The sequence below is a fragment of the Arthrobacter echini genome (assembly GCF_008107445.1).
In the GTDB taxonomy this organism is placed as follows: Bacteria; Actinomycetota; Actinomycetes; order Actinomycetales; family Micrococcaceae; genus Arthrobacter_D; species Arthrobacter_D echini_A.
Genome location: NZ_VSLD01000004.1, coordinates 1 through 57,671 on the forward strand (window position 1 = coordinate 1; position 57,671 = coordinate 57,671).

Consider the following 57,671-nt stretch of genomic DNA (forward strand, 5'->3'; position numbering starts at 1 on the left):
GGTTACGGCGGTCATAGCGTGGAGGAAACGCCCGGTCCCATTCCGAACCCGGAAGCTAAGACCCACAGCGCCGATGGTACTGCACCCGAGAGAGTGTGGGAGAGTAGGACACCGCCGGACAACCACATGACGAGGGCCCCCCACCACCAGGTGAGGGGCCCTCGCCCATTAACCCCCACACCCGAAACCAAGCGGAGACGCCCGTGATGTCAGGTCCACGGCAGCGCCGTGGTTCCATTGATGGGCGGGACACACAGAATCATAGGGAATGGTCGGCATATCATCGCCGGCTCACGAGGAGAGGACCCCACTGCCATGACTGAGCAGGACCGTACCGGCGATCAGGATGGGGACGATCGATCCGCGGACGTCGTGGACCTGGGGGCGTCCAAGCCTGTCCGTCGGCACTCGTGGGGGTCCAAGGCGGTCAAGTCCCAGGAGGATTCGGGCAGCCGGCCGGACAACAACCAGCAGCGTTCCGCCCCTCCTTCGAGCGAAGCTCCGGGGAGCGACGCCCACAGTTCGCGGCAAGCTGCGACTCGCGACGATAGGTCGGACGCTCAGGAGCTGCAGGCAGAACGCCCGACATCGGAGGAGCGATCCGAGCGGACGGCACCAAGGGAGCGCACGGAGCCGGGGGAGCGACCAGAGCGTTCGAGCCCGCAGGGGCGCCAGGACCGTCCCGATACGCGAGGTTCGTCGAACCGTGGAGATCGTTCGGCCGGACAGGATCGGCCGGAGCGTCCGAATGCGCGCGATCGCCCGGAACGCCCGCGGTCCCAGGAGGGGTCCGAGCGAGCGGAGCGACCGCGCAGGCAGGAGCGGTCCGAGCGCCCGGACCGACCTGAGCGCCCCGCGACACGCGAGTACTCGAACCCACGTGAACCACGGGATCGGACTGAGCGCCCGAATCGTCCTTACGGAGCGGGCCGAGAGGATCGACAGGCTCGTCGGGGCCCCCAGGACCCCCAGGACCGTCGTCCGGCCGATCGACAGGGTCGCAGCACGAGCGGTCCGCGGCGCGACGACGACCGACGGGGCGGTCGCAGGACCGACGCACCCGCCGCTCCGACCGCCCACAACGCCCGTGATCTGCGCAGCGCGAACCGCCCGGATCGTGAGCGCTCTCCCGAGATCGACGAGGACGTCAAGGGCGATGAGCTCGATCGGGTGACGCGGGCACAGGTCCGCAATCTCGAGGAGCGCAGCGCCCTCTGGGTGGCCAAGCATCTGGTCATGGCGGGCCGGCTCCTCGACATCGACCCCGAACTGGCCTTCCAGCACGCGCTTGCGGCGAGCCGCCGAGGCGGCCGACTGGCAGCGGTCAGGGAAGCCGTGGGCCTGACTGCTTACGCGGCCGGCCACTACGGGGAAGCACTCAGGGAGTTCCGGACGTTCCGCCGGATCAGCGGGTCCAACGTGCATCTCCCGGTGATGGCGGACTGCGAACGCGGGCTCGGGCGTCCTGATCGGGCCCTCGATCTGGCCCGCAGCGAGGACGCCGACGCGCTCGACTCCGCCGGGAAGGCGGAGCTCGCCATGGTGGTCTCCGGAGCGAGGACCGACCTGGGGCAGCTCGAGGCCGCAGTGGCGGCGTTGGAGATCCCGCAACTCGACCTGCACCGGGCGTTCTCCTTCACCCCGCGCCTGTTCCGCGCCTATGCGGCAGCACTCGACGCCGTGGGACGCCAGGACGAATCCGGGCCCTGGGCCCGCCAGGCCCGCGTGGCGGAGAAGGCACTGGGCCTCGACGACGAACTGGAGCCCGACATCCTCGATCTCGGGGAGGACGAGGACCCCGAGCCGATGCCGGCACCGAAGGTCGCCGACGTCCTCGGTCCGAAGGCCCAGAGACCGTCGAAGCCCGAGGTAGCTGCGGAGATCCGAGAATATCCGGAAGTCCGAGAAGATCGGGAGACCCAGCACGACCCGGAGAATGAGCAGGGCCCGGAAAGCGAGAAGGATCCGGAAATACAGGAGAATTCGGCGAGCGAGAAGGATCCGGAGACCGAGAGGAACCCGGAGACCCAGGACGCCGCGCATACCGGGGACCATGCTGATGACTGACCGGCTCATCGACGCCTTCGACGGCGTGCTGTCCGACCTGGACGGTGTGGTCTACGCCGGGCCGCACGCCATTCCCGGCGCCACGGAGGCCCTGAACAGGCTCGGCGACTACGACAAGGGCCTCGCCTACATCACGAACAACGCCTCGCGTTCGGCGGAGCAGGTGGCGGAGCATCTGCGGTCCCTGGGCGCACCGGCCACAGGCGCACAGGTGTTCGGTTCGGCCGTGGCCGGCGTGGAACTCCTGGCCGGACAGGTGGCGGAAGGATCCAGCGTGCTCGTGGTGGGCAGCGCGACCCTCGCCGACGCCGTCAGGGCCCAGGGTTTCGTCGTCGTCGATTCGGCGGAGAACGCCCCGGATGCTGTCATCCAGGGCTTCTCACCAACCGTCGGCTGGAAGGATCTAGCGGAGGCGGCCTACGCGATCGCCGCCGGAGCGGTCTGGGTGGCCACGAACACCGACATGTCCATCCCGCAGGAGCGCGGTATCGCCCCGGGTAACGGCACCCTCGTGGCAGCCGTCAGCTCAGCCACCGGCGCCACGCCCCTGGTGGCCGGCAAACCCGAGGCCGCGCTCTTCGAGACTGCGGCCCGCCACTCGGGCCTCGAGCGCGCGCTCGTGGTGGGCGACCGGCTGGACACCGACATCCTCGGGGGTAATCGTGCAGGCATGGCCACGGTGCTGGTGCTCACGGGCGTGGACTCCGCACGGTCCGCGCTGTCGGCACCGGTGGACGAGCGACCCACCTTCCTGATCGACGATCTGGGTGACCTGTTCGAGGCCTACCCTGAGATCGCGTCGGTGGACGGTTCCGGCACCTACACCTGCGGATCCGCGACGGCCGGGGTGGTCGGGTCGGAGGTGAGCGTGCAGGGCGAGGAGGACGCCGTGGACAGCTGGCGCGCAGCCTGCGCCGCGTGGTGGGCAACCCACCCCCGGACAGCGCCGGGGACCGCACCCACCATCAGCTTCACCGCATGAGGCACAGAATTATCCCGCCCCGCCGGTCCGGAGAGCAGCGACCATGACGATCAGCCGGACGGATCGAGAAGGCGACGACGACGGCGGTCGCGGAGCGGACGCCGCGCGCGTCGAGGCGATCCTCGCCGCCCTGGGTGAGCTGGACGGCACCGATGTGGAGGGCCACGCCGAGGTCTATCAGCGGATCCACGATCGACTCGCCGAGGAACTGAATCAGGATCAGGACAGGTCGGCGAACGGTGCGCATGGCTCGCCTTGACCAGGAGCTGGTGGCGCGCGGCCTCGCCCGATCGCGGTCCCATGCAGCACAGCTGATCGCGGCCGGCAGGGTCCTCCGGGACGGCGCCGTGGTCGGCAAGCCGGCGCTGGCCATCCGGGCCGACGACGTCCTCGCGGTCGAGGCACGCGGTGAGGAGTACGTCAGCCGTGCCGGCACCAAGCTCGCGGGCGCCCTCCAGGCCTTCCCCGCGGTGACACCGGAGGGTAGGCGCTGCCTCGACGCAGGAGCCTCCACGGGGGGGTTCACGGACGTCCTCCTCAGGCGCGGTGCCCGCGAAGTGGTGGCCGTCGACGTGGGGCACGGCCAGCTCGTCCAGCAACTACGGGACGATCCGCGCGTGCAGGTCTTCGAAGGCCTCAATGTCCGCGATCTGGATGCGACGCACATCGGAGGGAAGGCCCAGCTGACGGTCGCCGATCTGTCCTTCATCTCCCTCCGCCTCGTCATGAGGGCCCTCGCCGCCGCCACGCACGCCGACGGGGAGTTGCTCCTCATGGTCAAGCCGCAGTTCGAGGTGGGTAGGGGCGGGATCAACCGCCTCGGCATCGTCACCTCGGCCGCAGCACGCAGGCGGGCCGTGGCCGGAGTGCTGCGCAGTGCGCTCGGGTGCGGCCTGGACGTCGCGGGCATGGCGCAGAGCGAGCTGCCCGGGCAGGACGGCAACCTCGAGTACTTCGTGTGGATGAAGGTGCCCTCCGGCGGATTGGTGCCTAGGATCGAGGGGGACCTGGACCGGCTGACGGAGCAGGCGCTGGCACTCGGCGACCTGTTCCCGCCGGAACGTACCACGACCGACCAGATGGAGCTTGATGAGTAGACGAATCCTCGTGCTCGCGCACACCGGCCGACGCAACGCGATCATCGCGTCGCAGGAAGCCTGCACGCGCCTGATCGATCTCGGTCTCCAGCCCGTCATGCGGCCGGATGAGCTGGCGGACGTCCAGAAGGAGTACGGAACACGCGCCGCATCCGCCGAGGTGCTCGGGGATGGTGTGCACCTCGGGGACATCGAGCTGGTGATGGTGCTCGGCGGTGACGGGACCATCCTCCGTGCGGCCGAACTCGTGCGTGAGGCGGACATCCCCCTCCTCGGGGTGAATCTGGGGCACGTGGGTTTCCTCGCCGAGAGTGAGCGGGCGGACCTGGAGGAGACGGTGCGGTGGGTCGCGGACCGCAGCTACACGGTGGAGGAGCGCACAACCATCGAGGTGCTGGTGCTCCTCGGCGGCACGGTGCTCGAGCGCAGCTGGGCCCTGAACGAGGCCGCCGTGGAGAAGGCGAACCGTGAGCGCATGATCGAGGTGGTCATGGAGGTGGATGGCCGGCCCGTGAGCTCCTTCGGGTGCGACGGCGTGGTCCTCGCCACCCCGACCGGCTCGACGGCGTACGCCTTCTCCGCGGGCGGTCCCGTCGTCTGGCCCGGGGTGGAGGCACTCCTCATGGTGCCCATCAGCGCCCACGCCCTCTTCGCCAAACCGCTCGTCGTCGCACCCTCGTCGGTTCTCGCCGTGGAGCTGCTCAGCCGCACCCACGCCGCGGGTGTCCTCTGGTGCGACGGACGCCGCAGTATCGAGCTGCCGCCCGGGGCGCGCATCGAGGTGCGCCGGTCGGAGCACCCCGTGCGCCTCGCCCGCACCCGGCAGACGCCCTTCTCCGAACGCCTGGTCCGCAAGTTCGAGTTGCCCATCCAGGGCTGGCGGGGTCCTGTGAAGCCGCAGGGGACGGTGGCGCCATGATCGAGGAGATGCGCATCCGGGACCTGGGCGTCATCACCGATGCCACCCTCAGCCTCGGCCCGGGACTGACGGTGGTGACCGGCGAGACCGGTGCGGGCAAGACCATGGTCATTACGGCCCTCGGACTGCTGCGCGGCGCCCGCTCGGACGCCGGCGCCGTACGGCTCGGTGCCAGGTCCGCGTCCGCCGAGGCCGTCCTGCGGCTCGACCCGACGAGCCCCGCGGCACGGCGGGCGGCCGAGGCCGGAGCGGCCCTGGACGAGGACGACGGTGTGTCGGAGCTGATCCTCGCGCGCACGGTCACGAGCGAGGGGCGCAGCCGTGCCTACGTGGGAGGCCGGTCCGCTCCGGTGGGCGTCCTGGCCGAGCTGGGCGACGAGCTCGTGGTCGTGCACGGGCAATCGGACCAGTTGCGGCTCAAGAGCGCCCCGGCGCAGCGCCAGGCACTCGACAAGTTCGGTGGCACGCCGGTGGAGCAGGCCCTGGTGGCCTACGGCGAGGCTTTCCTGCAGTGGCGTGCTGCCCTCGCCGAACGCGAGCGGCTCACCAGCGAGGCGCGGGAACGCGTGCGGGAGGCCGAAGGGCTCGAGGCCGCGCTGACCGAGATCGGCGAGCTCGATCCGCAGCCCGGTGAGGACGAGGCCCTGAAGGCGGAGTCCATGCGCCTGGGCAATGTGGAGGAGCTGCGGACAGCCGCCGTCGTCGCGCACCAGGGGCTCGTCTCCGAGGACATCGGGGCCGGCGTGGACGCCGTCTCGCTCGTCGACGAGGCCAAACGCCAGCTCGAAGCAGTGGCCGAGCACGACGCGGATCTCGGCCGACTCGCCGGCAGGCTCGCCGAGGTGGGGTACTTGCTGGCGGACATCTCCGCCGATCTCGCCGGCTACGGCACCGCCCTCGACGGCGAGGCCGCAGGCCGGCTCGAGGAGGTGGAGACGCGGCGAGCCGCCCTGTCCGTCCTCGTGCGGAAGTATGCCCCCACGGTCGACGAGGTCCTCGCCTGGCGAGAGGACGCCGCCCGGCGCCTGCAGGAGCTCAGCGGCGACTCCAGCCGCGTGGAGGAGCTCGACGACGTGATCGCCGGCCTCGATCACCGGGTCCACGAACTCGCCGACGAGCTGACCGGTCTGCGCACCGCAGCGGCCGGGAGTCTGGCCGGAATGGTCAGCGCGGAGCTCACGGCCCTGGCGATGCCCGATGCACAGCTGCACATCTCCGTCACGCCGGCCGAGCACCTGACCGTGCACGGTGCCGACGAGATCGCCTTCACGCTGCAACCGCATCCCGGCTCGGCGCCGCGAGCCCTGGGCAAGGGGGCGTCGGGCGGTGAGCTCTCGCGGGTCATGCTCGCCATCGAGGTGGTCCTGGCCGCCGTCGATCCCGTGCCCACCTTCGTGTTCGACGAGGTGGACGCCGGCGTGGGCGGCAAGGCGGCCGTGGAGATCGGACGCCGACTCGCCATGCTGGCCGAACACGTCCAGGTGATCGTGGTGACCCACCTGCCCCAGGTCGCGGCCTTCGCGGCCCGCCACATCCGCGTCACCAAGAACGTGGCCCGCGACGGCGAGGGCGGGGGAGTGACCGCGAGCGACGTCGAGGTGCTGCCCGACGACGAACGCGTACGCGAACTCGCCCGGATGCTCGCGGGCCAGGAGGACTCGGCCTCGGCCCGCGCACACGCGGAGGAGCTCCTGGCCGATGCTGCCCGGCCCCGCGCTCGGTGATAGGCTCGAACTCCGTGGCGCAGCAAACTAATTCCCGGTTCCTGAAATCCGCAACGACCAAGCACATCTTCGTGACGGGCGGCGTGGCCTCCTCCCTCGGTAAGGGACTGACGGCCTCGAGCCTGGGTCACCTGCTGAAGGCCCGCGGCCTCTCCGTGACGATGCAGAAGCTCGATCCCTATCTGAACGTGGACCCTGGGACGATGAATCCGTTCCAGCATGGCGAGGTCTTCGTGACGGACGACGGCGCCGAGACGGACCTCGACATCGGCCACTACGAACGCTTCCTCGACGAGAATCTCGACGGATCAGCGAACGTCACCACCGGCCAGGTGTACTCCACGGTGATCGCGAAGGAGCGCCGCGGCGAGTACCTGGGCGACACAGTGCAGGTCATTCCGCACATCACCGACGAGATCAAGCGCCGCATGCGTCTTCCGGCCGAGGGCGCGCCCGGGAGGAAGGCCCCCGACGTCATCATCACCGAGATCGGCGGCACGGTCGGCGACATCGAGTCGCAGCCGTTCCTCGAATCGGCACGCCAGGTCCGGCAGGACGTCGGCCGGAACAACGTGTTCTTCCTCCACGTGTCCCTCGTGCCGTACATCGGGCCGTCGCAGGAGCTCAAGACCAAGCCCACGCAGCACTCCGTCGCCATGCTGCGCTCCATCGGTATCCAGCCCGACGCCATCGTGATCCGCTCGGACCGCGAGGTCCCGGCCGCGATGCGCGAGAAGATCGGCCGCATGTGCGACGTCGACATCGACGCCGTCGTGAACGCCGCCGACGCCGCGAGCATCTACGACATCCCGAAGACCCTCCACGCCCAGGGCCTCGACGCGTACATCGTCCAGGCGCTCGACCTGAAGTTCAAGGACGTCAACTGGACCAAGTGGAACAAGCTGCTCGACGTCGTCCACAATCCCCGGCACCAGGTGGAGGTGGCCCTGGTGGGCAAGTACATCGACCTGCCCGACGCCTATCTCTCCGTCATCGAGGCGCTGCGTGCGGGAGGCTTCGCCAACAAGACCAAGGTCACCATCAAGTGGGTCCCCTCCGACGACTGCAGCTCGCCCGAGGGCGCGCGTGAGGCCCTCGACGGCGTGGACGCCGTGTGCGTCCCGGGCGGCTTCGGTATCCGTGGCCTCGAGGGCAAGCTCGGCGCACTGACCTACGCCCGCGAGAACCGGATCCCCACCCTGGGTCTGTGCCTGGGACTGCAGTGCATGGTCATCGAGTACGCGCGCAACGTGGTCGGTCTGGAGGGTGCGTCCTCGAGCGAGTTCGACCCGGACACCGCCTACCCGGTGGTCGCGACCATGGCCGAGCAGCTCGAGATCGTCGCCGGGGAGGGCGACATGGGCGGCACCATGCGCCTGGGCCGCTGGGAGGCGAAGTTGCAGGAGGGCTCCGTGGTCGCAGCGACCTACGGGAAGACCACGGTCTTCGAGCGCCACCGCCACCGCTACGAGGTCAACAACGAGTACCGCGAACAGATCGCCGACGCGGGTCTGGTGTTCTCGGGCACGACGACGGACGGGGCGCTCGTGGAGTTCGCCGAGCTACCCAGGGACGTCCACCCCTACTACGTCTCCACCCAGGCCCATCCCGAGCTCGGGTCGCGCCCCACGCGGCCGCATCCGCTGTTCGCCGGACTGGTGAAGGCGGCGCTCGAGCGCCGCGGCGCGAAGGTCTGACGTCGTGGCTGCGGACGGCGTCGCCCTCGGGGACGAGCAGAGCCCGCGGAAGCTCCTCGGGACCACCACGGTCTACGAGGGGCGGGTGTGGGACGTGGTCAGCGAGACATTCGCCCTCACCGACGACGGCGAAGCCATCACGCGGGACTTCATCCGGCACCCCGGAGCCGTGGCCGTCCTGGTGCTCGACGACCGGGATCGCGTGCTCCTGCTGCGCCAGTACCGCCACCCGGTGCGCATGGCGCTGTGGGAGATCCCGGCGGGCCTGCTCGACGAGGAGGGCGAGGACTTCGTCGACGCCGCGGCCCGGGAGCTCGCCGAGGAGGCCGATCTCACCGCGTCGCAGTGGCACGTCCTGATCGATCTGTTCCTCTCGCCCGGTTCGTCCTCGGAGGCGCTGCGCGTCTATCTCGCCCGGGGGGTGGGCGAGGTCCCCCTGACCGACCGGCACACCCGCACCCATGAGGAGGCCGAGATCTCCCTCACGTGGGTGGAGTTGGACACCGCCGTCGCCGCCGTCCTCGAGGGTCGGATCCACAGTCCCTCCGCCGCAGCCGCGATCCTCGCCGCGAAGGTGGGCCGCGACACCGGTTTCACTGATCTGCGCCCGGCGACGGCGCCCTGGCCCGAGCATCCCAGCCGGCACGCGTCCTGGCCCCGCGGCGCCGTCCTCGAGGACTGAGCACCATGTCCGGTACGGAGGCGACCGGCACACTGCCATCCCTGGTCGAGGACTACCTGCAGCACATGTCCGTGGAACGCGGCCTGGCGCCCAATACGCTCGAGGCCTATCGGCGGGATCTCCGCCGCTACACCGGGTTCCTCGCGGCGCGCGGCATCCACGGGGCCACCGCCATCACGCGTCACGACGTCTCGGCGTTCGCGCAGGCGATCGTCTCGGGCGAGGACGGGCTCTCGCCCCTGAGCCCGCGGTCCGCCGCGCGTACCGTCGTCGCCGTGCGTGGCGTGCACCGGTTCTGGACGCTCGAGGGAATCACGGAGGGTGATCCGGCACGGGACGTGCACCCACCGGCCACAGGACGCCGCCTGCCGAAGGCGATCCCCGTCTCCGAGGTGGTGCGGATCCTCGAGACGGTGGACACGACCACGCCATCAGGCCAGCGCGACCGGGCGCTGCTCGAGTTCCTGTACTCCACGGGCGCGAGGATCAGCGAGGCGGTGGGGCTGGACGTCGACGACGTGTCGGTGGACGGATCCGCGGAGGGCCCCTCGGTGGTCCGGCTGACAGGGAAGGGATCGAAGCAGCGGCTGGTGCCGGTGGGCTCCTATGCGGCGCGCGCCGTCGACGCCTATCTGGTCCGTGGCCGTCCGGCCCTGGCGGCCAAGGGTACCGGTGGGGCGGCGCTGTTCCTCAACATGCGCGGCGGCCGGCTGAGCCGGCAGAGTGCGTGGAGCATCCTCAGGACGGCCAGTGAGCGGGCCGGCGTGGTGCGTGAGGTCTCACCGCACACGCTCCGGCACTCCTTCGCGACGCACCTGCTCGAGGGCGGGGCGGATGTGCGGGTGGTCCAGGAACTGCTCGGCCATGCGTCCGTGACCACCACGCAGGTCTACACGCTGGTCACCGCGGACACGCTGCGCGAGGTCTATGCCGCAGCGCATCCGCGGGCCCACGCCTGAGGCGCGGGCGTGGGTCTCAGCCCTGGTCGACGTGGCGCTCGTCAGGTCCGTTGTACAGGCTCAGCGGGCGGATCAGGGAGTTCGCTGCGGCCTGCTCCATGATGTGAGCGGTCCACCCCGTGATGCGCGCCGCGATGAACAGCGGCGTGAACATCTCGGTGTCGAAGCCCATCAGGTGGTACGTGGGACCGGCCGGATAGTCGAGATTGGGCTTGATGTTCTTCGCCTCGCCCATCGCGGTCTCGAGCCCCGAGTAGAGACCGAGGATCTCGTCGCGGCCGAAGTACTCGATCATGGCATCGAGCGCCGACTTCATGGTCGGCACACGGGAATCGCCGTTCTTGTAGACGCGGTGACCGAAGCCCATGACCTTCTTCTTGGCGGCGAGGGCCTCCTCCATCCACGCCTTCGCGCGCGCGGCCGCGTCCTCGCGGGACTCGTCCTTCCGGATGCCGATCTCCTCGAACGTGTGCATCACGGCCTCGTTCGCCCCGCCGTGGAGCGCGCCCTTGAGCGCGCCGATCGCGCCGGTGACCGCGGAGTGCAGATCCGAGAGGGTGGAGGTGATGACCCGCGCCGTGAACGTGGAGGCGTTGAAGGAATGCTCCGCGTACAGGACCATCGACACGTCGAAGGCGTGGACCACCTCGGGCGGGGCCTCCTCGCCGAACGTCATCCAGAGGAAGTTGGCGGAGTAGCCCAGGTCGTCGCGGGGCTCCACGAGCGGCTGCTCCCGGCGTCGGCGCTGGTCGTAGGCCACGACGGCGGGGAACGCGGCGAAGAGCGTTGCTGCCTTCTCCATGTTCGCGTCGACCGAGTTGTCGTTCGCGAGCGGATGGCTGGCGCCCAGCACCGAGACGGCGGTGCGAGCCACGTCCATGGGGTGCGCGCTCAGGGGCAGGAGATCGATGGCCGCGACCACCTCGTCGGGCAGGCTCCGGTGCGCGCGTTCGAAGGCGTCGAACTCCTTCCGCTGGGTGGCGTCCGGGAGTTCGCCGTGCCAGAGCAGGTAGGCGACGTCCTCGACGTCGCGGTGCCCGGCCAGCTCCTGAACCGGGTACCCGCGGTACAGGAGCGAATTGGTGTCGGGGTTGACCTTCGAGACCGCGGTGTAGTCCACCACGACCCCCGCCAGTCCCTTGTGGATCTCTGGTTCCGTCATGATCGGTCCTCCTGGGTGCTCTGTCCTGCGGCTTCGGGTTCGGATGCGGCCGGCCGGTACCCCTGGGGCACCTCGAAATTGAAGACCGAGGAATCGAACCGGTTGTATCCCTCGTAGTCCACCAGTTCGTAGAGGCGGCTGCGCGTCTGCATCTGGTCCACGGCCGGTTCCTGCGTGCCGTGGGCCGTGATCGTGTCCAGCGTACGCTCGGCGGCACCCATCGCACTGCGCAGCAGCGTGACCGGGTAGATGACCAGGTTCACGCCGACCGACTCCAGCTCGTCGACGGTGAACAGCTCGCTCTTGCCGAACTCCGTCATGTTCGCGAGGATCGGCACGTCGACGGCGTCCCTGATGGCCCGGAACTCGTCCAGGCTGCGCATCGCCTCGGGGAAGATCGCGTCCGCTCCGGCCTCCACCAGGGCCCGTGCCCGGTCCTGGGTGGCCTCCAGTGTCTCGGTCCCGCGGATGTCGGTCCGCGCCATGATGAGGAAGTTCGGATCGCGCCGAGCGTCCGCTGCTGCCCGGATGCGTTTGACCGCCGTGTCGAGATCCACCACGTTCTTGCCGTCGAGGTGACCGCAGCGCTTGGGGTTGAACTGGTCCTCGATGTGGCAGCCGGCGAGTCCGGCGTTCTCGAGTTCCTGGACACTGCGGGCCACGTTCATGGGCTCGCCGAAGCCCGTGTCGGCGTCGACGATGCAGGGCAGGTCGGTCATGCGCGCCATCTGGCCGGCACGCTGGGCGACCTCGGTGAGCGTGGTCAGGCCGATGTCGGGCAGACCGAGATCGGCGGCGAGCACGGCTCCCGAGATGTAGACCCCGGCGAAGCCCTTGTCGCCGATGAGGCGGGCCGAGAGCGGGTTGAACGCACCGGGGAACTGCTGGATGCGGCCCGAGGCCAGAGACTCGCGAAGGGTACGGCGCTTCTGTTCGGGTGTGATGGTCGAGTACAGCATGTCCGGGCCTCCTACAGCAGTCCCTGCGGCGCGGCGGCCGCATCGATGACGCCGGGTCCGGCGACCACGTTGAGCTGATCGAGCGAACCGGCGGGAAGTCCCGGTAGGTCCTGGACGGCGGCCAGGAAGCGTTCCAGTTCGGCGTCGTCGACGACGCCCGCGGCCAGCAGCCGAAGCTTGGCTATGTAATCGGCGCGGGCGAAGGGCCGGGCACCGAGGGGGTGGGCGTCCGCGACCGCGATCTCGTCGGTGATGACGGAGCCGTCGGTCAGCGTGATCTCCACCCTGCCGCCGAAGGCCTTCTCCGCGATGTCGAGGGAGTGGTACCGGCGCGTCCACTCCGGATCCTCGACGGTGGTGACCTTGTGCCAGAGGGCCACGGTGTCGGGCCGCGCGGCGCGGTCGGGGGCGTAGGACTCCTCGTGGTGCCAGCGGCCGTCCTGGAGGGCGACGGTGAAGATGTACGGGATGGAGTGGTCGAGGGTCTCGCGGGACGCCGAGGGGTCGTACTTCTGCGGATCGTTGGCGCCCGACCCGATGACCACATGGGTGTGGTGGGAGGTGTGGATCACGATGGAGGCCACGTTGTCGGGGTCCGTCACCTCGGGGTGGGCCTCGTTCAGGCGGCGGGCGAGATCGATCCAGGCCTGCGCCTGGTACTCGGCGGAGTGCTCCTTGGTATACGTGTCGAGGATGGCGCGCTTGGCCTCGCCCGGGGCGGGCAGGGGCACCTCGTAGGCGGCGTCGGGTCCGTCGAGGAGCCAGGCGATCACACCGTCCTCGCCCTCGTAGATGGGGGTCGGCGAGGTCTGTCCCCGCATGGTGCGGTCCACCGCCTCCACGGCCATCTTCCCGGCGAAGGCCGGGGCATGGGCCTTCCAGGTGGAGATCTCGCCCTTGCGGGACTGGCGGGTGGCCGTCGTCGTGTGCAGGGCCTGGCCGACCGCATGGAAGATCACCTCCGGCGCGAGTCCCAGGAGGGTTCCGATCCCGGCCGCCGCCGATGGGCCGAGGTGGGCCACGTGGTCGATCTTGTGCTTGTGCAGGCTGATGGCCTTCACCAGATCCACCTGGATCTCGTAGCCCGTGGCGATCGCGCGGAGCAGATCGGCGCCGGAGGCGCCGGTGTGCTGGGCCGCCGCGAGGATGGGTGGGATGTTGTCGCCGGGGTGGGAGTACTCGGCGGCCAGGAAGGTGTCGTGGTAGTCGAGTTCACGGACGGCGACGCCGTTGGCCCAGGCGGCCCACTCGGCGGAGACACGCTCGTCGATCCCGAACACCGCAGCACCTGCGCCGTGGGCCGAGACCGGGTGACTCGTGGCCTGGGCCCGTGCCGCGACGACAGGGGCACGGTTGAGGGAGGCGATGGCCACCGACGCGTTGTCGATGATGCGGTTGATCACCATGTCGGTGACCTCGTCGGTCACCTCGACGGGATCGGCGGCGACCTGCGCGATCTTCCAGGCGAGCTGACCCTCGCGGGGCAGATTCTCCTCGCTGCGGTGGACTCGGACGGGATGGAGCTCGACCATGGTGTTCCTCTCGGTGGTGCGTCAGTGGTGCAGTGCTGCGCCGTGACCGGCGTGGGACGGGGTGAGTAGGTGCTGGAGGCTCTTGTGGAGATGCACGCGCATGGCCGCCTCGGCGAGCTCGGCATTGCCGTCGGCGAGCGCTCGGGCGATCTGCTCGTGCTCGTGGGCGCTGTGCAGCAGGCGGGTGGGATTGTCCCTGGCCAGCCTCCGCACGCGGGCCAGGTGGGTGCGGATCGGTTTCTGGGCCTGGAGCAGATAGGGATTGCCGGCGGCCTCGTCGATGCCGTGGTCCAGCCGGGCCACGAGTCCGTAGTAGGCCGTCTGGCCGTCGGCGTCGCCGTCGATGAGCGGGCCCGCGCAGGCGAACTCCTCGGCGAGGGGTGCGAAGACGGCAGGATCACCGCGGCGGGCGGCGATCCGAACGGCGGCGCACTCGAGGGGGATGCGCGCGTCGAAGAGATCGGTGACGGCCTCGAGCGAGATCTCCGAGACGACCACGCCGCGCCCGGTGTGGGTCGTGGCCAGGCCCTCGGCCACCAGGCGTGAGAGTGCCTCGCGCAGCGGGGTGCGGGAGACACCGAGCCGTGCCGACTGTTCCACCTCCGCCAGGATGTCGCCGGGGGCGAGCCTCCAGTCGATGATGTCGGTGCGCAGGGTGGAGTAGGCACGATCGCTTGCCCTCATGCCCTCCTCCTTCCGGTCGTGGTGTCCCGGCGGCATCGACGGTCGGGGGACAGTCCCTCCAATGTATACAGCGGCTGCATCGGGAACAAGGGAACGGACAGAAAAAGCTGCCGGACTCACCGCCTTTCAGGTGCCGCTGTATACAGAGAAGCCGCTCTTTGCTCCGTGGTTGACCGGGAGCATGCGTGATACTGTGCCTCAACATCACGCGCACCGAAGGGCGATCATGGCTGCTGCAGGGAACGATGCCGGGCACGATGTCTCCACCCCCGCCGACTACCGGCGCCTGCATGCGGAGAGCATCGCGGACCCGGACCGGTTCTGGCTCGCCGCGGCCGGTGCCGTCGACTGGGCCACGGAACCCACCGTGGCACTCGACAGCTCATCGGCGCCCTTCCACCACTGGTTCCCGGACGGCAGCCTGAACACGAGCCACAACGCGCTGGATCGTCACGTCGACGCCGGGCGGGGGGACCAGGCCGCCCTGATCTACGACTCCGCGATGCTGGGCGTCCGCCGCACGTACACCTATACCGAGCTCAGGGACGAGGTGGCCGTCTTCGCCGGAGCGCTCGCGGAGCTCGGGGTGGGGAAGGGCGATCGGGTGCTGATCTATCTGCCGATGATCCCGGAGGCCGTCATCGCCATGCTCGCCACGGCCCGCCTCGGGGCCATCCACTCCGTGGTCTTCGGCGGTTTCGCCCCGGCGGAGCTTGCCGCGAGGATCAGGGACGCCCGCCCCAGCGCCGTCGTGACGGCGTCGGGAGGGCTCGAGCCCGGCCGCCACGTGGAGTACCTGCCGGCCGTCCACGAGGCCCTGATGCTCGCCGACAGCCCCGGGATCCCCGTGGTGTCCAAGGCCCGCGAGGGTTTCCAGCACGACATCGCAGGCTACGCCGGAGGGGAAGGCCACTGGGTGGACTGGGACGAGGCCGTCTCCCGGGCACGGGCCGTTCCGCCGGTGGACATGGCGGCGACGGATCCGCTCTACATCCTCTACACCTCCGGCACCACGGGCTCTCCCAAGGGCGTGGTGCGGGACAACGGCGGACACGCCGTCGCCCTGACATGGACCATGCAGGCCGTCTTCGGCATCGGCCCGGGCGACGTCATGCTCACGGCGTCCGACGTCGGGTGGGTGGTGGGCCACTCCTACATCGTCTACGGACCGCTCCTGGCGGGGGCCACCACTGTGCTCTACGAGGGCAAGCCCGTGGGCACGCCCGACGCCGGGGCGTTCGGCCGGCTGATCGAGCAGCACCGGGTCAAGGCACTCTTCACCGCTCCGACCGCGCTCCGGGCCGTGCGCCGCGTGGATCCCGAGGCGGAGCTGATCCGCAGCCACGATCTCTCCTCCCTGACCACGCTGTTCTCCGCCGGCGAGCGGCTCGACACAGGCACCTCCGCGTGGATCGGGGAGGTGCTCGGCGTGCCGGTGGTGGACAACTGGTGGCAGACGGAGACGGGCTGGCCCATCTGCGCCAATCCGCGGGGACTGGCCGAGCTGCCCCTGAAGCCCGGCTCACCCTCGCTGCCCTCCCCGGGCTACGACGTCGTGATCCTCGATCACGAGGGCAACCCTGTGCCAACCGGGACGGAAGGCAGTATCGCCCTGCGGCTTCCCCTCCCTCCCGGCACCCTCACCACGCTCTGGGGCAGCGACGACAGATTCCGGGACTCCTATCTGAGCGCCTTCGAGGGCTACTACACCAGCGGCGATTCGGGCTATGTGGACGACGACGGCTACATCTTCGTGATGGGCCGGACCGACGACGTCATCAATGTGGCCGGCCACCGCCTCTCCACGGGAGCGATCGAACAGGTGCTCGCGCAGCACCCTGCCGTGGCGGAGTGCGCCGTCCTCGGGCTCCAGGATCCGCTGAAGGGCCAGCGGGCCAGTGGGTACGTGGTCCTGAAGGCGGGCCTGACGCCCGACCACGACACCCTCAAGGCGGAGCTCGTGCAGCTCGTCCGGAGCAGCATCGGCCCGGTTGCGGACTTCCGGTCCGTCGTCGTCGTCGAGGCGCTGCCCAAGACACGCTCCGGGAAGATCCTGCGCAAGACCATGCGGCAGATCGCCGCGGGGGAGAAGCTCGTGGTGCCGTCCACCATCGAGGATGCCTCGGTCCTCGAGGCACTCGAGCCCCTGTTGCGCCCGGGAGCGGCACAGTAGGGCCGGACGAGGACCCCGATCCGGGCCGTCGCAGGAGCCCACCCTCGACCTCAGGCTGAGGCTGAAGGCTCGCCGTGGAGCAAAGGCTCCCTTCACGGGCGCCGCTCCGGGCGTTGTACCGTTGACCATGAGAACCGCTGCTCGGATCCGTTCGATCGAGTGGCCCGCACCGATTCTGATGGAAGCGTGGACAAATTCGTGAGTAGTGAACAGGGTTCCACAACTCTGCCCGGCGCAGGAGACGCGGAGCTCGGCCCCACCGGCCGACCCATCACGGAGTTCCCCGAACCGGCTGCCCTCGACTCGCACGGTCCGGCGCGGGTCATCGCCATGGTGAACCAGAAGGGCGGCGTCGGCAAGACCACCTCGACCATCAACCTCGGTGCGGCCCTCGCCGAGGCGGGCCGTAAGGTTCTGCTGGTCGACTTCGATCCGCAGGGAGCCCTGTCCGCGGGCCTCGGTACCAATCCCCATGAGCTCGACGTCACGGTCTACAACGTCCTGATGGACCGCAAGGTCTCCATCCACGACGCCATCCAGCACACCGCCGTCGAGAACATCGATCTGCTGCCGGCCAATATCGACCTGTCCGCCGCGGAGGTCCAGCTCGTCAACGAGGTGGCGCGCGAGCAGGTCCTCGACCGCGCGCTGCGCAAGGTCGCGGACGACTACGACGTGATCCTCATCGACTGCCAGCCCTCGCTCGGCCTGCTGACGGTCAACGCGCTCACGGCGGCGCACGGCGTCATCATCCCGCTGATCTGCGAGTTCTTCGCCCTCCGGGCCGTGGCACTGCTGGTCGAGACCATCGAGAAGGTCCAGGACCGCCTGAACCCCCGGCTGCAGATCGACGGCGTACTGGCCACGATGTACGACGCACGGACGCTCCACAGCCGCGAGGTCATCGCGCGCCTGGTCGAGGCCTTCGGCGACAAGGTCTTCGAGACGGTCATCAAGCGCACCATCAAGTTCGCCGACGCCACGGTGGCCGCCGAACCCATCACCTCCTACGCGGCGAACCACAGCGGCGCCGATGCGTACCGCCAGCTCGCGAAGGAGCTCATCAGCCGGGGTGGAGCACCGTAGTGCCCCCGGACGCCGGGTCTCTCCGGGAGCATTAGGTGATGCACGGCAGCGTCCGGGGCGTCGGTATGGAATCCAGCGGGGAGTCCGGCGGGGACCTGGCGTCCACGCCGAACGATGCGCCGGCCCCTGGGCCGAGGACGGCGTCCTCCGTCTTCGCGGTGCAGCTCACCAACTTCAGTGGTCCCTTCGATCTGCTCCTCACCCTGATCTCGCGCCGTGAGCTCGATGTCACCGAGATAGCCCTCGCCGAGGTCACGGACGAGTTCATCGCCCATATCCGGCACCTCCAGGCCGTCGAGGGACAGTGGAAGCTCGACGAGGCCAGTGAGTTCCTGGTGGTGGCTGCCACCCTGCTCGACCTGAAGGCGGCGAAGCTGCTGCCCGCCGGAACCGGCGTCGTCGAGGACGAGGGTGATGTCGCCCTGCTGGAGGCACGGGACCTGCTGTTCGCGCGACTCCTGCAGTACCGGGCGTTCAAGGAGATGGCCCGGGAGCTCTTCCACCGCCTCGAGGAAGAGGCCGGCCGCCATCCACGCGATGCGCCGCCGGAACCGGAGGTGCTCGCCCTGCTGCCCGAACTGCGCTGGCAGTCCACCGCAGCGGAGTTCGCCGCGCTGGCAGCGCGCGTGCTCGCCCCGCGCGGGGAGAAGCCCGCCGCGGTGGAGACCGGGCACCTCGTCTCGGCGCAGGTGAGCATCGGCGAGCAGTCCGCGGTCCTGGCCGACCTCCTGCAGCTCAACGGGACCATGACCTTCGGGCAGCTGACCCTCGACAGCACCTCCGCGGCGGTACTGGTGGCGCGGTTCCTCGCACTGCTCGATCTCTTCCGCGACGGCTCCGTCTCCTTCGACCAGGCCGCCCCCCTGGCGGAGCTCCGGGTGTCCTGGAGAACCGATGATGCGTGATGCGTCCGGGCCCGCGGGGGAGCCGGACGGCGGACGGGCATCCCTCGAGGAACTCCCCGGCGGACTGAAGGGTGCCATCGAGGCGATCCTCATGGTGGCCGACCAGCCGGTCACCGAGGCACGGCTCGCCCTCGTCCTGGAGCGTCCAGCAGCGCAGGTGCAGGAAGCCCTCGTGGAACTGCAGCACGAGTACGACGGCTATACTGATGCAGACTCCCCAGTGCTCGGACCGGCAGTTCCGCGCGGGTTCGAACTCCGGAGCATCGCCGGCGGGTGGCGCATCTTCTCCCGACAGCATTTCTCCTCCGTCGTCGCCGACTTCGTCCTCGATGGCCGGTCCGCCCGGCTCTCGCAGGCGGCACTCGAGACACTGGCGGTCATCGCCTACCGTCAGCCCGTATCCCGTGCCAGGGTTTCTGCGATCAGGGGCGTCGCCGTGGACTCCGTGGTGCGGACGCTCGTGCAGCGCGGATTGGTGGTGGAGCTGGACGCCGATCCGGTGAGTGGCGCGGCACGCTACGGGACCACCACCCTGTTCCTGGAGCGGGTGGGCCTGGGCAGCGTGGACGAACTGCCGCGGATCGCACCCCACCTCCCGGGGATCGAGAGCCTCGGGGAGTACGACGACACGACGTTCTGAGCACGATCTACACGAAGGATTTCCCCCATGACACAGCAGCCAGGATCCGGTTCCGGACGCAAGCCGCCGCGCAGCGGCGACTCCGCCGGACGCCCCGCTGAGCGTCGGACGCCGTCCCCACGCGGCGGCTCCGCGAGGAGTGGCGAGCGCGGTGCGTCCAGCTTCTCCGGCGGCACGCGTGACGGAGGACGGTCCGGCGAGGGGCGTCCGGAGCGTGGTCGTCCTGCTGGTGGTCGTGACGGTGGACGTGACGGTGGCCGGTCGAACGAGGGACGCCCGGAGCGTGGTCGCCCCGAGGGGAACCGCTCGGGCAGTAGCCGCGACGGCGGACGCTCCTCGACGGGGAAGCCGTTCCAGGAGCGCACCCGCGACGGCGCCCGCTCGTCCGATACCCGTTCGTCCACGGGCCGCCCGCCCGCCGCAGGCGCTGATCGCCGTGAGTCCGCCCACGGCCGCGCGCGCTCGGCATCGGGTCGCCCCTCCTCAGGAACGCCGTCGGGTCGCTTCGCGTCCGGCGGTGGGAAGACCGGCCGTCCCGGGACCGGTGCGAACCGGGCGGGTCGTCCAACCGGTGCCGCCGGTCGTCAGAAGCCGGCCGGCCCCAAGGCCTTCGGCCGTGAGCGTTTCGGTCAGAGCCTCGGCCCCGTGCGTCCGGCGACGCCCAAGCGCGCAAGCCGCCCGGCCGACGAGATCGACGTGCACAATCCCGAGGGCGTGCGGCTCCAGAAGGTCATGGCCCTCGCCGGCGTCGCCTCCCGCAGGGTCTGCGAGGAGATGATCCTCGACGGCCGCGTGGAGGTGGACGGCACGGTGGTGACCGAGCTCGGCGTGCGGGTGGATCCTGAGCAGGTCGCCATCCACGTGGACGGCATCCGCCTGCAGCTCAACGAGCACCTGAAGTACTACGTCTTCAACAAGCCGCGCGGGGTGATCTCCACGATGGACGACCCCGAGGGTCGGCGCTGCATCAGCGACTTCCTGAAGAACCGGGACAAGAGCGAGCGCCTCTTCCATGTGGGGCGCCTGGATGCCGAGACCGAGGGACTGCTGCTGCTGACCAACGACGGCGAGCTGACCAACCGGTTGACCCACCCGTCCTACGAGGTTCCCAAGACCTACCTCGTCCAGGTCCGGGGCCCCATGGCGCAGGGTATCGGCGCGCAGATGAAGGAGGGCATCGAGCTCGAGGACGGCCTGGCGCAGGTGGACTCCTTCAAGCTCGTGGACTCCACCCCCGGCCACGTCCTCGTGGAGGTCATCCTGCACTCGGGCCGCAATCGCGTGGTGCGGCGCCTGTTCGACGCCGTCGGGCATCCCGTGGAACGACTGGTCCGCACGCAGGAGGGTCCCATCCGCGTGGGCGACCAGCGCCAGGGCAGCATCCGCGTGCTCGGGCGCCAGGAGGTCGGGCACCTCATGGCATCGGTGGGCCTCTAGCCCATGAACGTGCGCACGGAGCAGGGAACACATCTCCTCGGACCCGTCCTCGTGGTCGGAGCAGGTCTCCTCGGAGCGAGCATCGGCCTGGGGCTGCGGAACCGCGGGCTCGACGTCGTCCTGTCCGACAGTTCCCCCTCCACCGAAGCCGTGGCTCAGGACATCGGCGCGGGCAGGCTCCTCGTGGAAGCCGTCGGCAGCGGGGAGCAGCTGGGCCCCGAACTCGTCGTCGTGGCCACACCGCCGGATGTGACGGCGCGGGTGGTCGCCGATGCGCTGCTGGCGTACCCGGACGCCGTCGTCGTCGACATCTGCAGTGTCAAGGAAGCCATCCTCACCGAACTCGCCGCGCTACCGGAGGTGGCCCCGGAGCTGTCCCGGTACGTGGGCACGCACCCGATGGCCGGCCGTGAGAAGTCGGGACCGGTCGCAGCGCGGGCCGAGCTGTTCACCGGAGCCCCGTGGGTGCTGTGCCCCCACGCCGCGAGCACACCCGAGGCCGTGCTGCGCGCGGAGTCGCTCGCCGTCGATCTCGGGGCCGTGCCAGCCCGCATGAGCGTCGAGGAGCACGACGAGGCCGTGGCCCTGATCTCGCACCTGCCGCAGGTGGTCTCCTCGCTCGTGGCCAGCAGGCTCCAGGATTCGCCGGTCCGGGCGTTGCAGCTGGCCGGCAACGGTCTGCGGGACGTCACGCGCATCGCGGCGAGTGATCCGCGCCTGTGGGTGCAGATCTTCTCGGCGAACGCGGCCCGCCTCGTCGACATCCTCTACGGGGTGCGTGAGGACCTCAACCGGCTCATCCACACGCTCGAGGAGCCCACGGCCGGGGGAGCCCGGCTCGACATGGCCCAGCTGATCTCGGAGGGGAACGCAGGCCAGGCACGCGTTCCCGGCAAGCACGGCGCCCCACCCGATTCCTTCGCGCGCCTGACGGTGCTCGTGGACGATGTGCCGGGGCAGATCGCGAAGCTCCTCACGGAGATCGGAGGCACCGGCATCAATGTCGAGGACTTCCGCCTCGAACACTCGCCCGGACGCCAGGTGGGCCTGGCCGAACTCTCGGTGCTGCCGGGCAAGCGCCACGAATTGACGGAGTCCCTGACCCAGCGGGGCTGGAAGGTAGTGCAGTGAACACCACATCGACCGGTCTTCCGATCCCCGCGGACGCGGACACCTACGCCGGTTTCCGCGTGGGCAAGCCGCTCGTCGTGGCCATCGACGGTCCCTCCGGATCGGGCAAGTCCAGTGTCAGCCGGGAAGTGGCACGCCGCCTCCGGGCCGCCTACCTGGACACCGGTGCCATGTACCGGGCGGTCACGCTCCACTGCATGACCACGGGTGTGGACCTGACGGACAGCCCGGCGGTGGAGTCCGCCGCGCGCACCATCGACCTGGACATCAGCACCAGCCCCGACCAGGAGTCGGTGCTGGTCGCCGGTAGCGACGTCACCGCCGCCATCCGCGAACCCGCGGTCTCCTCGGCCGTGAGTGCCGTCGCCACCACGATGGGCGCGAGGGCCGAGCTGATCCGGCGCCAGCAGGCGCTGATCGCCGGGTCCGGTCACCGGATCGTGGCCGAGGGCCGGGACATCACCACCGTCGTCGCACCGGATGCCCAGGTGCGGATCCTGCTCACCGCCACCGAGGAGGCGCGCCTGCGGCGCCGCGGGGACCAGCTCGGCGGCACGCAGTCCGAGGAGCAGCTCAAGCGGCAGGTCACGGAGCGGGACGCGAAGGATTCCACGGTCGTCGACTTCCAGCAGGCTGCCGACGGCGTGGTCACGCTGGATTCCTCCGAGCTCGACCTCGACCAGACCGTGACGGCGGTCCTCGAGATCGTGCGCGCCGTGGCCAACTAGGCCGAGCACAGTCCGGGCCGAGGCCCGGACCCACCAGAATTACCGTCGGGAGACGGTGAACACCAACCGAAGGACACTTTTGATGAGCGAGAACCTTTCGCCGAATGCCCAGGGCAATGGCCCGGGAGCCGACGAGGAGTACGAGCCGACCGGCGAGGACCAGGTCAGTGAGGTGCTCGAGACCCTCGACGACGCCGAAGCCGACCAGCGGGCCGCCTCGCTGCGCGCCGGTCTCGAGGACTACGAGCTCGACGACGAGGACGCCCATCTCCTCGCGCGGGAGGACGAAAACTACGACGACGAGGACGAGGACCGCCTCAATCCCGTCCTGGCCATCGTCGGACGACCCAATGTGGGCAAGTCCACGCTCGTGAACCGCATCCTCGGGCGCCGCGAGGCCGTCGTCGAGGACACCCCCGGTGTCACGCGCGACCGCGTGTCCTATCCCGCCCAGTGGACCGGGCGGAACTTCACCCTCGTGGACACGGGCGGCTGGGAGCAGGACGCGAAGGGCATCAACGCCCGGGTGGCGGACCAGGCGGAGATCGCCGTGGACATGGCCGACGCCGTGCTGCTCGTGGTCGATGCGACGGTCGGCGCCACGGCCACCGACGAGGCCGTGGTGCGCATGCTCCGCCGCAAGAACAAGCCCGTGATCGTGGTGGCCAACAAGGTGGACGACATCCAGAACGAGGCGGACGCCTCGGTGCTGTGGGGCCTGGGCTTCGGTCAGCCCTGGCCGGTCTCCGCCCTGCACGGTCGGGGGACGGCCGACATGCTGGACCGCGTGCTCGAGGTCCTGCCCGAGTTCTCCGAGCACGGGGGCATCGAGCGCTCCGGCGGGCCGAGGAGGGTGGCCCTGATCGGCCGTCCCAATGTGGGCAAGTCCTCGCTGCTGAACAAGCTGGCGGGCTCCGACCGCGTCGTCGTCGACCCCCAGGCCGGGACCACGCGTGATCCCGTGGACGAGATGATCGAGCTCGGCGGCCGTACCTGGCGCTTCGTGGACACCGCTGGCATCCGCCGCCGCGTCCACATGCAGCAGGGTGCGGACTTCTACGCCTCGCTCCGCACCCAGTCCGCCCTGGAGAAGGCCGAGGTGGCCGTGGTGCTCCTGGCCGTCGACGAGGTGCTCAGTGAGCAGGACGTGCGCATCCTGAACATGGCCATCGAGTCGGGCCGGTCGATCGTGCTGGCCTTCAACAAGTGGGACCTGCTCGACGACGAGCGCCGCCGCTACCTGGAGCGGGAGATCGAGCAGGATCTGGCGCACGTGGAGTGGGCGCCGCGCGTCAACATCTCGGCGCTCACCGGGTGGCACAAGGACCGGCTGGTGCCGGCGCTCGACGTCGCCCTCGAATCCTGGGACCGGCGCATCCCCACCGGGCGCCTCAATGCGTTCCTGGGCGAGCTCGTCGCCGCCCATCCGCACCCGGTGCGCGGAGGCAAGCAGCCGAGGATCCTCTTCGGTACGCAGGCGTCGAGTCGGCCGCCGAAGTTCGTGCTGTTCACCACGGGCTTCCTGGACCCGGGCTACCGCCGCTTCATCACGCGCCGCCTGCGCGAGACCTTCGGCTTCGAGGGCACGCCCATCGAGGTCAGCATGAGGGTGCGCGAGAAGCGCAGCCGCAAGCGCTGACGGCCTCCCGCGGTGCCGCTCCACGCCGGGAATGATGTAATGTTGTGCGAGTGGTTCGGCCCGCTGAGCGGGTCGGCCGGGATGTGGCGCAGCTTGGTAGCGCACTTGACTGGGGGTCAAGGGGTCGCAGGTTCAAATCCTGTCATCCCGACCATGTGATCTCTCAGGAGATCTCAGAACACCCGGACCTGCACTGTGCAGGTTCGGGTGTTCTTGTCTGCGTGGTTGGTCGGAGCGGGTGCCGATGAAGTGGAGCTGGGACTGTTCGCACAGGCGCTGGGCACGTGCCGAAGAATGAGCGCGTCCCGGGAACACTCCTACCCGAGCACTCGCCGCAGGTACGGGTTCAGGAAGACGCCTTCAGGATCGAGCTCTTCGCGCAGCATCCGGAAGTCACCGAGCTTCGGGTACTGCCCAGCTAGATCGGCCGCTTCCCGCGTATGCATCTTGCCCCAGTGCGGGCGGCCGCCGCGTGCACGCATGATGGCTTCGACCGCCCGGAAGTAGGGCCCGACATCCTCGCCGATCACCCGGTGCACAGCGATGTAGGCGGTTTCGCGCCCGGAGGCGGCGGACAGCCACAGCTCGTCAGCCGCCGCGAACCGGACCTCGACCGGGAACGAGATGTGCCAGCGCTCCCGCTCGATCACGTTGCGTACCTCGCGCAGCGCCCCGGCGGCCTGGTCGGCCGGGATGGCGTACTCCATCTCCCTGAAGCGCACCGTGCGCCGAGTCGCGAACACCTTGGAGGAGGCATCCGAGTGGGAACGATCCCCGGTGAGCCGTTCGGCAGCTCGGTTGAGCCAGGGAACACTCGAGGGGACGGCGCGGCCGATACCGCAGGACACCCGGAAGACCCCGTTGGCCATCAGCGTGTCGTCGAACCACCGACGACCGCTCGTCAACGGTCTGCGCCCCTCACCGACGGGCATACGCGTGTTCACCTTGGTCAGCGCGGTGCGCGTGTGCGGGAACCAGAAGAACTCGAAGTGATCGACGGCCGATGCCCGTTCGTGCAGGGAGTCGAGCACGGCGTCGAGCGGTTCGGGCTTCTCGACCGCGCACAGATCGAAGGCGTCGACACAGGCGATCGTCACCTCCACGAGGATGCCGAGGGCCCCGAGCCCCAGAGCCACGGCAGGAAGGAGTTCGGGACTGTGGTCCGCATCGACGCGCACCAGCTCACCGCGACCGGTGACGAGCAGCGCGCCGGTGACCTGGGCGGCGAGACCTCGAAAGCGCAGGCCGGTGCCGTGCGTGCCCGTCGAGATGGCGCCCGCGATGGACTGGGTGTCGATGTCGCCGAGGTTCTCCATCGCCAGGCCGAGCGGTTCGAGCAGCGCGGAGATCTCGTGCAGCCGTGTGCCGGCGCCGAAGGTCACGGCTCGGGTCTCGCGGTCCGCATGGCGGAGACCGTTGAGGCGGTCGAGGCTCATCAGAACGTCCTCGGCTTCGGCGATCGGGCTGAAGCTGTGACCGGCCCCGACGACCTTGATCCTCCGCCCCTCTGCGGCGGCCGAGCGCACCACTGCGCAGACGTCGTCGACCGATCCGGGGGAGACCATCCGCACGGGATACGCACGGACGGTGCGTCCCCAGTTCTGCCAGGTGGTCGTGGCTGCAGAGGTCGATGTGGACGCTGTCATAGGAAGGCCTTTCCCTCACCACGGTAGGTCGGAAGGCGATCGACGATGCGATCGTCCTCGATCAGGACGAACTCGTTCACCCGTTCGCTCAGCTCACCCGACTTCGCGTGCCGGAACCAGACCCGGTCGCCCACCGAGAGGCGGCGGGCGGACCCACCGACGAGTGGTGTCTGCACCTCTCCGGCCATCTCCCGCGGCACCATGCGCAGCCCAGCCGGATACGCGACGAGCGGCAGTCGGTCGACGCCGGGGGGACCCGACGCGACCCAGCCGCCACCGAGGACGGTGGCGCGGTCGGCGCGGGGCTTGCGCACCACGGAGAGGGCGAACCCGGTCGCGGGCAACGGTGAGAAGGCGGAGTACGCATCGAAGTAGTGGCCGGCGAACAGACCGCTCCCCGCGGCGATCTCGGTCACCGCAGGGTCGGCGGCGGTGGTCTCCACCGACCCGGTGCCGCCGCCGTTCACGAACTCGAGATCGGCGAGCGCGCTCACCTGCGCCACAGCCTCACCGCGGCGCTCGGCGAGTTCCACCTGTGAACGCTGCTGGAACCAGGAGACGGCTGCATTCGTCGCGAAGCGGCCGGGCACACGGTCGGCCACACCGGCGACCTGAGCCTCGTAGGCCATCAGGCCCACCAGGGTGAAGCCAGGACGGCGCTGCACCTCCTCGGCGAGGGCCCGCACCTGGGCCGGGGTGTGCAGCGGTGAGCGCCAGACGCCCAGTCGACCGAACGGCGCGGGCCCCTGCCACGACGCGTCCAGGTCGAGGCATATCCGGATCGGCAGCCGCGAAGCCGGCGACGCGACGGCGTCGATCAGGTCGAGGTGTTCCACGCTGTCCACCATGAGCGTCACGGAGGCCGCGGCCTGCTCCGATCGGGCCAGGTCGGCGATCGCCTGCCGATCGGCGGTCGGGTACCCGACCACCACATCGGGGCTCGTCCGGGCGAGCCAGAGTGCTTCGGTCAGCGTGAAGGCGAGCACCCCTGCGAAGCCCGGGACGTCGAGCAGCGCCTCGATGATCGATCGCACGCGGATGGACTTGCTGGCGAGCCGGACGGGCTTGCCGTCGGCGCGACGCACGAGATCGGCCGCGTTGGCGCGCAGCGCGCGAACATCCAGCGCACCGAACGGCGGTTCCTCCGCCGCGGTGGCGGCATTCCAGGCGGCCCACGGCTCGGAGAGTCGGCGACGGTCGGCCGTGCTGTCATCCGGCGCGGATGAGAGCAGATCTCGAAGTGTCACGCCGTGCTCCTCCTGGTCGCGCGCCGGGTCAGGGGCTACGGGCGGGGCGGTCGTCCCGGTTCCCGCAGTGTAGGAAGTCGGCCGGCGGAGAGCAAGCATCGCCCCACGGGGCGTTCCAGGGTTCCTTGACCGCGGCATCGAGCGGACCGAGGTACCCGCTGAGACGCGCCTTACGTCAAGACCCGATATGCCTATACTCGATCAATACCCGTCCCCGGTGGCCGCCCCGAGCCGGCACCGCACCCCGCGCGTTCGAAAGGCAGCCATGAGCAACGTTCCCGAAGGCCTCTACTACACGGCGGAGCACGAGTGGATCAGTGAGCCCACGGACGAGGGCACGGTCCGCGTGGGCATCACCGACTTCGCCCAGGACGCCCTGGGCGACGTGGTCTACGTCCAGATGCCCGAGGCGGGCACCGACGTCACCGGCGCCGACGTCATCGGGGAGGTCGAATCGACCAAGAGCGTCAGCGACATCTACGCCCCCGTCACGGGCGAGATCGTCTCGCGCAACGAGGCGCTCGACGACGACCCGTCCCTCATCAACACCGACCCCTACGGCGAGGGCTGGCTCTTCGAGATCAAGGTCTCCGATCCGGCCGTCGTGAAGGAACTGCTGAGTCCGGACGTGTACTCCCAGCAGGTAGGCTAGATCTACCCTGCGCCGGCCGCAGGGATGGCCGGGTCGACGGTGACCCGGCGTTCCGCGCAGCAGGGCAGGAGAGATCAATGGTGCCCACCGAGAACCCACCCGTGAACAAGGAGGAGCCAACCATGACGTCTCCTGAGACAAGGTCATTCGGCCTGCCCCAGCAGGACGCCACCAGCCAGTTCGAGCGACCGGACGTCCCCGGCGGACTCGATCGGAATCTGACGAGCGAGGAGCAGGCCTCCGTGGCCGCGCTGCCCGCCGGATCAGCCCTGCTGATCGCCCACACCGGTCCGAACGCCGGAGCACGTTTCCTCCTCGACGAGGACGTCACCGGTGCCGGCCGGCACCCCAATGCAGACATCTTCCTCGACGACGTCACGGTCTCGCGGCAGCACGCCGAGTTCCGTCGGAGTGAGAACGGCTTCACGGTGGTCGACACACGCAGCCTCAACGGGACGTACGTGAGCAACGATCGCGTGGACACCGCCGACCTCCGGAACGGCGACGAAGTGCAGATCGGCAAGTTCAGGCTCACCTTCTACGCCGCCCGCAGTACCACCGCCCAGGCGGCACAGCACCCGTCAGCGCAGGTCTAGCCCGCTCCATGCCTGCTTCCCATCTCCGTCGGCCCTCCGACGCCGTCACGGGACACCCCGGCGCGGGGGTGTCCATCGGCGAGGTCCTGCGCGGACTCACCGAGGACTTCCCCCGGGTCTCGGCATCGAAGATCCGCTTCCTCGAGGAGAAGGGACTCATCTCGCCGCAGCGCACCCGGGCCGGGTACCGCAAGTACACGGTGCACGACGTGGAGCGCCTCCGTTTCGTCCTCAGCCTGCAGCGGGACCAGTACCTCCCGCTCAAGGTCATCAAGGACTACGTCGATGCGATCGACCGCGGTGAGCGTCCGGAGTCCTTGCCCGGCGGCCTGACGCTCTCGCCGCGCGTCGTCTCCGATCAACTCTCGCGCGAGCTGAGTGCCCGCTCGCGGAGCATGAGCGCCGAGACCCTGGCCGCGGAGGCAGGAGCGCCGCTGCGACTCATCGAGGATCTCGTCAGTTTCGGCCTGATCTCCGCCGTCGAGAACCGGTTCGACGAGCACGCCCTGAAGGTCGCCGTGGCCTGCCTGCAGCTGGAGGCCCACGGTATCGAGCCCCGGCACCTCCGACCCTTCCGCGCCGCAGCGGACCGTGAGCTCGGACTGGTGGAACGCGCCGTCGCCCCCGCTGCCTCGCGCAGGGACGTCGCCTCGAAGGCGCGGGCCGCCGAGACCGCGCGCGAGATCAGCGAGCTGTGCCTCGATCTCCACGGCGCCCTCGTACACGGGCACATTGCCCGCATGGACAGTTAGGAGGCACCCGGTGATCGAAGTGGAAGTGGTGGGCGTGCGGATCGAACTGCCGTCGAATCAGCCCCTGGTCCTCCTGCGCGAGAGCGCTGGGGAACGTCACCTGCCCATCTGGATCGGAGCACCGGAGGCCAGCGCCATCGCGTTCGTCCAGCAGGGCATCGTCCCTCCGCGGCCCATGACGCACGATCTGCTGGTCGACGTCGTCACGGCGGCGGGCCGTAGCATCCGGGAAGTGCGCATCATCTCGGTCGAGGACACGGTCTACCATGCGCAGCTCGTGCTCGACGACGGCGTGACGGTGGGCTCCCGGGCCTCCGACGCCCTCGCGATCGCGCTGCGCGTGCCGTGCCCCGTCTACTGCGCCGACGAGGTGCTGGCGGTGGCCGGGGTGGAGATCGCGGAGGCGGAGGACGACGAGGACGGCACCGGGAGCGGTGCAGGGGAGACCGCCGAGAACGAGGTGCAGCAGTTCCGTGAGTTCCTCGCCGACGTCGAACCCGAGGACTTCGAACGCTGACCCGGCCGGCGCTCCGCACGACACGATCGGGATGGAGGAGCAGCCTCTTTGACCTCACCCCTCCGGCGATCTACCGTCAAGACATACAGTTCCCATTGCCTGCGCGATGGACCCCGTGCACACTTGAGGGCACGCCCCGAGAGAGCGCGCAGCGAGCAATACCACCGGGAATTCTTCGAGGAGGCAACGCGTGAGTCCGAAGGGTGAGGCCGGCGAGGCAACCAGCCCGGTAGGCGCAGCGCTGCCGGCGAACGCCCAGGGGCTGCTCTTCACCGAGGATCTTCCCGAGCTCGACGAGCACGCAGGGTATCGCGGCCCCACGGCCTGCAAGGCGGCGGGCATCACCTATCGTCAGCTCGACTACTGGGCGCGCACCGGCCTGGTGGAGCCGGCGGTCCGAGGAGCCTCGGGCTCCGGGACGCACCGCCTCTACGGATTCCGCGACATCCTCGTGCTCAAGGTGGTCAAGCGACTGCTGGACACGGGCGTGTCCCTCCAGCAGATCCGCACCGCGGTGGGGCACCTGCGCGAACGTGGCGTCGAGGACCTCGCGCAGATCACCCTGATGAGCGATGGAGCGAGCGTGTACGAATGCACCTCGGCCGACGAGGTCATCGATCTGGTGCAGGGCGGTCAGGGCGTCTTCGGCATCGCCGTCGGGCGCGTGTGGCGCGAGGTGGAGGGCACGCTCGCCGCCCTGCCGAGCGAGCATTCGCCCCAGGACTTCCCCGGCGACGAACTGGGCGAGCGCCGCGCGACCCGCAGGATCAGCTGACGCCCCAGGTCGCCCGGAGCGACCGGTTCAGGCCCGCCGGCGGAAGCCCCGGCACCGCACAGGCCTCGCGGCGGCTCACCGCCGGGAACGGCTGCGCATCCGCCCGGAGTCGACCACACTCCTGAGCAGTTCGTCGAAGAGCCGTGCGGTCTGGCGGGCGCTATCTCCGGGCCAGTGGTGCACGGAATGCGCCGCTCCCTGGATCTGCTGCCAGTCGGCCTGGTCGGGGATGACGGGCTGCAGCATCAGCTCACCGAACATCCTGCGCATCTCCGCCAGGCGGAAGACGTGCTCGCTCGAGGCGGGTCTCACACGATTGGCGACGACGCCCGCGGTATGGAGATCGGGCGCGAACTCCCGGCGGAACAGCTCGAGTGCACGCATGGTCCGCTCGGTACCGGCGACGGAGAAGAGGGCGGGCTCGGCGACGAGGAGCACCTTGTTGCTCGCGGTCCAGGCGATCCTGGTGAGTCCGTTGAGCGAGGGCGGGCAGTCGATCAGGACCAGACCGTAGCCGGAGACCCTGGACAGGAGCGAGGCCAGGCGCGCCTGGTCGCGGCTGCCGAGATCGGGCCGGTCGTAGATCCCGGAGTAGGCCGAACCCATCGCGACGTCCAGCGTCGGGACGGAGGCGCCCGGGTGGCGGGACGCCGAGTCCACCCACCCGCTCGGGACCACGTTGGCGGTGAGATCGCCGCGTCGCGCATTCTTGAGCAGCCGGCCGATGTCGGTCCGGCCCTCCGGCCTGACAGCGAGTCCGGTGGTCGCATCAGCATGAGGATCGAGATCCACCACGAGGGTGGGAATGCCGGCGGCCAGGGCCGCCGACGCCAGGCCGAGGGTCACCGAGGTCTTTCCCACGCCACCCTTGAGACTGCTGATACTGACTACCTGCACCTGTTGAACCCATCCCCGTCGTGTCGCGGCCTCCTGGGGCGGCCGCCTGCCCTCTTGGTTCCCGGTCAATCATAGGGTGAGCCCACGCAGCTCCCGGGACGGCGCGGCCCGATATCCAGCGCGCTCCGGGGCGGGCGGCGTAGCCGTCTGTCATCTAGCGGACTGTGGACACCGTGCCGGGTAGGATCGTGCCAGCGTGAAGGACCCCGACCCGCAACGATGCAGGAGTGAGATGTTCTCGAAGATTCTGGTAGCCAATCGCGGCGAGATCGCCATCCGGGCATTCCGCGCCGCTCACGAGCTGGGCGCGAAGACCGTGGCGGTGTTCCCCCACGAGGATCGGAACTCGATCCATCGCCAGAAGGCGGACGAGGCGTATCTGATCGGCGAGGAGGGCCACCCGGTCCGCGCGTACCTCGACATCCAGGAGATCATTCGCGTCGCGGTGGAATCGGGCTGCGACGCCATCTATCCCGGCTACGGCTTCCTGTCCGAGAATCCCGATCTCGCCCGTGCCGCCCGGGAAGCGGGCATCACCTTCGTGGGTCCGCCCGCGGATGTGCTGGAGCTGGCGGGTAACAAGGTCAAGGCGCTCGACGCCGCCCGGGACGCCGGTATTCCCGTCCTCGGCTCGTCGCGACCCAGCGCAGACGTCGCCGAGCTGATCGCCGCCGCGGACGAGATCGGGTTCCCGGTGTTCGCGAAGGCCGTCGCCGGTGGCGGTGGGCGCGGGATGCGCCGCGTGGAGTCCCGGGAGGCGCTGCCCGAGGCGCTTGAGTCCGCCATGCGCGAGGCGGAGTCCGCCTTCGGTGATGCCACGATGTTCCTGGAGCAGGCGGTCCTGCGCCCGCGGCACATCGAGGTACAGATCCTCGCGGACGCCGAGGGGAACATCATGCACCTCTTCGAGCGCGACTGCTCGCTGCAGCGGCGGCACCAGAAGGTCATCGAGATCGCCCCGGCCCCGAATCTCGACGAGTCGATCCGCCAGGCGCTGCACCGCGACGCGGTGAAGTTCGCCACCGCGCTGGGTTACGTCAATGCGGGCACGGTGGAATTCCTCGTGGACACCGTCGGAGCACGCGCCGGTGAGCACGTGTTCATCGAGATGAATCCGCGCATCCAGGTGGAGCACACCGTCACCGAGGAGGTCACCGACGTCGACCTCGTCCAGTCGCAGCTCCGCATCGCGGCGGGGGAGTCCCTGCAGGATCTGGGCCTGAGCCAGGATACCGTCCACCTGCGTGGCGCCGCCCTCCAGTCCAGGATCACCACGGAGGACCCCGCGAACGGCTTCCGCCCCGATGTGGGGCGGATCTCCGCCTACCGCTCGGCCGGTGGTGCCGGGGTCAGGCTCGACGGCGGCACGGTCTATGCAGGAGCTGAGATCAGCCCGCACTTCGACTCGATGCTCGTCAAGCTCACCTGCCGTGGCCGGGACTACCCGGCGGCCGTGACCCGCGCGCGGCGGGCGCTGGCGGAGTTCCGCGTCCGTGGGGTGTCGACGAACATCTCCTTCCTGCAGGCCGTCCTCGACGATCCCGACTTCATCGCCGGTAATGTGGCGACGTCGTTCATCGACGAGCGTCCGGAGCTCCTGACGGCGCGGGTACCTGCCGACCGGGCCACCAAGCTGCTCACCTGGCTCGCGGACGTGACGGTGAACCAGCCCAACGGCACGCGGCCTGCGCATCTGGACCCCCGGCAGAAGCTGCCCGTCCTCTCCGACGAACAGCGGGAGGCACCCCTGCCGGAGGGAAGCCGCCAGCGGCTGCTCGAGCTGGGCCCAGAAGGCTTCGCAAGGGCGCTGCGCGAGCAGAACGCCGTGGCCGTGACCGACACGACCTTCCGCGATGCCCATCAGTCGCTCCTCGCCACCCGCGTGCGCACCCGCGACCTCACGGCCGCCGGCGCCGGCGTGTCTCGATTGACCCCCGAGCTGCTCTCGGTCGAGGCGTGGGGCGGGGCCACGTACGACGTCGCACTCCGCTTCCTCGGTGAGGACCCGTGGGAGCGCCTGGACGCGCTGCGCCGGGAAGTGCCGAACATCTGCCTGCAGATGCTCCTGCGCGGCCGCAACACCGTGGGCTACACCCCGTACCCCGAAGCCGTGACGTCCGCCTTCGTGCAGGAGGCTGCAGCATCCGGGATCGACATCTTCCGGATCTTCGACGCGCTGAACGACGTGGCGCAGATGGAGCCGGCCATCCGGGCGGTCCGGGCCACCGGCACGGCCGTCGCGGAGGTGGCGCTGTGCTACACGGCCGACATGCTCGACCCGGCCGAGGAGCTCTACACGCTCGAGTACTACCTCGAGCTCGCCCAGCGCATGGTGGACGCCGGCGCGCACATCCTGGCCATCAAGGACATGGCGGGCCTGCTCCGGCCCGCAGCGGCGGCAAAGCTCGTCACGGCCCTGCGTGAGCGCTTCGACCTGCCCGTGCATCTCCATACCCACGACACCGCCGGTGGCCAACTGGCAACCCTCCTGGCCGCAGTGGACGCCGGGGTCGACGCCGTCGACGTCGCGAGCGCCGCCCTGGCGGGCACCACGAGCCAGCCCTCGGCATCCGCACTCGTGGCCGCCCTGGCCCATACGCCACGGGACACCGGCCTGGATCTGGACGGTGTGTGTGCACTCGAGCCCTACTGGGAGGCCGTGCGCCGTATGTACGCCCCGTTCGAGGCGGGCCTGGCCGGCCCCACCGGGCGGGTCTACCAGCACGAGATCCCGGGTGGACAGCTGTCCAATCTGCGTCAGCAGGCCATAGCGCTCGGACTCGGGGAGCGCTTCGAGGCGATCGAGGACATGTACACGGCGGCCGATCGGATCCTCGGCAGGCTCGTGAAGGTCACGCCGTCGTCGAAGGTGGTGGGCGATCTGGCCCTCGCGCTCGTGGGGATCGACGCCGACCCCGCCGAGTTCGAGGAGAACCCGCAGGCCTTCGACATCCCGGACTCGGTGATCGGCTTCCTCAACGGTGAGCTCGGCAACCCTCCCGGAGGCTGGCCGGAGCCGTTCCGGACCAAGGCGCTGAAGGGCCGTGCGGCCAAGCCCCGCGACGTGGACCTCTCCGCCGAGGACGAGGAGAAGCTCACGGGAGACTCGGCGCAGCGACGCACAGCGCTCAACACGCTGCTGTTCGCGGGGCCGGCGAAGGACTTCCGGGCCGTCCGCGAGACGTACGGGGATGTCTCGGTGCTCGGCACCGCCGACTACCTCTACGGCTTGCAGCAGGGCACCGAGCACATCATCGAACTGGAGAAGGGTGTGCGGCTCATCGCCACGCTGGAGGCGATCTCCGAACCCGATGAGAAGGGGATGCGCACGCTCATGTGCACCCTCAACGGGCAGATGCGGCCCGTGAGCGTGCGCGACCGCAGCGTGGACAGCGACGTGAGGACCGCGGAGAAGGCGGACCCGTCCGTGCCGGGTCAGATCTCCGCGCCCTTCGCCGGATCCGTGACCGTATCGCTCTCCGAGGGCGACACCGTCGCCGAGGGTGACACGGTCGCAACGATCGAGGCGATGAAGATGGAGGCGAACATCACGACGCCGGTCGCGGGCACGGTGCAGCGGGTGGCCCTGGCAGGAGTGGGACCGGCGCAGGGAGGGGACCTCCTGGTGGTCATCACACCGACGAAGGAGTGATCCGTCCGTGGGGCCCGGCGCGGCTAGACTGCGTCGGTGACCCACTACGACCTCGCGATCATCGGCTCCGGTTCAGGCAACACCCTCATCTCCCCGGAATGGGACGACTCGAAGGTGGTCCTCGTGGACGGAGGTGTCTTCGGCGGGACCTGCCTCAACGTGGGCTGCATCCCCACGAAGATGTACGTCTACCCGGCCGAGCTGGCGGCGGCACCCGAGCGCGCCGCCCGGCTCGGGGTGGATCTCTCCTTCGAGGGTGTGCGCTGGCAGGACATCCGGGACCGCATCTTCTCCCGGATCGATGCCATCTCGGCCGGTGGCCGCACATACCGCGCGGACGAACTGGAGAATGTGACCCTGATCGAGGAGCACGTCCATCTCGCGGGGGAGAAGTCGTTCCGGACGGCGTCGGGGGAGCTCATCTCGGCCGACCAGCTGGTCATCGCCACCGGCTCGCACGCCGTCCTGCCGGACGTCCCGGGCATCACCCTGCCCCAGGTGCACACCTCCGACACCATCATGCGCATCCCTGAGCAGCCCGAACGCCTGCTGATCCTGGGCGGCGGGTACATCGCGGCCGAGTTCGCGCACATCTTCGGCTCGTTCGGGACCACGGTGACTCTCGCGGTCCGCAGCGGGAGCATGCTGCGGCATCTCGACGACACCGTCTCGGCGGTCTTCACCGAGCACGCCGCACAGCAGTGGGACGTCAGACTGCGGACGGTCGTCACGGAACTGAGCGCCAACGACGACGGCTCGGTCCGGGTACGGCTCGACGGCCCGGAAGGACCCTCGGAGCTCGAGGTGGATATCGTGCTCGCAGCCACCGGTCGCAGACCCAACACGGACGGACTGTCGGTCGATGAGGCGGGATTCGATCTGCACGACGACGGTCGCCTCGCCGTGGATGCCTACCAGCGGGTGCTGCGCGAGGGCCTGCCCGTGGAGGGCGTCTGGTCCCTCGGGGACGTCAGCAGCGACTACCAGCTCAAGCACGTGGCCAACCACGAGGCCAGGACTGTCGCACACAATCTGCTGCACCCGGACGATCTGCGCGCCAGCGACCACCGCTTCGTCCCGGCCGCGGTGTTCTCCCACCCGCAGGTGGCCTCGGTGGGGCTGACGGAGGATCAGGCTCTCAGCGCCGCTGAGCGGACCGGCACCCCGATCGTCACGGCGGTCCAGCAGTTCGGCTCGACCGCCTACGGCTGGGCCATGGAGGACACCGAGGGCTTCGTGAAGCTCATCGCCGAGAAGTCGACCGGGCGCATCCTCGGGGCCCACATCCTCGGGCACGAGGCCTCCATGCTCATCCAGCCGATCCTCCAGGCCATGTCCTTCGACCTGGACGCCTTCTCGATGGCGCGTGGCCAGTACTGGATCCATCCGGCCCTCACCGAGGTGGTCGAGAACGCGCTGCTCAACCTCAGGACCGACTGACGGCCCGCCGCGTACCGAACGGTTATTGCCGGGCGGCCGAGGAGTAGATGGACTCGACGACGTCGGAGTAGTCCTTCAGGACCTGGGCGCGCTTGATCTTGAGGGACGGCGTCAGGTGGCCGGTGGTCTCGGTGAAGTCGGTCGGGACGATCCGGAACTCCTTGATGGCCTCGGCGCGGGAGACGGTGGTGTTGGCCTGGTCCACCAGGTGCTGGATCTCCTCCCGGACCCGGGGCAGCTCGGCGGCCTCCGCCATGGTGGTCCCGGCGGGCAGGTCGTGCCGGTCCAGCCATCCCGGGAGCGCTTCCTCGTCGAGGGTGACCAGGGCCGAGATGAAGGCCCGCTGATCCCCCACGACGACGCACTGCGACACCAGGGCATTGGACCGGATGGCATCCTCGAGCAGTGCGGGGATCACGTTCTTCCCGCTGGCCGTCACGATGATCTCCTTCTTGCGTCCGGTGATGCTCAGGAAGCCGTCCTCGTCCAGCTGCCCGATATCGCCGGTGCGGAACCAGCCGTCCACGAAGGCCTCGTCCGTCAGGTCCGGCCGGTTGAGGTACCCCTTCATGACGCAGACACCCTTTGCGAGGATCTCGCCGTCGTCCGCGATCTTCACCGCGTTGCCCGGCAGCGGGACGCCCACGCTGCCGATCTTGATCCGCTGCGGGGTGTTCACGGTGATCGGTGCCGTGGTCTCCGTCAGGCCGTACCCCTCCAGCACCATCAGGCCGATGCCGTGGAAGAAGTGGCCCAGTCGGTCGCCGAGGGGTGCTCCGCCGGAGACCGCGTGCTCCACGCGGCCCCCCATGGCGGTGCGGATCTTGCCGTAGAGCAGGCGATCGAACACGGCATGCTTGACCCTCAGGGCGAGGGGGATCCGGCCCGCCTGCTCCGCCTTGGACCACGCGATGGCCACATCCGCACCGGCGTGGAAGATCTTGCCCTTCCCGCCGTCCTCCGCCTTGAGCATCGAATTGTTGTAGACCTTCTCGAACACGCGTGGCACGGCGAGGATGAAGGTGGGCTGGTAGCTCTGCAGATCGGGGAGCAGATTCTTCACGTCCGGGGTGTGCGCCACGGTGGCTCCCACGGCCACGCACAGGACCGAGATGAAACGGGCGAACACGTGGGCCAGGGGCAGGAACATGATGGTCTGCCCGCCCTCGCGTGCCACCTCGGGCAGGGCTGCGCCCGCGTTGTCCGAGAGCTCCACGAAGTTGCCGTGCGTCAGTTCGCACCCCTTCGGCTTCCCCGTGGTCCCCGAGGTGTAGATGATGGTGGCGACGTCGTCGAGACCGGCCCGGTCGCGGCGCTCGGCGAGGGTCTGGTCGTCGGTGCCCACGCCGGCCGTGCGCAGGGTGTCGAGGCCGTCGCCGTCGAACTGCCATACGTGGTCGAGGGATGTGAGGTCCTCCAGCTCCACGGCCTGGCGCACCACGTCCTCGTGCCGCGCCGATTCGACGAACGCACCGACGGCCCCGGAATCACCGAGGATCCAGGCGACCTGCGCGGGCGAGGAGGTCTCGTAGACCGGGACGGAGATCGCGCCGGCGAACCAGATGGCGAAGTCGGCCAGCGACCACTCGTAGCGGGTGCGGGCCATGAGGGCGATCCTGTCGCCCGGCTGGACACCGGAACTGATCAGTCCCTTCGCGATGTCCTCCACCTGGCGGCGGAACTCGGTGGCCGAGATGTCCTCCCACTCGCCCGAGGCGCCCTTGACGGCGAACAGGGCCGGATTCGACGCCTTGGCGGCCTGCCGCAGCACCAGTTCCGTGGTGTTCGTCTGGCGGGGAACGTCCACGAGGACGGGAACGCTGATGTGGCGCACGATAGCTCCTTCGATATCCTTCGACCGGTTGCCTCAGCCTATAGGCTCCGTTGCCCGGACCGGCCTCACGTAGGGTACAGATCGTCGACGGAAGGGAGCGGCAGGCGGCCCTCCCCAGGAAAGGACTCCATGACGATGCTCCCCGGTCCGGTGCGATCCCGGCCCCCGCGGACCCGCGGTGCAGCGACCCCCTCCCGGCGGCGGAGCGAGCGCCTGGTCGCGCGGGCCACGCGCGAGGGGTTCGGCCACCGGGCACGACGCGGTCTGTCCGTGGGCATCGACATCGGCGGGACCAAGGTGGCCGCCGGGGTGGTGGACGTGCACGGGACCATCCTCGCCGAGTCACGCAGGGCTACGCCGGGCCGCGATCCGCGCGCCGTCGAGGACGTCATCGCCGAGCTGGTCCGCGAGCTCTCCGGCGACTACCGCATCCGGTCCGTGGGGATCGGTGCTGCCGGGTGGATGGACCTGTCCAACAGCACGGTCCTGTTCAGCCCGCACCTCGCCTGGCGCAACGAACCCCTGCGCCGGAATCTCGAGCAGCGCCTCCGGCGACGCGTCACCCTGGTGAACGACGCCGACGCCGCAGCGTGGGCGGAATGGCGGTTCGGTGCGGGGCGCACGGAGTCACGGCTCGTCTGCATCACGCTCGGCACCGGGATCGGCGGGGCGATGATCATGGACGGCCGGGTGGAACGCGGCCGGTACGGCGTGGCGGGGGAGTTCGGCCACCAGATCATCGTGCCGCAGGGCCACCGGTGCGAGTGCGGCAACCGCGGGTGCTGGGAGCAGTACGCCTCGGGGAACGCCCTCGGCCGCGAGGGGCGCGAGCTCGCGGCCTCAGGCTCCCCGGTGGCCGGGTCGATCATCGATGCCGTCTCCGGCGACACCTCCCTCATCACCGGCGCACTCGTCACGGAGCTGGCCATCAGCGGCGATCGCGCCTCGCGCGAACTCGTCGACGACGTCGGGCAGTGGCTGGGACTGGGTCTGGCCAATCTCGCCGCGGCCCTTGACCCGGGTACCTTCGTGGTCGGAGGAGGACTCAGTGTGGCCGACGAGCTCCTGCTCGGCCCGGCCCGGCGCGCTTTCGGGAGGAATCTGACGGGCCGCGGTTTCCGTCCGGCAGCCCGCATCGAACGGGCAGCCCTCGGTCCGGCGGCGGGCCTCATCGGGGCAGCCGATCTCTCGCGCCTGCTCTCGCGTGGCGGGATCTGACCGATCACGATCGGGATCCGACCGGCCCCGCGCCGGTCGTGCTGGTCGTGCTGCGCTAGACCTCGGCGCCGTCGTCGCCGATATCGCGATGCTTGGGCAGCCGGCTGACCAGGTAGCCTGCACCGGCCAGGAACAGCGCCAGGATCCCGAAGGTGGCGGCGAGTGGTGCGTCCCGCCAGAACATGGCGAAGAGCAGGAGTGTGAGGGGCCCTCCCGCCGCCCCCACCCAGGCGAGGATCGTGAGGGGGTCGCCGGTCCCGAGGGGTGGTGGTTCCTCCGGGACGAACCCGTCGTCCTCGTCGTCGCCGTCGGGTTCGGGTTCGGGTTCGGGAAGATCATGGTCCCTGGGCCCGCGCCGCTGGAGAGGCTGATTCCGGAAGATCCGGTCGGCACGCTCACGATCGGTGGGTGCAGCATTGTGCGGCTCCGAGGGCGGATCCTCCTGCGGCTCCGCCGCCGGAGTGACCTTGCGTCCTGGGGAATCCGTGCGGGTGGGGGTCGACTCGGTACCCTCGAGGCGCGCCACGAGGTCGCGCCAGATGTCGTCGTCGGTCGATTCGTTCGGTTCCTGACCTCGAAGGCCCATACTCTGCTACCTGCTGTCGGGTGCTGCAGCCTGGGGTCGGAGGTCGTCCGCCCGGCATCCTCGACGTCGGAGGGTGCTGCTCCAATCCTCGGTACAGCGCAGCGCTACGTCAACCGGGAACCTGCGCGTCGCGGGCGGCAGGGAGCGCTCCGGGCCACCGGGGCGTCGGGCGTGACAACGCCCTTAGAGTAGGCTTCCACAGGAAAAAGCGGGCGGCATGGCACATGCCGCAGCGATCATGCTTGGAGGCGGACTGCGTGTTCTATTGGGTGATGAAGCGGATCATCGTCGGTCCGCTCCTCAATCTCCTCTTCCGGCCCTGGGTCAAGGGACTCGACAACATCCCGGCTTCCGGCCCGGCGGTGATCGTGAGCAATCACCTGTCCTTCTCCGACTCGATCTTCCTGCCCATCGTGGTGCCGCGGCCCGTCGCATTCCTCGCCAAATCGGAGTACTTCACGGGCAAGGGCGTCAAGGGCAGGCTCACCGCGCTGTTCTTCCGTCTCTCGAACCAACTGCCCATGGACCGTTCCGGTGGGGCGGCGTCGTCGTCGTCGCTCAGTGCGGGGATGGACATCCTCAATGAGGGCGCGATCCTGGGGATCTACCCCGAGGGGACCCGCAGTCCGGACGGGCGGCTGTACCGCGGGAAGACGGGCGTGGCGAAGCTGGTCCTGGCTACCGGGGTGCCGGTCATCCCCGTGGCGATGATCGGCACCGACAAGGTCCAGCCGATCGGGCGCCGCATTCCCAACATCCGCCGGGTGGGCATCATCATCGGCGAACCGCTCGACTTCGCGCGCTACGAGGGGCTCGAGGACGACCGGTTCGTGCAGCGGTCCGTCACGGACGAGATCATGTACGAACTGATGCGACTCTCCGGCCAGGAGTATGTCGACGCCTACGCGAGTACGGTCAAGGAGCGGCTCGCCGCGGAGAAGGCCGCCGGACGTAAGACACCCAAGCCGGGCGCCGACCAGCGCAGGGCGGCGGTCCGGATATCCAGTGAGCCCACCGGTCCCGCTCCGGGCTCCGTGACGGAGATCGGTGCCGGAACCGCGGAGACCGTCCGTCCGGATTCCGCCGATGGCCCCTCGGACAGCACCCCGAGCATCCGTCGCTGGCGCCGGAAGACCTCGTCCGACCAGTAGGCGGATCCTGGGCCGGTCCTCGTGCGCACCGTCACCCAGTAGAATTCCGGTGTGACTGATTCACTCGCTCCCGACCTGCCGCGTTCCGCGGATCCTGCTCCTCCCGCCGTGGACGGTCTTGACGCCTGGCGCTCCATGACCGCTGCGCAGCAGCCCTCCTGGCAGGATGCCGGCGTGTACGCCGCATCCGTGAAGGAACTCTCGAGCCTGCCGCCCCTCGTCTTCGCGGGAGAGGTCGACGTGCTGCGGGAACGCCTGGCGGACGCCGCGCAGGGCAAGGCCTTCCTGCTCCAGGGCGGGGACTGCGCCGAGACCTTCGAGGGTGCCACGGCCGACAGGATCAGTGCGCGTGTGCGCACCATCCTCCAGATGGCCGTCGTCCTGACCTACGGGGCCTCCCTGCCGGTCATCAAGATGGGCAGGATGGCCGGGCAGTTCGCGAAGCCGCGCTCCTCCAACGACGAGACGCGCGACGGCGTCACCCTGCGGGCCTACCGCGGCGACATGGTCAACGGGTACGACTTCACCCCGGAGAGCCGCGGGCACGATGCCTCGCGGATGGTGAAGGCCTACCACACCTCGGCGTCGACGCTGAACCTGATCCGAGCCTTCACGCAGGGTGGGTTCGCGGATCTGCGGCTCGTCCACCACTGGAACAAGGGCTTCATGGCCAACCCGGCCCACTCCCGCTACGAGTCCCTGGCACGTGAGATCGACCGCGCGGTCCGGTTCATGGATGCGTGCGGCGCCGACTTCGAGGCGCTCAAGCGCGTGGAGTTCTTCGCGAGCCACGAAGCGCTCCTGCTGGACTACGAGCGGGCGCTGACGCGCATCGACTCGCGCACGTCGTTGCCCTACGACACGTCCGCACACTTCCTCTGGATCGGGGAGCGGACGCGCGAGATCGACGGGGCGCACGTCGATTTCCTGTCGCGGGTGCGCAATCCGATCGGCGTCAAGCTCGGTCCGTCCACGTCCGCGGACGACGCGCTGGCCCTCATCGACAAGCTCGATCCCAACCGTGAACCGGGCCGCCTCACCTTCATCACACGCATGGGTGCCGAGAACATCCGGGAGAAGCTGCCCCGACTGGTCGAGCGGGTCACGGCCTCCGGGGCGCAGGTCCTGTGGGTGACGGACCCGATGCACGGCAACACGGTGACCTCGCCCAACGGGTACAAGACGCGTAACTTCGACGACGTCATCGACGAGGTGCGCGGCTTCTTCGAGGTGCACGACTCGCTGGGGACCTTCCCGGGGGGACTGCACGTGGAGATGACGGGCGACGACGTCGCCGAATGCCTGGGTGGTGCCGATCCGATCGACCAGGACGCCTTCCTGGAACGTTACGAGTCGGTCTGCGATCCGCGGCTGAACCACATGCAGTCCCTCGAGATGGCGTTCCTCGTCGCAGGCGCCCTCTCGAAGGGTTGAGCCCGAGGGTGCGGCACCGCCGGACTAGGTGACCGTGATGCGGATCGTCGCGCCCTCGGGCTGTTCGCCCGTGGGGCTCTGGCCCGCGACGAGTCCCAGTACGGCGCTGCCGAAGGTGTAGTCCACCTCCACGGTGAAGCCTGCGGCCTCGAGGGCTTCGACCGCCCGGTCCTCCGGGAGTGAGAAGACACCGGGGACCTCGACGAGCCGCGGGTCCAGGGAGACCACGAGGTCGACCGCCTCGCCGCGACGGAGCTCCATGCCCCGGTCCGGTACCTGACCGATGATCCGGCCGGGCTCGACCTCCCTGCTGTACTCCTCGTCCACGGCGCCCACCATCAGGGAGGCGGACCCGAGCGCCGCAGCAGCCTCCAGCTCGGTGCTGCCCACCACATCAGGCACAGGGAAGGGCTCCGGGCCCCGGGAGACGATCAGCTCCACGCGCTCGAACCGGCGCACCCTGGTGGTCGCCTCGGGGTCCGTCCCGATCACCAGCCCTGCGAGCACCTCGTCGTCGTAGACCTCTTCCGTGGAAAGGGCATCCAGTCCCTCCTGGTCCAGCACCGCGCGTGCTTCGGCGAGGGGCACGCGTGCCACATCCGGCAGGCTCACCACTCCGGCCGGGCCCGCGCCGAAGAACCAGCCCGCGCCCGCCACGACGACGGCCAGGAGGAGCAGCAGGATCACGAGCAGGCGCCTGGAGCGTCGGGCGGTGGAGCCGAACAGTGACTTCTCCGGTCGCTGCGCAGCCCTCGCCCGGGCCCGACGGGACGCCCGACTCGCCCCGCTCCGGGCTGCTCCGCTGCGGCCTGCCCCGGGGCGCGGGGCCCGGATGACCGCCGTGGAGTCCTCCGGGACGGTCCGGGACGTGGAGGGTGCGGAGTGCACGTCGGTCGGGGGAACGGCAGCCACCGGTGGTCGCCCCGGCATCGGCGCCAGGACCCGCGTGGCGTGGCTGGTGCCGATGACGCGGGTGTGGTTGTCCTCGTTCTCGCTGACGGGTTCCGCGCCCTGCGCGCCCGGTCGCCCGATGACCACCGCTGTGAGCTGGTCCTGGTGCGCGGGTGCCGGCGGGGCGACGGGAGAGTGGTCGAGTTCCGCGTCCGTGAGGACGGCGCGGATGTGGCGGAGTTCGCCGAGGAGCGCTGCCCCGTCCACGGGACGCCTGTCGGGATCCCTGGACGTGCACCACTGCACGAGCTCGTCGATATCGGGCGCCAGCCCCGGCAGCAGCGTCGAGGGTGCCGGGACGTCTACCCGGGCGTGCTGGAGCGCCACCTGGAAGGGTGAATCGCCGGTGAAGGGCTGGTGTCCGGTCAGCAGCTCGAAGGCCAGCACGCCGATCGAGTAGATATCACTCTGCGCCTGCACCGGCCCGCCGAGCACCAGTTCGGGGGCCATGTATGCGGCTGTTCCGGCGAGGGTCGCGGTTCCGGTGCTGGCCGACAGCGCACGCGCAAGACCGAAGTCCGCGAGCTTGACCTGCCCGGTCTCGGAGAGCAGCACGTTCTCCGGCTTGAGGTCCCGATGGATCAGTCCGGCCTCGTGGGCCGCCGCGAGACCCTCGACCACGGGATCGAGGAGGGCCAGGGTCCGTCGAGGGGTCAGCCTGCCGTGGTCGCGCAGTTCCTCGCGCAGGGTTCGGCCACGGACGAATTCCATCACCAGGTAGGCGACGGGCTGTCCCTCGATCTCGTCGACGCCCTGATCGAGCACGCCGACCACGTGGGGGTGGGAGAGCCGAGCGGCGGACCTGGCCTCCCCCTCGAACCGGGAGACGGAACCCGGCTCGACGGCGAGCTGCGGTAACAGGACCTTCAGTGCGACCCGTCGGTCCAGTCTGCGGTCCGTGGCCAGGTAGACCGTGGACATGCCTCCACGGGCCACCCTGGAGTGGACGGCGTAGCGGCCGTCGATCACGGCGCCCTCGAGCGGGTCCCTGCGTTGCTGCTGCACCCTACGATCGTAAGCGGGTGAGCCGGGAGGGGGTGGGACCACCACGCGATCCCACCCCCGACCGGGCCCTGCGCGGACTGGAACGGGTTACCGGAAGTTCTTCTGGTGTCCCTTGATGGCTGCGACGTACTGCTTGGTGTCGTTGAACATCCCGTTCGTCGTCACCGAGTACTGGCCCTGGTAGTAGGACGCTATCGCGATGTCGAGCGACGGGCTCGTGCGGATCAGCGACCGGATGATGGCCACGCCCGCGGTCGCGTTGTCCTGCGGATCGAGCAGGTTCAGCTTGCGGCCCACGAGCTCGCTCGCCCACACCCCGGAGGACGGGATGACCTGCATCGTGCCGATGGCGTTGGCGGGGGAAACGGCGCGCTGGTTGAAGCTCGACTCCTGGAAGGCGAAGGCGAGTGCCAGGCTCGGGTCCACGCCCATGGAACGTGCCGTGTCGGCGACGATCTGCTGCATCTGGGCGGGGGAGGGGGCTGGCAGGGAATTCAGCAGGGCCTTGTTGGCGTTGGCGTCGGCAACGACGCGGTCCGGGTAGGTGTAGCCGAGGAAGCTGGAGGGAACGAGACCGGTGGGTGCGGGGGCCGGCGCCGGTGCGGGGGTGCTGCCCCGACCGGGGATGACGAGCTTCTGGCCCGGGTAGATCACCGTGGTCATCGACAGCTTGTTCGCCGTGAGCAGGCTCGACAGACTGACACTGTTGCGGGACGCGATCGCCCCGAGGGTGTCTCCGCCCTTGACCGTGTAGCTTCCCGACGCCGGTGCCGGTGCCGGCTGGACCGTCTTCGGGGGCGTGGGCGTGCCGGCCGGGGAGCCCGTCAGCTTCAGCGCCTGGCCCGGGTGGATGATCGACGTCATCGAGAGCCCGTTGGCCTGCAGCAGGCCGGCGAGAGCCACGTTGTTGCGGGCAGCGATGGCGCCCAGGGTGTCGCCCGCCTTCACGGTGTAGGACCCGCCGGTGGGTGCGGGTTTCGGAGCTGGCGCCGGTGCTACCGGCGCCACTGCCGTGGTGCCGACGGTGATCTTCTGCCCCGGGTGGATGATGGCATTCTGCGTGAGCTTGTTGCTTGCCAGGATGCTCTGGAGGCTCACCCCGTGGCGGGAAGCGATGGCGCCGAGTGTGTCGCCGGACTTCACCACGTAGGTGGCGGCTCCGCGGGGAACGGCGACGGGCGCGGTCGGTCCGGTCTTCGGCGCAGCGACGGCACTGCCGGCCACGACGATCTGCTGGCCCGGGTAGATGATCGTCCGGGTGTTCATCCTGTTCAGCTGCAGGACCGCATCCGTGGAGAGCCCGTGCCTCTTGGCGATGGCGCTGATGGTGTCGCCGGCCTTCACGATGTACTTGGCGGGAGCCCGCGTGATCGTGATCCGCTGCGTGGGCACCTGGCTGGCCACCATGGCCGCCGGCACGACGCCCGGGGTGTGGAGCTGGGGCGCGGGCATCGTGAGCACCCGGGTGGCCGGGGCGTGCTGGGCGGGAGCTGCTGCCGCGGCAGGGGCGAGGGCCACGGAGGAAAGGACCACCGCGGGCACGGCGGCGGCGGTCATGGCCACGTCGATCAGTCGCGGGCCCGAGCCCGCGGCCTTCCTGCGGGCATCGGGCAGCGGATCGTTCGGTCGCTGAGCAGTCATATGTCGGTTCCTCGTCTGTTGGCGGCTGAGCCCGCACGGACACGCGAACCCGGGTTGGTCCCGGATTCGCGCAGGTTCTGCTGTGACTATCGAGTCGTATGTTCAGGTTGTTACGTTTGTGACTCCTGAGAATTTACACGAGCCGACGACCCGCACCGGAGGAGGCGCGCCGCGACGATCGGGCGTCGGCCGGCGGGTGGAGTTGGATGCCGGAGCATGGCACGCTTGGAGGCGTGACTGACATCGAACAGCTCGTTCCGGCCTGGCTCAACCTCCCCGAGGTGGCCGAGGCGCTCGACCTTCCCATCACGCGCGTGCACTCGCTCATCAGCGACCGGTCCCTCGTCAGCATCAGGATCGGGGAGCGCAGGATCCGCAGCGTCCCGGCCGAGTTCCTCCTCGAGGGCAGCGTGCTCGACAGCCTCCGGGGAACGGTGGTGGTGCTCGCGGACTCGGGCTTTCAGGACGAGGACATCATCCGCTGGCTCTACACGGAGGACGAGTCGCTGCCGGGTCGCCCGATCGACGCCCTGCGCAACGGACGGAAGACGGAGATCCGTCGGCGCGCCCAGGCTGCCGCCTGGTAGCAGGCTGCACGGACGGCTCAGGCGGTACGGATGACCGCCGCTTCCGCCAGCCGGTGCAGGGCCTCGCGACTGACGCCATCGGCGGGTAGCCGCGTCAGCGCCTCGAAGGCCTCGGCGGACTTCCCCTCGATCAGTTCCTCCGTACGGGCCAGTGCCCCGCTCTCCACGATCAGCGAGCGCAGCAGGGCAACCGCCTCCGCGTCCAGACCCGTATCGCCGAGCATGGCGTTGATCCTCGCGGAGGAGGCTGCCGTGCCGGAGCCGAGAGTCCGCGCGATGAGGAATGTCCGCTTGCCCTCGCGAAGATCGTCACCGGCCGGCTTCCCCGTCACCTCCGGATCCCCGAAGACACCCAGGACATCGTCGCGGAGCTGGAAGGCCTCACCGAGCGGAAGGGCGAAGGCGGAGTAGGCGGCGAGGAGGTCTGCGTCGGCTCCGGCGAGAGCGCCCCCGAGCATCAGCGGCCGCTCCATCGAGTACTTGGCGGACTTGAAGCGCAGGATGTTCAGTGCGCGCTCCTCCGCGACCGCCGGTGACTGGTCCGGGCCCACTGCCTCCTCCAGGAGATCGAGGTACTGACCGGCCATCACCTCGGTGCGCATGCGATTGAAGATGCCCCGTGCGGTGGTGCCCGCCGTGTCCGCGCACGACGCCGTGAAGAGTTCCTCGCTGAAGGCGAGGCAGAGATCGCCCGCCAGGATTGCCGCCGAGACCCCGAAACGTTCAGCGTCCAGGTGCCAGCCGGCATCTGTGTGCCGGGCGGAGAACTCCCGGTGGACACTGGGTCTGCCGCGCCGGGTATCGGAGCGGTCGATCACGTCGTCGTGGATCAGCGCGGCGGCCTGGAAGAATTCCAGGGCCGTACCCGCGGTGACCGGAGCGGACGCATCCTGTACCCCTCCCGCGGCCCGCCAGCCCCAGTAGCAGAGCAGTGCGCGCATCCGCTTGCCACCACTCGTGAGGGTCGCGATGCTCTCGATCAGGGGCAGAGACTCGGACGAGATGGCACCGAGCACGCTCCGCTGGTCGGCGAGGAACTGCTCGATGGTGTCCGTGAGGCGGGATCTGAACCGGTCCTGGTCAGCAGCGATCTCGTCGGAGCCGGAGCCGCCCCGGGAAGGAGTGGCGTGGGGGGACAGCATGGATCTCCCGGGCAGTTCGAGGGGCAGGGTCCGTCCACTCTAGCCGGGAGCCGACACCCGGTGCCCGGTGTCGGTGGCAGTGCGTACTATATGGGCGTGTCAACGGATGAGCGGCTGCAGCAGATCGAGCATGCGGAGTGCCGGATCCTCCACATCGACATGGATGCGTATTTCGTCTCGGTCGAGCTCCTGGAACGCCCCGAGCTCCGGGGCGTTCCGGTCGTGGTGGGCTCTCCCTCCGGTCGCTCGGTGGTCCTGTCGGCCTCCTACGAAGCCCGGCGCTTCGGTGTCCGCTCCGCGATGCCGATGTCCATCGCCCTGCGCCGCTGCCCCACCGCGGTGATCCTGCCCCCGCACCACCAGCGGTACTCGGAGGTGTCTCGTGAGGTGATGCGGATCTTCCGGTCGGTCACGCCGGAGGTGGAGCAGCTCAGCGTCGACGAGGCCTTCCTCGATGTGTCCGGATCCATGAGGCGCCTCGGTGGCCCGCGTGAGATCGGCGAGCAGGTGCGGGAGGAGATCCAGGGGATGCTCGGGATCACGGCCAGCGTCGGCGCGGCCACTACCAAGTTCGTGGCGAAGATCGCCTCGACGGGGGCCAAGCCGGACGGACTCCTGCTCATTCCCGGCGACCAGACCGTCGCCTATCTGCACACCCTCCCGGTCTCCGCCCTGTGGGGGGTCGGGGCTAAGACCCAGGAGGTCCTCGCCAGGGTCGGCATCCGGACGGTCGAGGACGTGGCGCACACCCCGGTCGGGACGCTCCGGAGACTGCTCGGGGCCTCCGGCGAGCACGTCCACCGGCTGGCGTGGGGCCGAGATCCCCGGCGGGTCGAGGTGGCGCGCCCGGAGAAGAGCATCGGTGCGGAGGAGACCTTCTCCCGGGACGTCGACGATTCCGCCGTGCTGCGCACCGAGCTGCTGCGCCTGGCCCACCGGACTGCCACGCGGCTGCGGTCCTCGGGGCATCGTGCCGGCGGCGTGGCCCTCAAACTCCGGTACGCGGACTTCTCCACCCTCACGCGTTCGAAGAAGCTCGACGAACCTGTCGACAACGCCCACGCACTCCACGCCGCCGCGTCGGCACTGCTCGCTTCCCTGGGGGACCGACCCATGGCCGTCCGGCTGATCGGGGTGCGAGCCGAGTCGCTCGAGGCGGGAGGAGACGGATCCACCCAGCTGACGATCGACCGGCGCGACGACAACTGGCGCCTGGCAGAGCGTGCCCTGGACGAGGTGAACAGGAAGTTCGGCGCAGCCGGGGTGGTGCCCGCCGGTCTGATCCTCCCGCGGAGCAGGGCTCCGGCCACCGGCGCTGAGCCGCCACCCGGCGCCATCTCGCGCCGGCCGTGACGAGAGCGAGTGCCCAGTGCTTCCTCCCCCGCAAGTGCGGGTCAGGAACGCATTGTGACTTTGCACCACCTGCGTAGCAAACTAGTCTTGGATCAGGCAATCCGGCTGTTGTCACGCGCGTGGACCGACTGACGACCGAGGTCGTTCCGCAGGGAACGCGGTCCGCCGTCGGAGCGTTGATTCATAGAAGGATTGTTGGCACCCATATCAAGGAGGCGGTCATGGCACTCTCGGAACACGAGCAGAGGCTGCTTGATCAGCTGGAACAGCAGTTGCACGCCGACGATCCCAAGTTCGCGCACTCGATGGCGTCCGACACCCGGAAGGCGATGTCCACCAGGCGCCTGGTGATCGGTTCCCTCATCACCATCGCGGGCATCCTGGTCCTGTTGGCGGGAATCACCTACCAGAACATCTTCATCGGTGTGGCAGGCTTCCTCGTCATGGGCGCCGGGGTGTACTTCGCCACCACGAAGTCGAAGCAGGTCGAGGTGACGGAGCCGGCAGGGAAGCCGACCAAGGCCACCTCCGGCGGCAAGAGCGGATTCATGTCCGGACTCGAGGACAAGTGGGACGAGCGGAAGCGGGATCAGAGCTGACGTGACCCCGGGCAGCAAGCGGCTGCCGCAGTACATCACCGAAAAGAACCCGCCACGGCGGGTTCTTCTCGTTTAAGCGGTCCTGCGACGCGGCGAGCCGAGGCCACGCACCACCGGGAGCATTGGGACTCGCCGGGCGCTCCGACACCCCGGATTGCGTTGACCATGGAGAGTTGTGGAGTAATGTGGAGCACATAAGAGCAGTTCGGCATGGGGCCGGATCAGTCGACTCGGAATAGGCGGTGAGGAGTGTTCCTCGGAACTCACACCCCCCGCCTCGACGAGAAGGGCAGGCTCATCCTCCCGGCGAAGTTCCGCGAGGAGTTGAGTGCCGGTCTGGTCCTCACCAGGGGCCAGGAACGCTGCATCTACGTCTTCAGCATGGACGAGTTCGAAAGGGTGCACGAACAGATGCGGGCCGCACCCATCTCGTCACGCCAGGCGAGGGACTACAACCGGGTCTTCCTGTCCGGTGCTTCGGACGAAGTGCCGGACAAGCAGGGAAGGATCACCATCCCACCGGCCCTGAGGGCTTATGCGGGCCTGGACCGGGAACTGGCCGTGATCGGTGCGGGCAGCCGGGCAGAGATCTGGGACGCCGGTGCCTGGGACTCCTATCTGCTCGAGAAGGAGGCAGCTTTCTCCGAGACGGACGAGGACGCTTTCCCCGGTATCACCTGATCCGGACCGGGCACCACGCAGGAACGAACAGTACGAGTACGACGGAGGAACTCCCGGCGGGGACGCCGGGGAAGCTCCTATTGGATGAGACCTCCAGCCGCCGGATGCGATCAGCCTCCTGGCTCCACTTCCCCGGAGCCAGGCGGAGATCCTCCGGCCGGATGGGGATCTGTTCCAAGAGTGGCACGCAGTGATCCCTGCGCCTGCAGGGTGACAATCAAACGGGCACGAGCCTCAGGAGGGGGAGGGCGCATGCAGGCAGACCGGCCGACGGACGACCGTCATGTCCCCGTCCTCCGCGACCGCTGCGTCAACCTCCTCGCCGCCGCTGTCGACGCCGCCGAGGCAGCCGGACGGCGCGCCGTCGTCGTCGATGCCACCCTCGGGATGGGCGGCCATGCCGAAGCCATGCTCAGGCGTTTCCCCCGGGCGCACCTCGTCGGCATCGACCGCGACACCGAGGCCCTCGGGCTCGCAGGGGAGCGGCTGGCGTCGTTCGCCGACCGCACTGATCTCGTGCACGCGGTGTACGACGAGGTGCCGGAGGTCCTCACCGATCTCGGGATCGACGGCGTGGACGGCGTCCTGTTCGATCTCGGGGTCTCCTCCCTGCAGCTCGACGAGCGGGAGCGGGGCTTCGCCTACTCCTTCGACGCGCCGCTGGACATGCGTATGGACACGAGCAGGGGCATGACCGCCGCGGATGTGGTCAACAGCTATTCTGCAGCGGACCTCCTGCGCATCATCCGTTCCTGGGGCGAGGAGAAATTCGCCGGCCGTATCTCGTCGGCCATCGTGAGTGCCCGCGATGCCGCACCGCTGAGGACCACCTCGCAACTCGTCGACGTGATCCGGGCAGTGGTACCCGCAGGGGCTTCGCGCACGGGCGGGCATCCGGCGAAGCGGACGTTCCAGGCCCTGCGGATCGAGGTCAACGAGGAGCTCGCGGTCCTCGAGCGCGCCGTTCCCGCAGTGATCGACACGCTCCGCACCGGCGGTCGGATCGTCGCGATGTCCTACCACTCGCTCGAGGATCGCATCGTGAAGCGGGCCTTCACCGCGGGGACGACGTCGTCCGCGCCCCCGGGGTTCCCGGTGGAGCTCGAGGAACACAGGGCCTATCTCCGCTCGCTGACCCGGGGCACCGAAGCGCCCACAGCGGCGGAGATCGAACAGAACCCGCGGGCGGCTTCGGCCAGACTGCGGGCAGTGGAACGTACCAGATCAGGACCGGCCGACAGGATGACCACATGAGCCAGGCAGTGACCATCGACAAGCGACATGGCGCTGCTGCGTTCGTGGGCAGTGGAGCCCTGGCGGTGGCCCCGGGTCGGCTCGGTACTCCCCGTGAGGGTGTGGGGATCGATGCACTCCAGCAGCCGCGGACCCCGCTGTCCGTGGTGCCGGCGCGGAGGCGCTCGCGCAGGTTGCCGCTGGCCGTCTTCCTCCTCGCCGTGCTCGCGGCGGCCCTGGCGACGGTGCTCATGCTCAATATCTCCGTCTCCGGAACGCAGTACGACCTGGTGCAGCTCCGTTCGAAGCAGGTTGCCCTGAACCAGCAGAACGAGGCGCTCGTCCTCGAGATCGAGACCCGGCAGGCGCCGCAGAGTCTTGCGGCGCAGGCGGCCAAGCTCGGCATGGTCTCGTCCCCGAGCTTCGGGACCATCGAGCTCGACTCGAAGAAGATCACCGGCGACCCCGTGCCCGCCGTCGAGGGCCCGAAGGCGGAGGTCCTGATCGCGCCGCCGAATCTCACCGGGGAGCCGCAGCCCGTTCCGACCGAGCCGTCGGCCGAGGACGCTGCCCCCGCCGAGGCGGGCGAGGAGACCCTCCCGGCCGAGACCGGCACCGGGCAGTAGCCGCCCGCCCGCCCGGGCCTCCGCCGTCCCGCCTGCTCCGATCGACAAGGATTTCCCGTGACACCAGCACGTACCGGCAGCCCCGACAGCCTCCGACTGGCGTTGGGCTCCAGACGGCTCCGCGCGGGTCTCGCCTTCGTCCTCGTGCTCCTCCTGGTCCTGGGCCTGCGGTTGTTCCAGGTGCAGGCCCTCGATCTGGACGGGATGGCCCAGGCCGGCCTGTCCAAGCGGCTGACGACCACGGCGGTGCAACCCATCCGCGGTTCCATCGTCGACGCGAACGGCAAGAACTTCGCCCGCAGCGTGGAACGCTTCGACATCGTGGTGGATCAGCGCCTGAGTGCGGTCGACGAGTTCCGTCGCTACAGCGACGAGCTCGAGGCCTCCGAGGTGATCCCCATGGAGCAGGGGCTCGCCGAGCTCTCGGATGTCCTCGACATCGACGAGGAGACCCTGCGCGCGGCCGTCCTCGGGGACAAGACCTTCAACTACGTCCTCAAGGCCGTCACACCCGAGGTGAAGAACAGGGCGCTGGCCGTGAAGATCCCCGGTGTCTACGCCGACCAGACCAGTGTGCGCACCTATCCGGACGGGTCGGTCGGCGGGTCCATGATCGGTTACGTCTCCGCTGACGGCAAACCGCAGGAGGGACTCGAGTACGCCCTGAACGATGCGCTCGAGGGGACATCGGGCAGCCGCACCTTCGAGATCGGTGGGGACGGCATCCGGATCCCCTATGCCACCCACGAGGACATCCCCGCCGAGGACGGTCAGGACGTCCGGCTGACGATCGACCAGGATCTGCAGTGGTTCGCGCAGCAGACCATCGCGTCCCAGGTCGAGGAGTACGACGCCGAGTGGGGCAACATCGTGGTGGTGGAGGCCGAGACCGGCAACATCCGGGCCATGGCCGAATCCACGACACCCGATCCGAACGATCCCGGTGCCACGCCGCCCGAGAAGCGCAAGCCCAACTCGGTCAGTGCATCCTTCGAACCGGGGTCCACCACCAAGGTCATCACGCTCTCCGCGGCGCTCGAGCAGGGGCTCATCACACCCACCTCGGAGTTCGAGCTCGACAACCGCTATACCGTGGGCAACCAGACGTTCAAGGACTCGACCGAGCACAAGACCGAGAAGCGCACAGCGGCGGGCGTACTCGCGAAGTCCATGAACACGGGCACGGTCCAGATCGGGGAGAAGCTCACCAAGCAGGAACGCTACGACTGGCTCAAGAAGTTCGGGATCGGCGAACCCCTGGGCACCGGCCTCAACGAGGAGAACCAGGGACTGCTGCCCACCCCGGACAACTGGGACGACCGCCAGCAGTACACGGTGCTGTTCGGGCAGGGGCTCACCCAGACCGCGCTCCATACCGCGATGGTCTACCAGACCATCGCCAACGACGGCGTACGGCTGGCCCCGCGCCTCATCGACGCCTACATCGACCCCGACGGCACGGAGCACGTGGTGCCGCAGGCCGAGGGCACGGAGGTGGTCTCCGAGGAGACAGCGACCCAGATGCGCAAGATGCTCGAGACCGTCACCGAGGAGGGCTCCGGCAAGTCCGGGGAGCTCGATCAGTACCGGGTGGGATCCAAGACCGGCACGGCCGAGGCGCCGAGTGCCTCGGGCGGGTACGACGGCTACACTCTGTCCTACGCGGGTATCGCCCCGATCGAGGACCCGAAGTACGTGGTGGTGGTCACGCTGCAGCGTCCCCAGGGAGATCTGTACTACCTCATCCCGGGACTCTCGTTCCAGAAGGTCATGCAGCAGGTCCTCAATGCGAACAATGTGCCGGCGTCCACCACGAAGCCGGACATCTATCCGGTCGACTACTGATCCGAAGGGCCGGGGCACCGTGCAATCGAAGACTTCGCGCGAGAGCGCTGCGTCCCTGCTGCGACCGCTCACGGTACGGCCGATCGGCCTGTCAGCCGCTCTGGGCCTCATCGGGGACCTCGCAGGCCCGCGTATCGCCCCCGATCTTCCCCGGATCACCGGCATCACACTCGACTCCCGGGCCGTGCTGCCCGGCGACCTCTACGCCGCGCTGCCCGGCGCTGCACGCCATGGCGGCGAATTCACGGACCAGGCCCTCCGCGCGGGCGCTGCGGCGATCCTGACCGACGCGGCCGGCGCGGTTCTCGCGGCGCAGGCAGCCACCGCGAGCGGATCGGAGGCACCGATCATCGTGGTGGTGCCCGATCCGAGGCGCGCCGTGGGGCCCCTCTCCGCAGTGATCTTCGGCACCCGGGACGGCGCGGCCCCGACCCTGTTCGGGGTGACCGGGACGAACGGCAAGACGACCACCACCTACTTCCTCGATGCCCTGCTCCAGGCGCTCGGCCGTACGACGGGACTGATCGGGACCATCGAGATCCGGGCCGGGGGCGAGGCGATCCCCAGCGCCCTGACCACTCCTGAGTCCCCGCAGGTCCATTCACTCCTGGGGCTCATGCGCGAGCGCGGCCTCGATGCGGCGTCCATGGAAGTGTCCTCGCACGCCCTGGAGTTCGGCCGGGTGGACGGGGTCCGCTTCGACGTCGCCGGCTTCACCAACCTGACCCAGGACCATCTCGACCTGCACGGCACCATGGAGGACTATTTCGCCGTCAAGGCCGACCTGTTCACCTCCGCGCGCTGCCGGCAGGCCGTGGTGCTCGTCGACGACCCGTGGGGCCGTCGACTCGCCGCGACGGCGCAGGTCCCGGTCCTGACCCTGCGGACGAGCCCGGGAACGGACGGCGGGGAGCCCGCCGACTGGACCGTGACCGACGTCGGGACCAGCGGCCTGGGACACTCCTTCGTCCTCGCGGGCCGTTCCGGGGAGCGCCTGAGCCTGCGGAGCGGGCTGCCGGGCACCTTCAACATCTCGAACGCCGCTCTCGCCGCCGTCATGGTGCTCGCCTCGGGTGTCCCGCTGGATCACCTCCAGGCCACCCTCGACACCCACGACCCCTTCACCACCGAGGTGCCCGGGCGTATGCAGCTCGTCGGCGAGGAGCCGGCGGCCATCGTCGACTTCGCGCACAACCCGGATGCCCTGGAACGCACCCTCGCCTCCGTGCGCAGACCCGGCGGCCGGGTCATCTCGGTGTTCGGGGCGACGGGCCAGCGCGACGAGTCCAAGCGCCCCGTCATGGGCGCGGTCGGGGCGCGGTTGTCCGACATCCTGATCGTGACGGACGACGACCCGCACGACGAGGACGACGCGGTGATCCGCCGCGCCGTCCTGCAGGGCGCCGAGCAGGCCGTGCGGGAGGAGCTCCTCGGCTGCGACATCCTCGAGGTGTTCCCCCGGGCAGCGGCGATCGACCGCGCCGTCGAGCTCGCCACGGGCGCCGACACCGTGATCGTCGCGGGCCGCGGCCACGAGGTATGGCAGGAAGTGAAGGGCGTCAATGTCTCCCTCGACGACCGCGTGGAACTGCGCTCCGCGTTGACACGGCATGGATTCTCTGTGCTTTCCGCCCCCGGGATAGACTCCTGAACCGTCATGATTGAATTCAGCGCAGCCGAGATCGCGGCACTCACGGGTGGGGTCCTGGTCGGCGTCGATCGCCGGCGCCCCATCATCGTCACCTCGGCCGCCGTCGACTCCCGCGAGAGCGGACCCGGGGGGCTGTTCATCGCCAAGCCCGGCGCGGAGTCGGACGGCCACCTCTTCGTCGGGGCGGCCTTCGACCGCGGCGCCGTCCTCGCCCTGGCCGAACGCCAGGTCGACCGGGAGGACGGGCGTGCGTTCCCCGCCGTCGTGGTGCCCGACGCTGTCTTGGCGATGGGCACCCTCGCCGCCGAGACCGTCCGGCGCCTGCGTGCCGCGGGTGACCTCACCGTCATCGGCGTGACCGGGTCCGCCGGGAAGACCACCACCAAGGACCTCTTGGCCGGCATCCTCGGCCCGGTCGGCCCCACGGTCGCGCCGCGCGGCTCCTACAACGGTGAGGTGGGCGTGCCCCTGACCGTCTTCGAGGCGGGCTGGGACACCCGCTACCTCGTCATCGAGATGGGTGCGACCAAGCCCGGCAACATCACCTATCTGGCCGAGCTGGTCCGCCCCGATATCGGCGTGGTGCTGGGCGTCGGCTCCGCGCATGTGGGGGAGTTCGGCGGCGTGGAGAACATCGCCCGGACCAAGGGCGAACTCTTCGAGGCCCTCGGCGCCTCCGGGACGGCGATCATCAACGCCGACGACGAGCGTGTGCTCGCGATGCAGGACAGGACCTCGGCGCGCCGCTTCTTCTTCTCGTCCTCGGACGACTTCCGCTCCGACGATGCAGTGGTGCTCGCCCGCAACGGCACCACCACCTCCGAGGGCCACCCCTCCTTCACCCTGGTGTTCCCGGACGGCAGCGAGCACGACGTCGTCTCGCCCCTGCTCGGGCTGCACCACATCGTGAATCTGCTGGCCGCCGCCACGGTCGCCTACGCCGTCGGGTGCACGCCGGACCACATCGCGGCCTCCCTGCGGGTCCTGGCGGCAGCGAGCCGCTGGCGCATGGAGCGTACGGACCGGGCGGACGGCGTGAGCGTCATCAACGATGCCTACAACGCGAACCCGGAATCCATGCGCGCCGCCCTGCGCACACTTGCGGAACTCGGCCGCAACCGACGCAGGTCCTGGGCCGTCCTCGGCGAGATGCTCGAACTCGGGGAACGCTCCATCGAGGAGCACGATCTCCTCGGACGCGTGGTGGTGCGGCTGAACATCTCCAAGCTGATCTGCGTGGGTCCGAACACGCGGGCGCTGTTCAACGGTGCGGTGCTCGAGGGCTCCTGGGGCAGCGAGGCCGTCCATGTGGACGACGTCGAGGCGGCCGAACGGCTCCTGCGGGCCGAACTCGAGCCCGGAGACATCGTCCTGTTCAAATCCTCCAACGGCGCAGGGCTACGGTTCCTCGGGGATCGCATCGCCGCCGGCACGCAGAACGCCACCGGGGACGCGGAGCGCGAACCGGACCCTTCAGGAAAGGCCCCCAAGCCGTGATCGCTCTCCTCGTGGGCTCCGCCTCCGCGCTCTTCTTCGCCTTCGTCGGCACCCCCCTGTTCATCCGGCTCCTCGTCAGGCGCGCCTACGGCCAGTTCATCCGCGACGACGGGCCTACGGCCCACCACACGAAGCGCGGTACGCCCACCATGGGCGGCGCCGTGATCGTCGGATCGGTCCTGCTGGCCTACTTCCTGACCCATCTGCTCATGATGGCCACCGGGTCGCCGGTCGGCGGACCCAGCGCCTCGGGCCTGCTG

Annotated in this window: 49 protein-coding genes, 1 tRNA gene and 1 rRNA gene (1 of these 51 running past the window's edge); 39 read left to right on the forward strand and 12 right to left on the reverse strand. The window is 69.5% G+C overall.

Annotated features, from left to right (window positions below):
- Positions 1–3: 3 nt before the first annotated feature.
- The 10 genes from rrf (at position 4) to xerD (ending at position 10,127) form a co-directional block, all read left to right on the forward strand.
- A 5S ribosomal RNA gene (rrf, locus tag FQ377_RS09275) occupies positions 4–120 on the forward strand.
- A 1,050-nt stretch (positions 121–1,170) separates the two neighbouring features.
- Positions 1,171–2,067, forward strand: a complete 897-nt coding sequence (locus tag FQ377_RS09280) for a prolipoprotein diacylglyceryl transferase (protein ID WP_262364371.1) — start codon at positions 1,171–1,173, stop codon at positions 2,065–2,067.
- Positions 2,060–3,049 carry an HAD-IIA family hydrolase gene (locus tag FQ377_RS09285; RefSeq protein ID WP_148600992.1) on the forward strand — a complete coding sequence of 330 codons (990 nt, stop codon included), beginning with the start codon at positions 2,060–2,062 and terminating at the stop codon, positions 3,047–3,049. The genes FQ377_RS09280 and FQ377_RS09285 overlap by 8 nt, the downstream gene beginning before the upstream one ends.
- A 43-nt stretch (positions 3,050–3,092) precedes the next feature.
- On the forward strand, positions 3,093–3,308 hold the full coding sequence (locus FQ377_RS14840; RefSeq protein WP_187393315.1) for a hypothetical protein: 216 nt from the start codon (positions 3,093–3,095) through the stop codon (positions 3,306–3,308).
- Complete coding sequence (locus tag FQ377_RS09295; protein ID WP_148600994.1) at positions 3,295–4,146, forward strand: TlyA family RNA methyltransferase; 852 nt, start codon at positions 3,295–3,297, stop codon at positions 4,144–4,146. The genes FQ377_RS14840 and FQ377_RS09295 overlap by 14 nt, the downstream gene beginning before the upstream one ends.
- Positions 4,139–5,065 (forward strand): NAD kinase, encoded by a 927-nt coding sequence (locus FQ377_RS09300; protein ID WP_148600995.1) that lies wholly within the window; start codon positions 4,139–4,141, stop codon positions 5,063–5,065. The genes FQ377_RS09295 and FQ377_RS09300 overlap by 8 nt, the downstream gene beginning before the upstream one ends.
- Positions 5,062–6,789 carry a DNA repair protein RecN gene (gene recN / locus FQ377_RS09305; RefSeq protein WP_148600996.1) on the forward strand — a complete coding sequence of 576 codons (1,728 nt, stop codon included), beginning with the start codon at positions 5,062–5,064 and terminating at the stop codon, positions 6,787–6,789. Before FQ377_RS09300 ends, recN begins: the two co-directional genes overlap by 4 nt.
- Positions 6,786–8,486, forward strand: coding sequence for a CTP synthase (locus FQ377_RS09310; protein WP_148600997.1), 1,701 nt, complete (start codon positions 6,786–6,788; stop codon positions 8,484–8,486). The genes recN and FQ377_RS09310 overlap by 4 nt, the downstream gene beginning before the upstream one ends.
- 4 nt (positions 8,487–8,490) lie before the next feature.
- Positions 8,491–9,168 (forward strand): NUDIX domain-containing protein, encoded by a 678-nt coding sequence (locus tag FQ377_RS09315; RefSeq protein WP_148600998.1) that lies wholly within the window; start codon positions 8,491–8,493, stop codon positions 9,166–9,168.
- A gap of 5 nt (positions 9,169–9,173) precedes the next feature.
- Complete coding sequence (gene xerD, locus FQ377_RS09320) at positions 9,174–10,127, forward strand: site-specific tyrosine recombinase XerD (protein WP_148600999.1); 954 nt, start codon at positions 9,174–9,176, stop codon at positions 10,125–10,127.
- Between the two features lie 16 nt (positions 10,128–10,143).
- Here the strand turns inward: xerD and FQ377_RS09325 are convergent, their stop codons facing one another.
- From FQ377_RS09325 to FQ377_RS09340, 4 genes are read right to left on the reverse strand one after another with little or no spacing between them, the layout of a single operon-like run.
- Positions 10,144–11,289 (reverse strand): bifunctional 2-methylcitrate synthase/citrate synthase, encoded by a 1,146-nt coding sequence (locus FQ377_RS09325; protein WP_148601000.1) that lies wholly within the window; start codon positions 11,287–11,289, stop codon positions 10,144–10,146.
- On the reverse strand, positions 11,286–12,248 hold the full coding sequence (gene prpB, locus FQ377_RS09330; RefSeq protein ID WP_148601001.1) for a methylisocitrate lyase: 963 nt from the start codon (positions 12,246–12,248) through the stop codon (positions 11,286–11,288). The genes FQ377_RS09325 and prpB overlap by 4 nt, the downstream gene beginning before the upstream one ends.
- Before the next feature lie 11 nt (positions 12,249–12,259).
- Complete coding sequence (locus tag FQ377_RS09335; protein ID WP_148601002.1) at positions 12,260–13,780, reverse strand: MmgE/PrpD family protein; 1,521 nt, start codon at positions 13,778–13,780, stop codon at positions 12,260–12,262.
- Between the two features lie 21 nt (positions 13,781–13,801).
- Positions 13,802–14,464, reverse strand: a complete 663-nt coding sequence (locus FQ377_RS09340; RefSeq protein ID WP_148601003.1) for a GntR family transcriptional regulator — start codon at positions 14,462–14,464, stop codon at positions 13,802–13,804.
- Positions 14,465–14,690: 226 nt separating this feature from the next.
- Here FQ377_RS09340 and FQ377_RS09345 point away from each other — a divergent pair, with 226 nt between their 5' ends.
- From FQ377_RS09345 to FQ377_RS09385, 9 genes are all read left to right on the forward strand, one after another.
- Entirely contained in the window at positions 14,691–16,637 is a 1,947-nt protein-coding gene (locus tag FQ377_RS09345) for an AMP-binding protein (RefSeq protein ID WP_148601004.1), read from the forward strand.
- Positions 16,638–16,835: 198 nt separating this feature from the next.
- Positions 16,836–17,723, forward strand: coding sequence for a ParA family protein (locus FQ377_RS09350; protein WP_148601005.1), 888 nt, complete (start codon positions 16,836–16,838; stop codon positions 17,721–17,723).
- Between the two features lie 38 nt (positions 17,724–17,761).
- Complete coding sequence (locus FQ377_RS09355; RefSeq protein ID WP_262364372.1) at positions 17,762–18,628, forward strand: segregation and condensation protein A; 867 nt, start codon at positions 17,762–17,764, stop codon at positions 18,626–18,628.
- On the forward strand, positions 18,618–19,268 hold the full coding sequence (scpB, locus tag FQ377_RS09360) for an SMC-Scp complex subunit ScpB (protein ID WP_395858482.1): 651 nt from the start codon (positions 18,618–18,620) through the stop codon (positions 19,266–19,268). The genes FQ377_RS09355 and scpB overlap by 11 nt, the downstream gene beginning before the upstream one ends.
- 27 nt (positions 19,269–19,295) lie before the next feature.
- Complete coding sequence (locus FQ377_RS09365; RefSeq protein WP_148601006.1) at positions 19,296–20,705, forward strand: pseudouridine synthase; 1,410 nt, start codon at positions 19,296–19,298, stop codon at positions 20,703–20,705.
- Between the two features lie 3 nt (positions 20,706–20,708).
- Positions 20,709–21,836, forward strand: coding sequence for a prephenate dehydrogenase (locus FQ377_RS09370; RefSeq protein WP_148601007.1), 1,128 nt, complete (start codon positions 20,709–20,711; stop codon positions 21,834–21,836).
- Positions 21,833–22,564 carry a (d)CMP kinase gene (cmk, locus tag FQ377_RS09375; RefSeq protein WP_395858483.1) on the forward strand — a complete coding sequence of 244 codons (732 nt, stop codon included), beginning with the start codon at positions 21,833–21,835 and terminating at the stop codon, positions 22,562–22,564. Before FQ377_RS09370 ends, cmk begins: the two co-directional genes overlap by 4 nt.
- A gap of 82 nt (positions 22,565–22,646) precedes the next feature.
- A complete protein-coding gene (gene der, locus FQ377_RS09380; RefSeq protein WP_148601008.1) occupies positions 22,647–24,203 on the forward strand; it encodes a ribosome biogenesis GTPase Der in 1,557 nt (518 codons plus the stop codon).
- A gap of 77 nt (positions 24,204–24,280) precedes the next feature.
- A tRNA-Pro gene (locus FQ377_RS09385) sits at positions 24,281–24,357 on the forward strand.
- 163 nt (positions 24,358–24,520) lie between these two features.
- Here FQ377_RS09385 and FQ377_RS09390 read toward each other — a convergent pair.
- Positions 24,521–25,849, reverse strand: coding sequence for a D-arabinono-1,4-lactone oxidase (locus tag FQ377_RS09390; RefSeq protein WP_148601009.1), 1,329 nt, complete (start codon positions 25,847–25,849; stop codon positions 24,521–24,523).
- A complete protein-coding gene (locus tag FQ377_RS09395; protein ID WP_262364373.1) occupies positions 25,846–27,096 on the reverse strand; it encodes an amino acid deaminase/aldolase in 1,251 nt (416 codons plus the stop codon). The genes FQ377_RS09390 and FQ377_RS09395 overlap by 4 nt, the downstream gene beginning before the upstream one ends.
- Positions 27,097–27,361: 265 nt before the next feature.
- Between FQ377_RS09395 and gcvH the strand changes: the two genes are divergently transcribed.
- From gcvH to FQ377_RS09420, 5 genes are all read left to right on the forward strand, one after another.
- Positions 27,362–27,748: a glycine cleavage system protein GcvH gene (gene gcvH / locus FQ377_RS09400; RefSeq protein ID WP_148601011.1), complete on the forward strand. Its 387-nt coding sequence runs from the start codon at positions 27,362–27,364 to the stop codon at positions 27,746–27,748.
- 122 nt (positions 27,749–27,870) lie between these two features.
- A complete protein-coding gene (locus tag FQ377_RS09405; RefSeq protein ID WP_148601012.1) occupies positions 27,871–28,344 on the forward strand; it encodes an FHA domain-containing protein in 474 nt (157 codons plus the stop codon).
- 8 nt (positions 28,345–28,352) lie between these two features.
- Positions 28,353–29,096, forward strand: coding sequence for a transcriptional regulator FtsR (ftsR, locus tag FQ377_RS09410; protein ID WP_148601013.1), 744 nt, complete (start codon positions 28,353–28,355; stop codon positions 29,094–29,096).
- Positions 29,097–29,106: 10 nt separating this feature from the next.
- Positions 29,107–29,613, forward strand: a complete 507-nt coding sequence (locus FQ377_RS09415; RefSeq protein WP_148601014.1) for a bifunctional nuclease family protein — start codon at positions 29,107–29,109, stop codon at positions 29,611–29,613.
- A gap of 190 nt (positions 29,614–29,803) precedes the next feature.
- Complete coding sequence (locus FQ377_RS09420; protein ID WP_148601015.1) at positions 29,804–30,388, forward strand: MerR family transcriptional regulator; 585 nt, start codon at positions 29,804–29,806, stop codon at positions 30,386–30,388.
- Between the two features lie 75 nt (positions 30,389–30,463).
- Here FQ377_RS09420 and FQ377_RS09425 read toward each other — a convergent pair whose 3' ends face one another.
- A complete protein-coding gene (locus tag FQ377_RS09425; RefSeq protein ID WP_148601016.1) occupies positions 30,464–31,285 on the reverse strand; it encodes a ParA family protein in 822 nt (273 codons plus the stop codon).
- Positions 31,286–31,517: 232 nt separating this feature from the next.
- On the opposite strand from FQ377_RS09425, the gene FQ377_RS09430 reads away from it, so the two are divergent.
- Both FQ377_RS09430 and FQ377_RS09435 read left to right on the forward strand, forming a co-directional pair.
- Positions 31,518–34,937, forward strand: coding sequence for a pyruvate carboxylase (locus tag FQ377_RS09430; protein ID WP_148601017.1), 3,420 nt, complete (start codon positions 31,518–31,520; stop codon positions 34,935–34,937).
- A gap of 36 nt (positions 34,938–34,973) precedes the next feature.
- A complete protein-coding gene (locus tag FQ377_RS09435; protein ID WP_148601018.1) occupies positions 34,974–36,377 on the forward strand; it encodes a mycothione reductase in 1,404 nt (467 codons plus the stop codon).
- Between the two features lie 22 nt (positions 36,378–36,399).
- Here FQ377_RS09435 and FQ377_RS09440 read toward each other — a convergent pair whose 3' ends face one another.
- Positions 36,400–38,211, reverse strand: coding sequence for an AMP-dependent synthetase/ligase (locus FQ377_RS09440; protein ID WP_148601019.1), 1,812 nt, complete (start codon positions 38,209–38,211; stop codon positions 36,400–36,402).
- A gap of 129 nt (positions 38,212–38,340) precedes the next feature.
- Between FQ377_RS09440 and FQ377_RS09445 the strand changes: the two genes are divergently transcribed.
- The gene (locus FQ377_RS09445) at positions 38,341–39,429 is read left to right on the forward strand and encodes an ROK family protein (RefSeq protein ID WP_262364374.1); all 1,089 of its coding nucleotides are present in this window, start codon (positions 38,341–38,343) and stop codon (positions 39,427–39,429) included.
- Between the two features lie 55 nt (positions 39,430–39,484).
- Here the strand turns inward: FQ377_RS09445 and FQ377_RS09450 are convergent, their stop codons facing one another.
- On the reverse strand, positions 39,485–40,015 hold the full coding sequence (locus FQ377_RS09450; RefSeq protein ID WP_148601020.1) for a hypothetical protein: 531 nt from the start codon (positions 40,013–40,015) through the stop codon (positions 39,485–39,487).
- Between the two features lie 257 nt (positions 40,016–40,272).
- On the opposite strand from FQ377_RS09450, the gene FQ377_RS09455 reads away from it, so the two are divergent.
- Positions 40,273–41,166 carry a lysophospholipid acyltransferase family protein gene (locus tag FQ377_RS09455; RefSeq protein ID WP_148601021.1) on the forward strand — a complete coding sequence of 298 codons (894 nt, stop codon included), beginning with the start codon at positions 40,273–40,275 and terminating at the stop codon, positions 41,164–41,166.
- A 75-nt stretch (positions 41,167–41,241) separates the two neighbouring features.
- On the forward strand, positions 41,242–42,600 hold the full coding sequence (locus FQ377_RS09460; RefSeq protein ID WP_262364399.1) for a class II 3-deoxy-7-phosphoheptulonate synthase: 1,359 nt from the start codon (positions 41,242–41,244) through the stop codon (positions 42,598–42,600).
- A 24-nt stretch (positions 42,601–42,624) separates the two neighbouring features.
- On the opposite strand, the gene FQ377_RS09465 is transcribed toward FQ377_RS09460, so the two are convergent.
- The gene (locus FQ377_RS09465; protein ID WP_148601023.1) at positions 42,625–44,556 is read right to left on the reverse strand and encodes a protein kinase domain-containing protein; all 1,932 of its coding nucleotides are present in this window, start codon (positions 44,554–44,556) and stop codon (positions 42,625–42,627) included.
- Positions 44,557–44,643: 87 nt separating this feature from the next.
- On the reverse strand, positions 44,644–46,197 hold the full coding sequence (locus tag FQ377_RS09470; RefSeq protein WP_262364375.1) for a LysM peptidoglycan-binding domain-containing protein: 1,554 nt from the start codon (positions 46,195–46,197) through the stop codon (positions 44,644–44,646).
- A 206-nt stretch (positions 46,198–46,403) separates the two neighbouring features.
- Between FQ377_RS09470 and FQ377_RS09475 the strand changes: the two genes are divergently transcribed.
- Positions 46,404–46,784, forward strand: a complete 381-nt coding sequence (locus FQ377_RS09475) for an Rv2175c family DNA-binding protein (protein WP_148601024.1) — start codon at positions 46,404–46,406, stop codon at positions 46,782–46,784.
- Positions 46,785–46,801: 17 nt separating this feature from the next.
- Here the strand turns inward: FQ377_RS09475 and FQ377_RS09480 are convergent, their stop codons facing one another.
- Entirely contained in the window at positions 46,802–47,926 is a 1,125-nt protein-coding gene (locus tag FQ377_RS09480; protein WP_148601025.1) for a polyprenyl synthetase family protein, read from the reverse strand.
- Between the two features lie 90 nt (positions 47,927–48,016).
- Here FQ377_RS09480 and dinB point away from each other — a divergent pair, with 90 nt between their 5' ends.
- The 9 genes from dinB to mraY form a co-directional block, all read left to right on the forward strand.
- Positions 48,017–49,279: a DNA polymerase IV gene (dinB, locus tag FQ377_RS09485; RefSeq protein WP_148601026.1), complete on the forward strand. Its 1,263-nt coding sequence runs from the start codon at positions 48,017–48,019 to the stop codon at positions 49,277–49,279.
- Between the two features lie 221 nt (positions 49,280–49,500).
- Complete coding sequence (locus tag FQ377_RS09490) at positions 49,501–49,878, forward strand: DUF3040 domain-containing protein (RefSeq protein WP_148601027.1); 378 nt, start codon at positions 49,501–49,503, stop codon at positions 49,876–49,878.
- Positions 49,879–50,127: 249 nt separating this feature from the next.
- Positions 50,128–50,559 carry a division/cell wall cluster transcriptional repressor MraZ gene (gene mraZ, locus FQ377_RS09495; RefSeq protein ID WP_148601028.1) on the forward strand — a complete coding sequence of 144 codons (432 nt, stop codon included), beginning with the start codon at positions 50,128–50,130 and terminating at the stop codon, positions 50,557–50,559.
- A 252-nt stretch (positions 50,560–50,811) separates the two neighbouring features.
- Positions 50,812–51,813, forward strand: coding sequence for a 16S rRNA (cytosine(1402)-N(4))-methyltransferase RsmH (rsmH, locus tag FQ377_RS09500; protein WP_262364378.1), 1,002 nt, complete (start codon positions 50,812–50,814; stop codon positions 51,811–51,813).
- Positions 51,810–52,418: a cell division protein FtsL gene (ftsL, locus tag FQ377_RS09505; protein ID WP_148601030.1), complete on the forward strand. Its 609-nt coding sequence runs from the start codon at positions 51,810–51,812 to the stop codon at positions 52,416–52,418. The genes rsmH and ftsL overlap by 4 nt, the downstream gene beginning before the upstream one ends.
- 57 nt (positions 52,419–52,475) lie before the next feature.
- The gene (locus FQ377_RS09510; RefSeq protein ID WP_148601031.1) at positions 52,476–54,263 is read left to right on the forward strand and encodes a peptidoglycan D,D-transpeptidase FtsI family protein; all 1,788 of its coding nucleotides are present in this window, start codon (positions 52,476–52,478) and stop codon (positions 54,261–54,263) included.
- Positions 54,214–55,914: a UDP-N-acetylmuramoyl-L-alanyl-D-glutamate--2,6-diaminopimelate ligase gene (locus FQ377_RS09515; RefSeq protein ID WP_148601197.1), complete on the forward strand. Its 1,701-nt coding sequence runs from the start codon at positions 54,214–54,216 to the stop codon at positions 55,912–55,914. Before FQ377_RS09510 ends, FQ377_RS09515 begins: the two co-directional genes overlap by 50 nt.
- Positions 55,915–55,920: 6 nt before the next feature.
- Positions 55,921–57,411, forward strand: coding sequence for a UDP-N-acetylmuramoyl-tripeptide--D-alanyl-D-alanine ligase (locus FQ377_RS09520; protein ID WP_148601032.1), 1,491 nt, complete (start codon positions 55,921–55,923; stop codon positions 57,409–57,411).
- Positions 57,408–57,671, forward strand: partial view of a phospho-N-acetylmuramoyl-pentapeptide-transferase gene (mraY, locus tag FQ377_RS09525; RefSeq protein WP_148601033.1) — the start only. The gene runs 837 nt beyond the window's last position; only the first 264 of its 1,101 coding nucleotides appear in the window; its start codon is at positions 57,408–57,410; the stop codon falls past the right edge of the window. The genes FQ377_RS09520 and mraY overlap by 4 nt, the downstream gene beginning before the upstream one ends.

What these genes read in the sequence shown, in the direction of transcription:
- FQ377_RS09300 (WP_148600995.1), top strand. Translation starts at nt 4,139, where the DNA reads ATGAGTAGACGAATCCTCGTGCTCGCGCACACCGGCCGACGCAACGCG.
- FQ377_RS09340 (WP_148601003.1), bottom strand. Translation starts at nt 14,464, where the DNA reads ATGAGGGCAAGCGATCGTGCCTACTCCACCCTGCGCACCGACATCATC.
- rsmH (WP_262364378.1), top strand. Translation starts at nt 50,812, where the DNA reads ATGCAGGCAGACCGGCCGACGGACGACCGTCATGTCCCCGTCCTCCGC.
- FQ377_RS09370 (WP_148601007.1), top strand. Translation starts at nt 20,709, where the DNA reads ATGAACGTGCGCACGGAGCAGGGAACACATCTCCTCGGACCCGTCCTC.
- FQ377_RS09490 (WP_148601027.1), top strand. Translation starts at nt 49,501, where the DNA reads ATGGCACTCTCGGAACACGAGCAGAGGCTGCTTGATCAGCTGGAACAG.
- FQ377_RS09355 (WP_262364372.1), top strand. Translation starts at nt 17,762, where the DNA reads ATGCACGGCAGCGTCCGGGGCGTCGGTATGGAATCCAGCGGGGAGTCC.
- FQ377_RS09520 (WP_148601032.1), top strand. Translation starts at nt 55,921, where the DNA reads ATGATTGAATTCAGCGCAGCCGAGATCGCGGCACTCACGGGTGGGGTC.
- der (WP_148601008.1), top strand. Translation starts at nt 22,647, where the DNA reads ATGAGCGAGAACCTTTCGCCGAATGCCCAGGGCAATGGCCCGGGAGCC.
- dinB (WP_148601026.1), top strand. Translation starts at nt 48,017, where the DNA reads ATGGGCGTGTCAACGGATGAGCGGCTGCAGCAGATCGAGCATGCGGAG.
- FQ377_RS09335 (WP_148601002.1), bottom strand. Translation starts at nt 13,780, where the DNA reads ATGGTCGAGCTCCATCCCGTCCGAGTCCACCGCAGCGAGGAGAATCTG.
- FQ377_RS09390 (WP_148601009.1), bottom strand. Translation starts at nt 25,849, where the DNA reads ATGACAGCGTCCACATCGACCTCTGCAGCCACGACCACCTGGCAGAAC.
- FQ377_RS09295 (WP_148600994.1), top strand. Translation starts at nt 3,295, where the DNA reads ATGGCTCGCCTTGACCAGGAGCTGGTGGCGCGCGGCCTCGCCCGATCG.
- ftsL (WP_148601030.1), top strand. Translation starts at nt 51,810, where the DNA reads ATGAGCCAGGCAGTGACCATCGACAAGCGACATGGCGCTGCTGCGTTC.
- ftsR (WP_148601013.1), top strand. Translation starts at nt 28,353, where the DNA reads ATGCCTGCTTCCCATCTCCGTCGGCCCTCCGACGCCGTCACGGGACAC.
- FQ377_RS09365 (WP_148601006.1), top strand. Translation starts at nt 19,296, where the DNA reads ATGACACAGCAGCCAGGATCCGGTTCCGGACGCAAGCCGCCGCGCAGC.
- xerD (WP_148600999.1), top strand. Translation starts at nt 9,174, where the DNA reads ATGTCCGGTACGGAGGCGACCGGCACACTGCCATCCCTGGTCGAGGAC.
- FQ377_RS09515 (WP_148601197.1), top strand. Translation starts at nt 54,214, where the DNA reads ATGTGCCGGCGTCCACCACGAAGCCGGACATCTATCCGGTCGACTACT.
- gcvH (WP_148601011.1), top strand. Translation starts at nt 27,362, where the DNA reads ATGAGCAACGTTCCCGAAGGCCTCTACTACACGGCGGAGCACGAGTGG.
- FQ377_RS09480 (WP_148601025.1), bottom strand. Translation starts at nt 47,926, where the DNA reads ATGCTGTCCCCCCACGCCACTCCTTCCCGGGGCGGCTCCGGCTCCGAC.
- FQ377_RS09470 (WP_262364375.1), bottom strand. Translation starts at nt 46,197, where the DNA reads ATGACTGCTCAGCGACCGAACGATCCGCTGCCCGATGCCCGCAGGAAG.
- FQ377_RS09345 (WP_148601004.1), top strand. Translation starts at nt 14,691, where the DNA reads ATGGCTGCTGCAGGGAACGATGCCGGGCACGATGTCTCCACCCCCGCC.
- FQ377_RS09430 (WP_148601017.1), top strand. Translation starts at nt 31,518, where the DNA reads ATGTTCTCGAAGATTCTGGTAGCCAATCGCGGCGAGATCGCCATCCGG.
- FQ377_RS09325 (WP_148601000.1), bottom strand. Translation starts at nt 11,289, where the DNA reads ATGACGGAACCAGAGATCCACAAGGGACTGGCGGGGGTCGTGGTGGAC.
- FQ377_RS09285 (WP_148600992.1), top strand. Translation starts at nt 2,060, where the DNA reads ATGACTGACCGGCTCATCGACGCCTTCGACGGCGTGCTGTCCGACCTG.
- FQ377_RS09450 (WP_148601020.1), bottom strand. Translation starts at nt 40,015, where the DNA reads ATGGGCCTTCGAGGTCAGGAACCGAACGAATCGACCGACGACGACATC.
- scpB (WP_395858482.1), top strand. Translation starts at nt 18,618, where the DNA reads ATGATGCGTGATGCGTCCGGGCCCGCGGGGGAGCCGGACGGCGGACGG.
- FQ377_RS09475 (WP_148601024.1), top strand. Translation starts at nt 46,404, where the DNA reads ATGCCGGAGCATGGCACGCTTGGAGGCGTGACTGACATCGAACAGCTC.
- FQ377_RS09405 (WP_148601012.1), top strand. Translation starts at nt 27,871, where the DNA reads ATGACGTCTCCTGAGACAAGGTCATTCGGCCTGCCCCAGCAGGACGCC.
- FQ377_RS14840 (WP_187393315.1), top strand. Translation starts at nt 3,093, where the DNA reads ATGACGATCAGCCGGACGGATCGAGAAGGCGACGACGACGGCGGTCGC.
- recN (WP_148600996.1), top strand. Translation starts at nt 5,062, where the DNA reads ATGATCGAGGAGATGCGCATCCGGGACCTGGGCGTCATCACCGATGCC.
- FQ377_RS09445 (WP_262364374.1), top strand. Translation starts at nt 38,341, where the DNA reads ATGACGATGCTCCCCGGTCCGGTGCGATCCCGGCCCCCGCGGACCCGC.
- prpB (WP_148601001.1), bottom strand. Translation starts at nt 12,248, where the DNA reads ATGCTGTACTCGACCATCACACCCGAACAGAAGCGCCGTACCCTTCGC.